The 55,506-nt window shown below is 62.4% G+C and carries 58 protein-coding genes and 1 tRNA gene; 26 read left to right on the top strand and 33 right to left on the bottom strand.

Annotated elements, in window-relative coordinates:
* Positions 1-149 precede the first annotated feature (149 nt).
* Together NKI08_RS24230 and NKI08_RS24225 are read left to right on the top strand one after the other, a co-directional pair.
* Positions 150-1,217 carry an aldo/keto reductase gene (locus tag NKI08_RS24230; protein WP_352681895.1) on the top strand — a complete coding sequence of 356 codons (1,068 nt, stop codon included), beginning with the start codon at positions 150-152 and terminating at the stop codon, positions 1,215-1,217.
* A 48-nt stretch (positions 1,218-1,265) separates the two neighbouring features.
* Positions 1,266-2,531: a cysteine desulfurase-like protein gene (locus NKI08_RS24225; protein WP_352681893.1), complete on the top strand. Its 1,266-nt coding sequence runs from the start codon at positions 1,266-1,268 to the stop codon at positions 2,529-2,531.
* 18 nt (positions 2,532-2,549) lie between these two features.
* On the opposite strand, the gene NKI08_RS24220 is transcribed toward NKI08_RS24225, so the two are convergent.
* From NKI08_RS24220 to NKI08_RS24200, 5 genes are read right to left on the bottom strand one after another with little or no spacing between them, the layout of a single operon-like run.
* Positions 2,550-3,581, bottom strand: coding sequence for a histone deacetylase family protein (locus NKI08_RS24220; protein WP_352772722.1), 1,032 nt, complete (start codon positions 3,579-3,581; stop codon positions 2,550-2,552).
* The gene (locus tag NKI08_RS24215) at positions 3,578-4,090 is read right to left on the bottom strand and encodes a GNAT family N-acetyltransferase (protein WP_352772719.1); all 513 of its coding nucleotides are present in this window, start codon (positions 4,088-4,090) and stop codon (positions 3,578-3,580) included. Before NKI08_RS24215 ends, NKI08_RS24220 begins: the two co-directional genes overlap by 4 nt.
* 9 nt (positions 4,091-4,099) lie before the next feature.
* A complete protein-coding gene (gene kce / locus NKI08_RS24210) occupies positions 4,100-5,029 on the bottom strand; it encodes a 3,5-dioxohexanoate:acetyl-CoA acetone transferase (protein WP_352772717.1) in 930 nt (309 codons plus the stop codon).
* Positions 5,030-5,039: 10 nt separating this feature from the next.
* A complete protein-coding gene (locus NKI08_RS24205) occupies positions 5,040-6,407 on the bottom strand; it encodes an aminotransferase family protein (RefSeq protein WP_352501606.1) in 1,368 nt (455 codons plus the stop codon).
* Between the two features lies 1 nt (position 6,408).
* Positions 6,409-8,049: a N,N-dimethylformamidase beta subunit family domain-containing protein gene (locus tag NKI08_RS24200; RefSeq protein WP_352772713.1), complete on the bottom strand. Its 1,641-nt coding sequence runs from the start codon at positions 8,047-8,049 to the stop codon at positions 6,409-6,411.
* 155 nt (positions 8,050-8,204) lie between these two features.
* Here NKI08_RS24200 and NKI08_RS24195 point away from each other — a divergent pair, with 155 nt between their 5' ends.
* The 5 genes from NKI08_RS24195 to NKI08_RS24175 all read left to right on the top strand — a co-directional run bounded on the left by NKI08_RS24195 (position 8,205) and on the right by NKI08_RS24175 (position 10,968).
* Positions 8,205-8,453, top strand: coding sequence for a ParB N-terminal domain-containing protein (locus tag NKI08_RS24195; protein ID WP_023674751.1), 249 nt, complete (start codon positions 8,205-8,207; stop codon positions 8,451-8,453).
* Between the two features lie 121 nt (positions 8,454-8,574).
* A complete protein-coding gene (locus NKI08_RS24190; RefSeq protein ID WP_352620675.1) occupies positions 8,575-9,060 on the top strand; it encodes an SRPBCC family protein in 486 nt (161 codons plus the stop codon).
* Positions 9,061-9,084: 24 nt separating this feature from the next.
* Positions 9,085-10,041 (top strand): alpha/beta fold hydrolase, encoded by a 957-nt coding sequence (locus NKI08_RS24185; protein ID WP_352772710.1) that lies wholly within the window; start codon positions 9,085-9,087, stop codon positions 10,039-10,041.
* Between the two features lie 196 nt (positions 10,042-10,237).
* Positions 10,238-10,636, top strand: coding sequence for a GFA family protein (locus NKI08_RS24180; protein ID WP_352457758.1), 399 nt, complete (start codon positions 10,238-10,240; stop codon positions 10,634-10,636).
* A 119-nt stretch (positions 10,637-10,755) separates the two neighbouring features.
* Complete coding sequence (locus tag NKI08_RS24175) at positions 10,756-10,968, top strand: hypothetical protein (RefSeq protein ID WP_023674755.1); 213 nt, start codon at positions 10,756-10,758, stop codon at positions 10,966-10,968.
* Positions 10,969-10,981: 13 nt separating this feature from the next.
* On the opposite strand, the gene NKI08_RS24170 is transcribed toward NKI08_RS24175, so the two are convergent.
* Positions 10,982-11,896: a hypothetical protein gene (locus NKI08_RS24170; RefSeq protein WP_352684238.1), complete on the bottom strand. Its 915-nt coding sequence runs from the start codon at positions 11,894-11,896 to the stop codon at positions 10,982-10,984.
* 251 nt (positions 11,897-12,147) lie between these two features.
* Here NKI08_RS24170 and NKI08_RS24165 point away from each other — a divergent pair, with 251 nt between their 5' ends.
* Positions 12,148-13,167 carry a GH25 family lysozyme gene (locus NKI08_RS24165; RefSeq protein ID WP_352684240.1) on the top strand — a complete coding sequence of 340 codons (1,020 nt, stop codon included), beginning with the start codon at positions 12,148-12,150 and terminating at the stop codon, positions 13,165-13,167.
* Positions 13,168-13,423: 256 nt separating this feature from the next.
* Complete coding sequence (locus NKI08_RS24160) at positions 13,424-13,795, top strand: endonuclease domain-containing protein (protein ID WP_352772705.1); 372 nt, start codon at positions 13,424-13,426, stop codon at positions 13,793-13,795.
* 231 nt (positions 13,796-14,026) lie between these two features.
* Here NKI08_RS24160 and NKI08_RS24155 read toward each other — a convergent pair whose 3' ends face one another.
* From NKI08_RS24155 to NKI08_RS24125, 7 genes are all read right to left on the bottom strand, one after another.
* Positions 14,027-14,293 carry a hypothetical protein gene (locus NKI08_RS24155; protein ID WP_352683422.1) on the bottom strand — a complete coding sequence of 89 codons (267 nt, stop codon included), beginning with the start codon at positions 14,291-14,293 and terminating at the stop codon, positions 14,027-14,029.
* A gap of 52 nt (positions 14,294-14,345) precedes the next feature.
* Entirely contained in the window at positions 14,346-15,035 is a 690-nt protein-coding gene (locus NKI08_RS24150; protein WP_352683420.1) for a DUF4238 domain-containing protein, read from the bottom strand.
* Between the two features lie 6 nt (positions 15,036-15,041).
* Positions 15,042-18,806, bottom strand: coding sequence for a vitamin B12-dependent ribonucleotide reductase (locus tag NKI08_RS24145; RefSeq protein ID WP_352772703.1), 3,765 nt, complete (start codon positions 18,804-18,806; stop codon positions 15,042-15,044).
* Positions 18,807-19,452: 646 nt separating this feature from the next.
* On the bottom strand, positions 19,453-19,941 hold the full coding sequence (locus tag NKI08_RS24140) for an NUDIX hydrolase (RefSeq protein WP_352772702.1): 489 nt from the start codon (positions 19,939-19,941) through the stop codon (positions 19,453-19,455).
* A gap of 222 nt (positions 19,942-20,163) precedes the next feature.
* Complete coding sequence (gene gpt / locus NKI08_RS24135; RefSeq protein ID WP_352474044.1) at positions 20,164-20,664, bottom strand: xanthine phosphoribosyltransferase; 501 nt, start codon at positions 20,662-20,664, stop codon at positions 20,164-20,166.
* Between the two features lie 112 nt (positions 20,665-20,776).
* Positions 20,777-21,610 carry a universal stress protein gene (locus tag NKI08_RS24130; RefSeq protein WP_352474045.1) on the bottom strand — a complete coding sequence of 278 codons (834 nt, stop codon included), beginning with the start codon at positions 21,608-21,610 and terminating at the stop codon, positions 20,777-20,779.
* A 77-nt stretch (positions 21,611-21,687) separates the two neighbouring features.
* On the bottom strand, positions 21,688-22,437 hold the full coding sequence (locus NKI08_RS24125) for a competence/damage-inducible protein A (RefSeq protein ID WP_352772698.1): 750 nt from the start codon (positions 22,435-22,437) through the stop codon (positions 21,688-21,690).
* Between the two features lie 148 nt (positions 22,438-22,585).
* Between NKI08_RS24125 and NKI08_RS24120 the strand changes: the two genes are divergently transcribed.
* Positions 22,586-23,572: an alpha/beta fold hydrolase gene (locus NKI08_RS24120; RefSeq protein ID WP_352772696.1), complete on the top strand. Its 987-nt coding sequence runs from the start codon at positions 22,586-22,588 to the stop codon at positions 23,570-23,572.
* Between the two features lie 92 nt (positions 23,573-23,664).
* Here the strand turns inward: NKI08_RS24120 and NKI08_RS24115 are convergent, their stop codons facing one another.
* From NKI08_RS24115 to NKI08_RS24080, 8 genes are all read right to left on the bottom strand, one after another.
* Entirely contained in the window at positions 23,665-24,558 is an 894-nt protein-coding gene (locus NKI08_RS24115) for a carbohydrate ABC transporter permease (RefSeq protein ID WP_023674766.1), read from the bottom strand.
* A 1-nt stretch (position 24,559) separates the two neighbouring features.
* Entirely contained in the window at positions 24,560-25,411 is an 852-nt protein-coding gene (locus NKI08_RS24110) for a carbohydrate ABC transporter permease (protein ID WP_502899663.1), read from the bottom strand.
* 191 nt (positions 25,412-25,602) lie between these two features.
* The gene (locus NKI08_RS24105) at positions 25,603-26,928 is read right to left on the bottom strand and encodes an ABC transporter substrate-binding protein (protein WP_352772691.1); all 1,326 of its coding nucleotides are present in this window, start codon (positions 26,926-26,928) and stop codon (positions 25,603-25,605) included.
* 33 nt (positions 26,929-26,961) lie between these two features.
* Positions 26,962-28,047, bottom strand: coding sequence for an ABC transporter ATP-binding protein (locus NKI08_RS24100; RefSeq protein ID WP_352772688.1), 1,086 nt, complete (start codon positions 28,045-28,047; stop codon positions 26,962-26,964).
* 164 nt (positions 28,048-28,211) lie between these two features.
* On the bottom strand, positions 28,212-28,451 hold the full coding sequence (locus tag NKI08_RS24095) for a DUF2188 domain-containing protein (RefSeq protein WP_023674770.1): 240 nt from the start codon (positions 28,449-28,451) through the stop codon (positions 28,212-28,214).
* A gap of 28 nt (positions 28,452-28,479) precedes the next feature.
* Positions 28,480-28,773, bottom strand: a complete 294-nt coding sequence (locus NKI08_RS24090; RefSeq protein WP_352453484.1) for a DUF982 domain-containing protein — start codon at positions 28,771-28,773, stop codon at positions 28,480-28,482.
* A 62-nt stretch (positions 28,774-28,835) separates the two neighbouring features.
* Positions 28,836-29,153 carry an SH3 domain-containing protein gene (locus tag NKI08_RS24085; protein ID WP_352772685.1) on the bottom strand — a complete coding sequence of 106 codons (318 nt, stop codon included), beginning with the start codon at positions 29,151-29,153 and terminating at the stop codon, positions 28,836-28,838.
* Between the two features lie 111 nt (positions 29,154-29,264).
* Positions 29,265-30,368 (bottom strand): NADH:flavin oxidoreductase/NADH oxidase, encoded by a 1,104-nt coding sequence (locus NKI08_RS24080; protein WP_352772683.1) that lies wholly within the window; start codon positions 30,366-30,368, stop codon positions 29,265-29,267.
* 153 nt (positions 30,369-30,521) lie between these two features.
* On the opposite strand from NKI08_RS24080, the gene NKI08_RS24075 reads away from it, so the two are divergent.
* The gene (locus tag NKI08_RS24075) at positions 30,522-31,100 is read left to right on the top strand and encodes an NUDIX domain-containing protein (RefSeq protein WP_352541399.1); all 579 of its coding nucleotides are present in this window, start codon (positions 30,522-30,524) and stop codon (positions 31,098-31,100) included.
* Between the two features lie 48 nt (positions 31,101-31,148).
* On the top strand, positions 31,149-31,538 hold the full coding sequence (locus NKI08_RS24070) for a hypothetical protein (RefSeq protein WP_352772681.1): 390 nt from the start codon (positions 31,149-31,151) through the stop codon (positions 31,536-31,538).
* Positions 31,539-31,639: 101 nt separating this feature from the next.
* Here the strand turns inward: NKI08_RS24070 and NKI08_RS24065 are convergent.
* Positions 31,640-31,728: transfer RNA gene (locus NKI08_RS24065), tRNA-Leu, on the bottom strand.
* A gap of 726 nt (positions 31,729-32,454) precedes the next feature.
* Between NKI08_RS24065 and NKI08_RS24060 the strand changes: the two genes are divergently transcribed.
* From NKI08_RS24060 to ade, 3 genes are all read left to right on the top strand, one after another.
* Positions 32,455-32,937 carry a class I SAM-dependent methyltransferase gene (locus NKI08_RS24060; protein WP_352684889.1) on the top strand — a complete coding sequence of 161 codons (483 nt, stop codon included), beginning with the start codon at positions 32,455-32,457 and terminating at the stop codon, positions 32,935-32,937.
* A gap of 561 nt (positions 32,938-33,498) precedes the next feature.
* Entirely contained in the window at positions 33,499-33,951 is a 453-nt protein-coding gene (locus NKI08_RS24055) for a cupin domain-containing protein (protein ID WP_352453477.1), read from the top strand.
* A gap of 561 nt (positions 33,952-34,512) precedes the next feature.
* Complete coding sequence (ade, locus tag NKI08_RS24050) at positions 34,513-36,324, top strand: adenine deaminase (protein ID WP_352772676.1); 1,812 nt, start codon at positions 34,513-34,515, stop codon at positions 36,322-36,324.
* Between the two features lie 256 nt (positions 36,325-36,580).
* Here the strand turns inward: ade and NKI08_RS24045 are convergent, their stop codons facing one another.
* The 3 genes from NKI08_RS24045 to NKI08_RS24035 all read right to left on the bottom strand — a co-directional run bounded on the left by NKI08_RS24045 (position 36,581) and on the right by NKI08_RS24035 (position 40,449).
* On the bottom strand, positions 36,581-37,744 hold the full coding sequence (locus tag NKI08_RS24045; protein WP_352501624.1) for an alpha/beta hydrolase: 1,164 nt from the start codon (positions 37,742-37,744) through the stop codon (positions 36,581-36,583).
* Positions 37,745-37,876: 132 nt separating this feature from the next.
* Complete coding sequence (locus NKI08_RS24040; RefSeq protein WP_352451120.1) at positions 37,877-38,950, bottom strand: alpha/beta hydrolase; 1,074 nt, start codon at positions 38,948-38,950, stop codon at positions 37,877-37,879.
* Positions 38,951-39,054: 104 nt separating this feature from the next.
* The gene (locus NKI08_RS24035; protein WP_352772673.1) at positions 39,055-40,449 is read right to left on the bottom strand and encodes a hypothetical protein; all 1,395 of its coding nucleotides are present in this window, start codon (positions 40,447-40,449) and stop codon (positions 39,055-39,057) included.
* A gap of 126 nt (positions 40,450-40,575) precedes the next feature.
* On the opposite strand from NKI08_RS24035, the gene ilvA reads away from it, so the two are divergent.
* Both ilvA and NKI08_RS24025 read left to right on the top strand, forming a co-directional pair.
* Positions 40,576-41,832, top strand: a complete 1,257-nt coding sequence (gene ilvA, locus NKI08_RS24030; RefSeq protein WP_352772670.1) for a threonine ammonia-lyase IlvA — start codon at positions 40,576-40,578, stop codon at positions 41,830-41,832.
* Positions 41,829-42,401 carry a DUF1697 domain-containing protein gene (locus tag NKI08_RS24025; protein WP_352772667.1) on the top strand — a complete coding sequence of 191 codons (573 nt, stop codon included), beginning with the start codon at positions 41,829-41,831 and terminating at the stop codon, positions 42,399-42,401. Before ilvA ends, NKI08_RS24025 begins: the two co-directional genes overlap by 4 nt.
* 8 nt (positions 42,402-42,409) lie before the next feature.
* Here the strand turns inward: NKI08_RS24025 and NKI08_RS24020 are convergent, their stop codons facing one another.
* Positions 42,410-42,703 (bottom strand): DUF2218 domain-containing protein, encoded by a 294-nt coding sequence (locus tag NKI08_RS24020; protein WP_352772664.1) that lies wholly within the window; start codon positions 42,701-42,703, stop codon positions 42,410-42,412.
* A 78-nt stretch (positions 42,704-42,781) separates the two neighbouring features.
* On the bottom strand, positions 42,782-43,222 hold the full coding sequence (gloA, locus tag NKI08_RS24015; RefSeq protein ID WP_023674793.1) for a lactoylglutathione lyase: 441 nt from the start codon (positions 43,220-43,222) through the stop codon (positions 42,782-42,784).
* Positions 43,223-43,437: 215 nt separating this feature from the next.
* Here gloA and NKI08_RS24010 point away from each other — a divergent pair, with 215 nt between their 5' ends.
* The 4 genes from NKI08_RS24010 (at position 43,438) to NKI08_RS23995 (ending at position 45,913) form a co-directional block, all read left to right on the top strand.
* Positions 43,438-44,034, top strand: a complete 597-nt coding sequence (locus tag NKI08_RS24010; protein ID WP_502899021.1) for a cold-shock protein — start codon at positions 43,438-43,440, stop codon at positions 44,032-44,034.
* 19 nt (positions 44,035-44,053) lie between these two features.
* Positions 44,054-44,617: a DUF192 domain-containing protein gene (locus tag NKI08_RS24005; protein ID WP_352458459.1), complete on the top strand. Its 564-nt coding sequence runs from the start codon at positions 44,054-44,056 to the stop codon at positions 44,615-44,617.
* 20 nt (positions 44,618-44,637) lie between these two features.
* Positions 44,638-45,405, top strand: a complete 768-nt coding sequence (locus NKI08_RS24000) for an alpha/beta fold hydrolase (protein ID WP_352472740.1) — start codon at positions 44,638-44,640, stop codon at positions 45,403-45,405.
* 136 nt (positions 45,406-45,541) lie between these two features.
* Positions 45,542-45,913, top strand: a complete 372-nt coding sequence (locus tag NKI08_RS23995) for a hypothetical protein (RefSeq protein ID WP_352472741.1) — start codon at positions 45,542-45,544, stop codon at positions 45,911-45,913.
* 30 nt (positions 45,914-45,943) lie between these two features.
* On the opposite strand, the gene NKI08_RS23990 is transcribed toward NKI08_RS23995, so the two are convergent.
* On the bottom strand, positions 45,944-46,570 hold the full coding sequence (locus NKI08_RS23990; RefSeq protein WP_352772659.1) for an HD domain-containing protein: 627 nt from the start codon (positions 46,568-46,570) through the stop codon (positions 45,944-45,946).
* A 159-nt stretch (positions 46,571-46,729) separates the two neighbouring features.
* Between NKI08_RS23990 and cysE the strand changes: the two genes are divergently transcribed.
* Positions 46,730-47,578, top strand: coding sequence for a serine O-acetyltransferase (cysE, locus tag NKI08_RS23985; RefSeq protein ID WP_023717455.1), 849 nt, complete (start codon positions 46,730-46,732; stop codon positions 47,576-47,578).
* 165 nt (positions 47,579-47,743) lie between these two features.
* Positions 47,744-47,947 carry a DUF3126 family protein gene (locus NKI08_RS23980; protein ID WP_023674799.1) on the top strand — a complete coding sequence of 68 codons (204 nt, stop codon included), beginning with the start codon at positions 47,744-47,746 and terminating at the stop codon, positions 47,945-47,947.
* A 263-nt stretch (positions 47,948-48,210) separates the two neighbouring features.
* Here NKI08_RS23980 and NKI08_RS23975 read toward each other — a convergent pair whose 3' ends face one another.
* Entirely contained in the window at positions 48,211-48,942 is a 732-nt protein-coding gene (locus tag NKI08_RS23975; RefSeq protein WP_352501632.1) for a hypothetical protein, read from the bottom strand.
* A gap of 119 nt (positions 48,943-49,061) precedes the next feature.
* Between NKI08_RS23975 and NKI08_RS23970 the strand changes: the two genes are divergently transcribed.
* Complete coding sequence (locus tag NKI08_RS23970) at positions 49,062-49,406, top strand: DUF6949 family protein (protein ID WP_352772656.1); 345 nt, start codon at positions 49,062-49,064, stop codon at positions 49,404-49,406.
* Between the two features lie 18 nt (positions 49,407-49,424).
* Positions 49,425-49,952 (top strand): gamma carbonic anhydrase family protein, encoded by a 528-nt coding sequence (locus NKI08_RS23965; protein ID WP_352772653.1) that lies wholly within the window; start codon positions 49,425-49,427, stop codon positions 49,950-49,952.
* 57 nt (positions 49,953-50,009) lie between these two features.
* Here the strand turns inward: NKI08_RS23965 and NKI08_RS23960 are convergent, their stop codons facing one another.
* Positions 50,010-50,756: an SDR family oxidoreductase gene (locus NKI08_RS23960; protein WP_352472745.1), complete on the bottom strand. Its 747-nt coding sequence runs from the start codon at positions 50,754-50,756 to the stop codon at positions 50,010-50,012.
* Positions 50,757-50,786: 30 nt separating this feature from the next.
* Positions 50,787-51,974 carry an MFS transporter gene (locus NKI08_RS23955; protein WP_352683360.1) on the bottom strand — a complete coding sequence of 396 codons (1,188 nt, stop codon included), beginning with the start codon at positions 51,972-51,974 and terminating at the stop codon, positions 50,787-50,789.
* 96 nt (positions 51,975-52,070) lie between these two features.
* On the opposite strand from NKI08_RS23955, the gene NKI08_RS23950 reads away from it, so the two are divergent.
* Positions 52,071-52,967 (top strand): LysR family transcriptional regulator, encoded by an 897-nt coding sequence (locus tag NKI08_RS23950; protein WP_352541384.1) that lies wholly within the window; start codon positions 52,071-52,073, stop codon positions 52,965-52,967.
* Positions 52,968-53,688: 721 nt separating this feature from the next.
* Here NKI08_RS23950 and NKI08_RS23945 read toward each other — a convergent pair.
* Together NKI08_RS23945 and NKI08_RS23940 are read right to left on the bottom strand one after the other, a co-directional pair.
* Entirely contained in the window at positions 53,689-54,288 is a 600-nt protein-coding gene (locus NKI08_RS23945) for a transglutaminase-like cysteine peptidase (RefSeq protein ID WP_198023528.1), read from the bottom strand.
* A 397-nt stretch (positions 54,289-54,685) separates the two neighbouring features.
* Positions 54,686-55,303 (bottom strand): PilZ domain-containing protein, encoded by a 618-nt coding sequence (locus NKI08_RS23940; protein WP_352458466.1) that lies wholly within the window; start codon positions 55,301-55,303, stop codon positions 54,686-54,688.
* Between the last annotated feature and the right edge of the window lie 203 nt (positions 55,304-55,506).

Raw genomic sequence — 55,506 nt, 5'->3', positions numbered from 1 at the left:
TTATTAGCCGCAGGGATAAACCCTGTCCGCCGGCGTCCCGGGAAAGTCGTCTGACCTTCCATCCGTGGGCTTGGAAGCGGGCGACGCTTTCCTGTATGCTATTGCTTCCTCCTCGCGCAGCCGCGCAAAATTCCCGCCGGAGAAACTCCATGCACAAACGCCGTCTCGGCCAGACCGATCTTTTCGTGTCGCAAATCTGCCTCGGATCGATGACCTGGGGCCAGCAGAACACCGAGGCGGACGGTCACGCCCAGATGGATCTGGCGTTTGCTCGCGGCGTCAATTTCATCGACACCGCCGAACTCTATCCGATCCCGCCCAAGGCGGAGACACAAGGCCGTACCGAGACATTCATCGGCAATTGGATGAAGGAGAAGCGCAATCGCGACCAGGTGATCATCGCCTCGAAGGTAGTTGGTCGCACCGCCAACACTTGGTTTCGGGGCGACCGCCCGTCTAAGCTGGTGCGCGCCGATATCTTCGACGCTATCGATAAGTCACTCGCTAGGCTCAACACCGATTACATCGACCTCTATCAGATCCATTGGCCGGAACGCGACGTGCCGTGGGGCGCCAATCCGAACCGCATCGGCACCGTACCGCGACGCTCCGATGCCGCCGGCGTGCCGGAAGGCGAGACGCCGATCGCCGAGACGCTTGCCGTATTTGATGAACTGGTGAAGGCCGGCAAGATCCGCCATTTCGGCCTGTCGAACGAGAATTCCTGGGGCGTCATGCGTTTCATCGCCGAAGCCGACAAGGGCCTCGGCCCGCGCGTCGCCTCGCTGCAGAACGCCTATAATTTCGTCAATCGCACCTTCGAGGTGAACCTTGCCGAAGTCTGCGAGCGCGAGCAGGTGTCGCTGCTTGCCTATTCGCCGCTGGCGCAAGGCTATTTGACCGGCAAATACGATCATGGCGCGCGGCCGCAGGGCTCGCGCTCGCAGTTGTTCAACCGCGGCCAGCGCTACGAGACTCCGAATGCTGCCGACGTGCAGCTCGAATACAACCGGTTGGCGCGCACCTTCGGCATGGAGCCGGCGCTGTTTGCCAATGCCTATGTCTCGAACCGGCCCTTGGTCACCTCGAACATCATCGGCGCCACCACCATTTCGCAACTCGAAATGGCGCTCTCTTCCGCCGACGTGGTCTGGACCGAGGACATGCAGAAAGCCGTTGATGCGATCCACCAGCGCGTCGGCAATCCGTGCCCTTGATGCGTCGGGACGCGGTTGTCCGATCGTCATAAGGAGAGGGGAACAGCCATGGACTTCCGGATCGACGCGGTGCGCGCGAAATTTCCGGCCTTGTCGCTGACCGACAAGGGCCGCCGGCGCATCTATCTCGACAATCCTGCCGGCACGCAGGTGCCGCAGTCGGTGGCGGACGCAGTATCGCGTTGCTTGCTGACCACGAATGCCAACCTCGGCGGCTTCTTCGACACCACCGTTGCAGCACAAGGCATCGGGGACGAGGCCCATCTGGCGATGGCGGATTTTCTCGGCGCTGCGAGCCCGCAGGAAATTATCATCGGTGCCAACATGACGACATTGACCTACCACATGTCGCGAACGCTTGGCCGCACGATGAAGCCCGGGGACGAGATCATCCTCACCCGCATGGACCATGAGGGCAACGTCTCGCCTTGGCTGCAACTGGCAGAAGACCTTGGCCTTGTCGTGCGCTGGCTGCCCTTCGACCAGCAGAGCTGGCAGATCGAAGAGGCGGCGCTCGCCGCGCTGCTTTCCGAGAGGACGCGGCTCGTCGCGCTCAACTACGCCAGCAATCTCACCGGGTCGATCAACCGGGTGAAGGCGTTGACCGGCATCGCCAGGCGGGCTGGTGCGTTGGTCTACGTCGATGCCGTCCAGTTCGCGCCGCATGGCCTGATCGACGTCCAAAACCTCGGCTGCGATTTCCTGATCTGCTCGGCTTACAAGTTCTTCGGCCCGCATATGGGGATTTTGTGGGGCAGGCTGGACGTTATCGATGCGCTTAAGCCGTATAAATGCCGTTGCTCGTCCAATGCCTTGCCGGAGCGCTTCGAGCTCGGCACGCCGCAGATTGAATTGATGGCCGGCCTGTCGGCAGCTGTCGATTATTTTGCCGAGTTGGGCGCGGCAGCCGGCGCGCAAGGATCGCGTCGGCTGAAAATCGCCAAGGCCTTCGAAGTTTCAATCGCTTACGAGAACCCGCTGACGCGACAACTGATCGATGGCTTGTCGGATATTGCCGGCCTGACCATCCACGGCATCACCGATCCGAAGCGGATCAATGAGCGTGTGCCGACGGTGTCGTTCACTGTCGAAGGCATCGTGCCGGAGACGATCGTGCGGCAGATGAATGCCGAAAACATCTTCCTGTGGTCCGGCCACAACTACGCCTGGGAGATCGTCCACCAGCTCGGCATTCCGGCCGAGCAGGGCGTGGTGCGCATCGGCATCGCTCATTACAACACTGCAGCCGAGATCGACGAGACGCTGGAGAGCGTGCACCGCGTTGTCGCCATGCTGCGGCAGGAACGATCCTGAGCGGCCCTCGCGGGCGGATCATCGCTTGTGGGTGCCGCCAAAACCGGTGAGGAAGGCGGTGAGATTGTCGCCGAGCTCGTCGCAGAGATAGCCGCCTTCCTGGACGATGACCGTTGGCAAGCCGAGCCCGGCGATCACCTCGCCAATGCGCGAAAAACCAGGCGTGCTCACCGACAGCCCGCCGAACGGATCGCCTTCGAAGGCATCTAGCCCCAGCGCCACCACAAGCGCATCGGGCGAGAAGGTGTTGACGCGCTGGAACGATGCCTCCAGCGCTTCGAGGAACGCTGCATCGCCGGATTTGCGCGGCAGCGGCAGGTTGAGATTGTAGCCGAGGCCGGCGCCTTCGCCGCGCTCGTCGCCATAGCCCCAGAAAAACGGGTAGAAGCGCACCGGGTCGGCATGCAGCGACACGGTGAGCACGTCCGGCCGGGCATAGAAGATGCCTTGCGTGCCGTTGCCGTGGTGGAGGTCGACATCGAGGATCGCCACCCGCGCCGCCTGCTTGCGCAGAACCTGTGCAGCGACGGCCGAATTGTTGATGAAGCAGAAGCCGCCGGCGACATCGGCAAAGGCGTGATGGCCGGGCGGCCGGCACAGCGCATAGGCGGCCGGCGCTCCCGACATCACCGCCTCGGCGGTTTCAACCGCGCTCCAGGCGCTCCAAAGCGCGCTCTGCCACGTCTCGCCGGAGATCGGGCAGGCGGTGTCGGCCATGTGATAGCCGGCTTGGCCGACCGCCGAGGCCGGATAGGAGCCGTTCCGCGCGATCGGATGGATATTGGGGATGACCTCGGCCGAGGCGCCCTCGATGCGCTGCCAGCGCGCGAAGATGTGCTGGAGAAAATCGAGATATTCCGGCGTATGCACCGCCGCAATCGGGCTGAGTCCGTGATCCCGCGGCCGTTCGATCGTGCAGCCGGCAGCCTTTGCGCCGGCCAACAATCGCTCGACCCGTTCCGGCCTTTCCGGATTGGGCTGCGGCGCGCCGCTCGAGAGGAACGCCTTCGGGTCATGGCGCTTCTGTTCTTCGGCATAGAAGGCTTTCATGTTGGCTCCTCCGGTGCATCGGCAAAGGCGAAAAAGGCGTTGCCGACGATCTTCTGCACCTGCTCGTAGCTGGACCAGGCAATGCCCAATCGTTCGTAAAAAGCCTTGGCGGTCTCGTTGTCGGTATCGACGGACAGCCTGAGATAGGCGCCGCCGCTCTTCCGGCATTGCGCCGCGACTCGGCGCAGCAGGCGTTCACCGATCCTGCGGCCACGAAAACGGTCCTCGACATAGAGGTCCTGCACATAGACGCCGGGCCGTCCCATCCATGTCGAGAAGATCGGGAAATACAGGCAAAGCCCGGCAAATTCGCCACCGATTTCGGCAATCAGGGTCGAGAAGGCAGGCTTTTCGCCAAAGCCATAGGTGCGGAGATCCTGAGCTGTCGAGGTGATCTCCTGATGTGCGCCGACATGCGCGCCGAGCCGCAGGAGCGCGGCGTGGATGGTTTCGACGTCCTCGACGGTCCCGGGCCGGATGACAATGTCTCTTGACGGTGGGTTGGTCACGGTCGCATCTCAGAACGCCACGCGGTCGCCGCCCTTGAGCGCCAGCATCTGCCGCGCCTCGGCCGGCGTCGCGACGTCCAGCGACAATCCGTCGAGCACGCCGCGGATGCGGCGCACCTGGTCGGCATTGGACTTGGCGAGCTGGCGCCCTTCGTAGAGGCTATCCTCCAGCCCGACGCGGACATTGCCGCCCATCGCCGCCGCAATCGAGATCATCGGCATCTGGTGGCGTCCGGCGGCCAGCACCGAAAACCGGTAGCTGTCGCCGAACAGTTTGTCGGCGATGCGCTTCATATGGATCAGGTTTTCTGGATCGGCGCCGATGCCGCCAAGAATGCCCAAAACAAACTGGATGAATAAAGGTCCGGACACCAGTCCACGATCGCGAAAATGCGCCAGCGAATAGAGATGGCCGACATCGTAGCACTCGAATTCGAAGCGCGTGCCGCAACCACGCCCGAGCTTCTCGAGCACCGTCTCCATGTCGGCAAAGGTGTTCTTGAAGATCGTGTCACGGGTAGCCTCGAGCAGCTTCGGCTCCCATTCGTGCTGCCATTCTCGCGGCCGCTCGAGCATCGGGAACAGCGCGAAATTCATCGAACCCATATTGAGCGAACACATTTCCGGCTGGGCCCTGAGCGGCGCGGCCAGCCGCTGGTCGAGCGTCATCAGCGACGATCCGCCGGTGGTGATGTTGATCACCGCATCGGTCGCCTGCTTGATGCGCGGCAGGAACTGCATGAACACCTCGGGGTCGGCGGTCGGCCGCCCATCCCTAGGGTCGCGGGCATGAAGATGCAGGATCGAAGCGCCGGCCTCGGCGGCGGCGATCGCGTCTGCGGCGATCTGGTCCGGCGTCACGGGCAGATGCGGCGACATCGACGGGGTGTGTACCGACCCGGTGATGGCGCAGGTGATGATGACTTTTCGCGACGCCATGGTTCGCCTCTCAGCCTTCGACCGGCAGGTCGAGCTCGCCGGCCAGCACCTCGAGCGAGTCGCCGATGATGGATATGATCTCGCCGATCTGCGCGGCGGTGACGATCATCGGCGGCGCGACCATGAAATTGTCGCCGTCGACGCCGCCCTTGACCTTGCGTCCGTAGATGATCAGGCCGCGCTCATAGGCGAGGTCGAGCAGCCGCTGGGTGGCCTTCTTTGCAGGCTCGATCGGCCTCAGAGTGTCGGGATCCGCAAGCATCTCGGCACCGGTGAGCAGGCCCTTGCCACGGACGTCGGCGATGAATGGAAACCGCTTTGCCAATCGCTTCAACTCGTCCATCAAAAGCTCGCCCATGTCAGCCGCATTGGCGATCAGGCCGAGACGGTCCATTTCGCCGAGTACGGCGAGCCCGGCGGCGCAGGCGAGCGGGTTGCCGGCGTAGGTGTGGCCGTGCTGAAAGCCGCCCGACGCGAGCAATGGCTGCACCAGCCGCATCGGTGCCGCCAGCGCGCCGAGCGGCGCGTAGCCAGAGCCCAGCCCCTTCGACAGCGCGACGATGTCGGGCTTGCAGTTCCAGTGGTCGCCGCCGAGGAATTTTCCGGTGCGGCCGGCACCGCTCATCACTTCGTCATGGATGAGCAGGATGCCGTAGCGATCGCAGATCTCGCGGATGCGCGGATAGTAGCTGTCGGGCGCCACCAGTGCTGCCGTGGCAGCGCCGCCGACTGGCTCCATGATGAAGGCGAGCACGCTCTGCGGTCCCTCGGCGAGGATCTTTTCCTCCAGCATGTCGGCGTAGCGGATGCCGCGCTGTTCCATCGAAAGATTGTCGCGGTCGCGCCAGGCGATGGGCGCCGGCACGGTCGGCATCATCTGCATCATCGGCACAAATGTTTCGGACAGCGCATCGTCGCCGGTAACGGCGAGCGCGCCGAGCGTGCCGCCATGATAGGAGGGAAAGCGCGAGATCACCTTCCAACGGCTGGGCTGGCCGGTGGCGACCGCCCATTGCCGCGCCAGCTTGATGCAGGATTCGGTCGCTTCCGAGCCGCCGGAGACAAAGAAGATGCGGTCCATGCCTTCAGGGAGTTTGGCCGCCAGCTGCCGCGCGAGCTCCTCTGCCGGTTCGTTCTCGAAATGCAGACGGTAGGCGAAGGTGGCGCGGTCCATCTGCCTTTTCATCGCGTCGAGCACGTTGCGATTGGAGTGGCCGATATTGGCAACCATCGGACCGCTCGATCCGTCGATGAAGCGGCGGCCATCCTGCGTCCACATGTAGATGCCTTCGGCGCGGTCGATCATCGGCCGGCGCAGGCTGGATAGATAAAACAGATGCGAGGCTTCGCGAGTTTCCGGGGCAGGAGACTTCAACATGTCATGGCTTTCCAAGATAGCGGTCAAGGACATTTCTGGTGACGCGCTCGACAATCGCATCCTGCCTTAGCAGGCCGGCAACCCATTCGCAGCTTCCGGCGTGAAACACCTCGCCTTTGCCGCGCGGGAAATTGACGATCATGCCGTTGCCGCGTTTGACCTTGTCGAGGTTGGCATCGCTTGCCTCGCCGAACAGCGTCTCGGCGGTGAAGCGTCCGTCCTCGTCGCCGAGAAACTGGTCCTCGAACGCAATGTCGGCGCTTTCCTCGACCTGGCTCGCCATGCCGACCGCGAGCACCTGCAGGCCGTCCGGCGCACCGCTAGTGGTCGTGGGGTAGGGCAGGCCGCCGCGGATCTCGAAATCGAGCCCGTCGACCTCGTAGCCATAGACATGGCTGTCGGCGCCGAGCAGATCGCCATAGTAGATGCCGGTGCCGGCAAACGCCCAATGCTCCGGCCGGTAGACCGGAAAGCCGCGTACGCCGCGCGGCGCGCAGCCGCCCCAGCCGGCATAGACGCCTCTTGTCGCGTTGAGACCGAAGGTCGCGGCACCCGGCCGGCCGATTTCCGGCGCTTCCCAGGAATTGGTGGCGCGCCTTATATCGCCGCCGCGATAGGCCGGGTCTTCGGCGCGAGCGCAGTATTTGTAGCAGACCTGCCGGCGGCCTTCGTCCTCCAGCCTGGTCTGCCACATGAAATTGCCGGCAAAGCGCGCCGCATGACCGCCGCGCTCGACATAGGTGTCGACCGCATCGCGCATTTCCCAGGTCCAATATTCGTCGTGGCCGACCAGGACGACGCAGTCATAGCCGTCGAGAATGTCGGGCGAAAAATGCAGATCGTGCTGGCTGGCGAGATCGACGGCGTAGCCGGCACGCTCGGCGAAGCGGAAGAAATGGCTGTCGTAGCTTGCCCAGCCGGACGAGGCGTATTTCTTCGAATGGCCGGTAGCAAAGGCCCATTCCATGTGCGGATAGCGCGGCACGGTTTTTGGCGGCACGGCGACTTCGAGCGGCACGCGCGGCGCGTCCCTGGGCAGCACGACGAAGCCGCGGCACCACGGCCGTTGGGTCGACACCATTCGTGCATATTGGTCCCGGCCTGGCCCGGTGATGCCTTCGTAATGGTTGGAACCGCCCCACGTATTGTAGGCGAGCCAGGTGCCGGTGGCCGCCACCTGCAGCACACGGCCAGGCTTCTTGCCGGGCTGTGGCGCGACGATAAAAAGATGGTGGCAGCGGATCGGCTTGCCGTCCCGGCCATCTGCTGTCAGCGTCACGCGATAGGCGCCGGACGGCCAGTCGTCGCCGATGCGAAACTCGAACGACGCTTGCCAGCCGCAGCCTTCGACCGAACATTGGTCCGGCGTATCTTGCCAGCGCGCCGCGATTCCGGTCCCTTCGAACATTGTCGTTTCCGCGCCGCCGTCGCGGATGATCGCGATGCCGAAACTGACGGCCGTCGAACTGACATGCAGTGCCACCATCTCGCCAGGACGGTAGGAAAAACGGTCGCTGTAGCACCAGATTTCGCCGCGCCCGCCATCCATCCCCGGCCATTCCCAGTAATGGCTGCGCACCGCCTGGCCTCGCTGCTCCGGCGTCAGTCCGAAATCGGGAAACTCGGTCGGCAGGTGGTTCATGGACACCGCTAAGGTCGAAGGCCGCCATTTCGGCCATCCGCCGGCCAAGCGTCAATTGGAAACGATCGGGCCAGCCATTGCCGGGCGCTCCCTTGGCGTTGCCGGACAAACAGACTATCTCACAAAACGCGGCCTTGTCCGCCACGGGAGCCGACATGCTGAGAGTGCAAAAGGTCAGGGTCAACGATATCTACGTGCCGACGGCGCGCAAAAAGACGCTGCATCCCGAGACCGTCCGCCATCTGGCCGAGGACATTCTGGAAAACGGCATGAAGATGCCGATCCAAGTGCGCCATGACGGCAAGCGCCATATCCTGGTCGAAGGGTTGCATCGGCTGGAAGCGGCCAAGTGGCTCGGCGAGACCGAGATCGACGCCTATCTGGTGCAAGCCAAGCGCCACTGAAGCCACTTATTTCCGTCGTTCGAATCTCCTGTCCCGCGGATTTTTTCGCGGGCCGTGTCGGCTTGCGTCGTGTCGATTCGTCCTAGACACGGAAGCCAAAACCGACGTGTGAGGAAACACCATGACCACCAAGCTCGACATCGCCCCCAACTCCGACCGCGAGCTGGTTCTCGCGCGCATCATCGATGCGCCGCACGAGAACGTCTATCGCTGCTGGACCGAGCCAAAGCTGTTGACGCAATGGTTCTCGCCGAAGCCGTGGATGACGCCGCGCGCCGAAATGGATGTGCGGACCGGTGGCTCCACCCTTGTCGTCATGGCCGATCCCGACGGCAAGGAGTTCCCGAATCCAGGCATCTTCCTCGAAGTCGTACCGGGCAAAAAGCTCGTCTTCACCGATGCCTATACGAAGGCGTGGGAGCCGTCCGAAAAGCCGTTCATGACGGTCGTGCTGACCTTTGAGGACGAGGGCGAGGGTAAGACCCGCTACATTGCCCGCGTCGCGCATTGGTCGGTCGCCGACCGCGAACAGCACGAGAAAATGGGTTTTCACGAGGGCTGGGGCCAGTGCGCCGAACAGCTTGAGGAGGTCGCAAAGCGACTTTGATGCAAACGGGAGAGGGAGACTGACGTGTCCAGATCGGTATTTTTCGCCATATTCGCCTCGGCCGCCGCGCTATTTGCCGCGCCGGGCACCATCGACGCAGAGGAGGCCAAGCCCGCCATGACGACCGCAACCGCAACACTGCCGAAGCCGGAAAAATCCGGCCTGCTGCCGATCAACGGCCTGAACTATTATTACGCCGTCTATGGCAAGGGCGAGCCGCTGCTTCTGCTGCATGGCGGCCTCGGCACGACCGATATGTTCGCGCCGATCCTGCCAAAACTTGCCGAAGACCGGACCGTCATCGGCGTTGACCTGCAGGGCCATGGCCGCACCGCGCTTGGCGACCGGCCGCTCAGCCTGGAGGCGATGGGCGACGACATGGCGGCGATCGTCAAGGCACTCGGCTACGACAAGGTCGACGTGATGGGTTATTCGCTGGGTGGCGGCGTCGCCTTCCGCATGGCCGTGCAGCATCCCGAAACGGTGCGCCGCCTGGTGCTGGTCTCGACCGGCTACGCCGCGGACGGCTTCTACGCCGAAATGCGTGGCCAGCAGGCACAGGTCGGCGCGGCGATGGCCGACATGATGAAGGACACGCCGATGTACAAATCCTACGTCGCGGTTGCGCCGAATCCGGAGGATTTTCCGAAACTGCTCGACCAGCTCGGCGCCTATATGCGCAAGGCCTACGACTATTCGGCCGACGTGCCAAAGCTGAAAATGCCGGTGATGCTGGTGTTCGGCGACAGCGACATGTACCGGCCCGAGCACGAGATCAAGTTCTATCAGATGCTCGGCGGCGGGTTGAAGGACGCCGGCTGGATGCGCGAGAACCTGTCGCAGAACCGCCTGGCGATCGTGCCGAACCGCACCCACTACGATGTGTTCTTCGCGCCGGAACTGACAGCTGCCGCGCTGCCGTTCCTCAATGGCCAGACCAAGGTCAAGACCTGGGACGAGGTCGTCAACGAAACGAACTGACGCCCAGTCAATTGTCTGCCGGCCGTCTTCCGCGAGATGGCCGGCATGTCGCCCATGGGGCCTTGGCCCGGCGCATCGGCCAATCGTGTATTGGCCGCATCACAGCTATAGATGGCGCCATCAAAGCTTTTCAATTGACGCTGCCACGCCTATCGATAGGTATGCCGCCTATCCTCACAGGGCAGGGACGCGGGTGATGGCAAGATATCAGGGCGGGTGTTTGTGCGGTGCGGTGCGCTACCGCGCCGAGGCGGCACCGATCAATGAGCGCGTCTGCCATTGCCGGTTGTGCCAGAAGGCGCTGGGTGCCGCCTTCAACGCGCGCGTGCTGTTCCGCATCGATGATGTGACGGTCGACGGACCGCTGGCGACGGTGAATTCCTCGCCCGATCTCAAGCGCGGCTTTTGCCCGCGCTGCGGCACGACGATGTTTTCCCGGCGCGATTCCGCCGGCATTATCGGCATCACCACCGGCTCGCTCGATGATCCCTCGTTGTTCAGGCCTGAGATGCATATCTGGACCGCCTCGAAGCAGCCCTGGGTGCAGATCGACGACGGCCTGCCGCAGTTTGAAGGCGCGCCACCTCCGGCTTGAGGTGGAATCTGGACAAAATTTAATCCGAAGCGACACGAGATAGCCGGCAAAGCGTCATTGGCGGGCCATCATTGCTGCCTATCTATTGGCGTGCGGGCAGGCAGTCGAGGAGGCGACGGATGAACGACAGCATCAACACCCTGGATGAACTCTTGAGCGATCCGATGATCAAGCTGGTGATGGAGCGCGACCGCGTGCAACCGGCACAACTTCGCACGTTGCTCGAAGAAAAGGTCCGCCGGGTAGACGATGATGCGCCGGTCAACGATCGCTTTGTACCGCCGGCCCACCTCATGGCCACGACCTGTCACAAGCTGTGGTTGTGCAGCTAGGGTCTTGAAGCGGTCAGCCGGAATTTGCCGGCAAATAGCTGTAATGGCTGCGGAAATAGGCAAGCTTGAAGCCGAGGCGTGCATAGTTGCGGTAGGCTGGCCCGTCACGTTCGGCTCGCGGCGCCTCGATATCGGCCACGAACAGTTTTGCACCGGCCGCAAGTCCGTCGCGCACCATCGCTTCGCCGAGCATTGCATCGAGGTCGAAGCTCGGCGCCATGATGCCGGGCACCGGCGCGTCGATGCCGCTCCAGGCCATGCCGTCGGCGCCGATGAACATCGAGCGCACCGCCGCCACCGCGTCTTCCCGCCGCAGCATGTAATGATGCCAGCCGCGCCGGCCGGCCAGCGCCAGCAACCACGGTGAGGTCGGCAACCGATATTGCCTGTCGATGAACCCAGCCCATTCCCTTGCCGTTGCCGGCGTCACCCGCTCGACCGAGGCATCCTCCGTCGGGAAAAGCGGCTCAGCGGGCAATGGCGTCGCGTCGCGAAAGATGCGTTCCCAGCCGCCCTGACGTTGCAGGCCGCGCGCCTCGAGCCAGCAGCTGAGCGTCGCGGGCTCGGTGTGTGGGTTGGTGTAGAACCAGGGCCGCAGAATGCCGGCGTCGCGATAATGCGCCAGAAGCGCGTCGAGCCGGCTCTCGGTGGCTGCGCTATCGACACCGAAATTCTTGACGCAGTTGAAATGGATGAACGGGATCGTCGTGCAGGTGGTCCAGACGAGATCGCCATCTTCGGCGATGGCAAGGCCTTGCCTTGCGGCAAAGTCTGCCGGGGCGGCGCGATAGAGATCGAGCCACGCATTGACCTCGGCGCGTTCGATGGCGCGACTGAGGTTGCGAGGTATCTCGTCGACCCCGATGGCGGGCGAGCATGGCTCCGGCGGGACTACGGGCTGCAATTCTGACAGGGCGGCGGGCTGCATGACGTCCTCCACGTGGTGCCTTACACCGTAAGATTAGTAGAGACTAATCTCATGCCGTGAGTTGTCAAGCCGAGGCAGCGACGTGGCCGGACATTGGAGGGACAGCACACCTCCGCCCGGCCAACGTCCCGCTGCAAAGCCCTAACAATTCGATTCAAACTTTGTTGGTAGTTTCTTGTTAGGAATCCAGCTTGGTTTGTCCGGCGGCGTTGTCCTGCCTTCGGTCTGTTGTGTTTTGCGTACAGGTCCAGATGCGGTCATCAGGCGTCGTCATCTTCTCGATCGCAGCGCTGTGCCTTGCCGGCTGCACGTCGACCTCCGGCGTCGATGCGCTGCAAGTGCCGTCCAGCGAGACCACCAGCTCGGTTGTGCGCCCCCCCGCGCCGGTGGCATCCGTGGCGAAAACTGATGCTGCGCCCGCTTTTGCCGAACAGGAGCAGGACGAACAGCCGGTCGCGATGGACGTACCCGATCAGGACGTCGAACCGCCGGCCGAGGTGATCGCGCTGATGTCGCCGCCGAAGCGGCTGACACGCGCGGCACCAGCAATGCTTGCCGAACCGGTCACGCGCTATGGTTTTCGCGATGCCAAGCCGATCAATTTCGGCAAGTCCTCCTCGCCGAGGCGTCTCGCCGTCCACGGCGTCGACGTTTCGCGCTGGCAGGGCAATGTGAACTGGGGAAAGCTGCGTGCCCAGGGCGCCAATTTCGCCTACATCAAGGCCACCGACGGCGGCGATCATCTCGACCCGATGTTCACCAGGAACTGGCGCGGTGCCGATGCCGCCGGCCTCAAGCGCGGCGCCTACCACTTCTTCTACTGGTGCCGCACCGCCGGCGAGCAGGCCGATTGGTTCATCCGCAACGTGCCGCGGGTCGAGGGTGCGCTGCCGCCGGTGATCGACGTCGAGTGGAACGGCGACTCCAGCTGCAAGCGCCGCCCATCGCGGCAAAAGGTGCTGGAAAAGATGCAGGTGTTCATGGACAAGCTCGAGCGCTACTACGGCCAGCGGCCGATCATCTACACCGCGCCCGACTTCTACCGTGACAATCTCAGGGGCGCCTTCCCCGATTATCCGTTCTGGCTGCGCGCCGTGGCGGCGCACCCGTCAAAGGTCTATCCCGACCGCAAATGGCTGTTCTGGCAATATTCCGGCTCCGGCCTGTCGCACGGGGTGAGGGGCCGCATCGACCTCAACGTGTTCCATGGCGATGAACGCGCCTGGCGCGACTGGGTGGGTGGAAGGCAGATGGTGGCGGAAGTGGAGTAGCGCGGCAGCTTCTTCCTTCTCCCCCTGTGGGAGAAGGTGGATTGGCGCGCAGCGCCAAGACGGTTGAGGGGTGTTGGACGGAGTGCAGGTGATGCCAAGCTGGAACACCCCTCATCCGACCGAGCTTCGCTCGGCCACCTTCTCCCACAAGGGGAGAAGGGGAGGCGCCGCGCCATCCCCTTTGGTTGGTCTCGAACGTCGGCCCTTATCTGAGGATTCCTTGGAGGTCGTCCCCAGGATTGGATAACGTCGCCCCATGCCGCATCAGCCCGTTGCGCCCACCAAACGTCGCTTCGCCCGCTCGATGCGACGCGAGCCGATGGAAGCGGAAGACCGCCTGTGGCATGAACTGCGCGGACGCAGACTCGACAGAATCAAATTTCGGCGTCAGGTCCCCGTCGGCAAATTCATCGCCGATTTCATTTGCGCCGAGGCCAGACTGATCGTCGAGATCGACGGCAGCCAGCATGCGGATTCGAACTATGACCGGGAGCGGGACGCCGAACTTAAGGCGAGGGGCTTTCGTGTACTGCGTTTCTGGAATGACGACGTGCTGCGGGATCTGAACGCAGTCTGCGACACCATCATCGCTTACGTCCGCGATGACAGTTTGCAGCCTTGGCGGTAGTCGCGCGCTCTTCCCTTCTCCCCCTGTCTGTGGGAGAAGGTGGCTCGGCGCGGAGCGCCGAGACGGTTGAGGGGTGTTGGACGGAGCGCCGCCGGTGCCAAGCTGGAGCACCCCTCATCCGACCGAGCTTCGCTCGGCCACCTTCTCCCACAAGGGGAGAAGGGAGAGGCGAACACGTCCCTCGCGGCTAGTCGCCGGCACGGATGATTTTGCCGCTGGTGGGGCTTAATTTTAAGCTACTTCAATTCGTGGGTGCTCACGCCAGTGAGGTTTTTCCTTCATTACTTTATGCGCAAAGGAAAAATCCTTCCTCCGTGCTGCGATAAATCTGTTAGCCCATTGTATTTGAAGAGCATTCAGAAAAATAAGGATGTCCTTGGATATCGGCGCGTATTGAGAATCGACAAGCATTGCGATTTTCATTTTTGCCTGTTCTAGTCTTTCCTTCGCATCTAAAATCACTGACACACCGCTTTGAAGCGGAAGAGCGCCATCCACGAAAACCTTCAGTTGGATTTCACTTATTTTTTGCTCTGCCTTGGCACGTTCTTTATGAAAGCCGTCGATGATCGTAGGACACAAAAAACCTAGGACGAGATCCGAAGATATCGGGTAAATAAATTTCGATCCCTGGTACACCTAGTCCAATATTTCCGTACGGTCCAAAGTCGTTGTAATTGTGCATTACGAGCGGATTGTCTGAGATGTATAATTCTCCGGCGCAACACTTTTTTAGCAAGATCAATTTCTTGGTTGTCAAGTGTCCTGCAATCTCATCCAATTTATCGAGGTTCATTTTAAGGAGACAAAATTTTTCATATTCTTCGTCCGAAAAATGCTCGGGAATGTCGTTCGTTTTCAGATCGGGGAACCGAAGTTTGACATCTTGAAATATGCCAGAGTAGCTTTGACGCGACGACTTCGAGCGAAGGTGCTGCACAACCACAAAACAACAGAGCGTTGCCAAATCCATGGGGCTTAAGGCAGATACGGTCTCGTTAGCTATTATGCTTTCAAGAACAGGTTTTGCTAGGTTCTCTACGTGGGTGAACTTGCTTTCGAAATCCAGGTAAAAATTACCTTTTAAGCGGACGACATTATAATCCGCTTCGCCCATAATATTGCGTGGGTTAGTTCGAAATTCTTTGCAGGTCGATTTGTCAAAGACATGACATTGTCCTTCTGCGCAAAAATTGCGCAGAAGGAATTGTGGAACATAGTGCTGGTTCTCACGCGGCATCGATCCTCAGCTACACCCGCTCGTGGCCCCGCAAGTATCGCACTTCTCGCAAGTCCCGTTCCGCACCATCGTGAAGTTATGGCATTCCGAGCATTCGTTGCCGGTGTAGCCCTGCATCAGCGATTGCTGGCGCCGGTTGGCGGCGAGCGCTTTGGCTTCGGCTGCTTCTTTCGCGGCCTCGTCGGTGAACAGCTCCGTCGGGTCGGAGGCTTCCGCGTAGACGATGTCCTCGACCAGTTCCCTGGCGCGCTCCTCGTAGTCGCGCTTGTAGGCGACGGCTTCGTCGCTTGCCGGTTTTAGCGTCAGCACGTTGGAGCCGGAGAAAGCGGTCGGGGCGGTACGGGCTGGAGTTCCGGAACCGGAACCCGCAAAGCCTTTCGGCTCGGCGCCCATGCCCGACACCAGCTTGACCGGCGAGGCGCCGCGGGTCAGGCCCTTGGAGAAGGGCGTCGCCTTGCCTTCATTGATGCCGCGTCCGAGTGCCGTCTTGTCGAAATCCGACTGGTCGACATGGGCGAGATCGTGGCGGCCGAGATAGGAGACAGCCAGTTCGCGGAACACGTAGTCGAGGATCGACGTGGCGTTCTTGATGGCGTCGTTGCCCTGCACCATGCCGGCCGGCTCGAACTTGGTGAAGGTGAAGGCCTCGACATATTCGTCGAGCGGCACGCCATATTGCAGGCCGAGCGAGATGGCGATAGCGAAGTTGTTCATCATCGCCCGGAAGGCCGCACCTTCCTTGTGCATGTCGATGAAGATCTCGCCGATACGGCCGTCATCAAACTCGCCAGTGCGCAGATAGACCTTGTGGCCGCCGACGACCGCCTTCTGGGTATAGCCCTTGCGGCGGTTCGGCAGTTTCTCGCGGTCGCGGTAGAGACGCTCGACGACGCGCTCGACGATCTTCTCGGTCACCTGCACGGCGCGCTGTGCGGCCGGCGCCGCGATCAGCTGCTCGATGGCTTCGTCCTCGTCGTCTTCGACGTCGGCAAGCAACGAGGCGTTGAGCGGCTGCGACAGCTTCGAGCCGTCGCGATAGAGCGCGTTGGCCTTCAGCGCCAGCTTCCACGACAGCATGTAGGCGCCCTTGGCGTCTTCCACCGTCGCGTCGTTCGGCATGTTGATGGTCTTGGAGATGGCGCCGGAGATGAAGGGCTGCGCCGCCGCCATCATCATGATGTGGCTGTTGATCGACAGCGAACGCTTGCCGATCTTGCCGCACGGGCTGGCGCAGTCGAACACCGGCAGGTGTTCGGCCTTCAGGAACGGCGCGCCTTCCAGCGTCATCGCCCCGCAGACATGGATGTTGGCGGCCTCGATGTCTTTCTTCGAGAACCCCAGCGCCGGCAGCATCTCGAACGAGAAATCGTTGAGCTGCTCATCGGTGAAGCCGAACGTCTCCTTCACCCAGTCGGCACCCAGCGTCCACTGGTTGAAGACGAACTTGATATCGAAGGCCGACTTCAGCGCCGCATTGAGCGCTGCGATCTTTTCGTCGGTAAAGCCTTTTGCCTTGAGCGAGCCGGGGTTGATGCCCGGCGCCTGGTTGAGATTGCCGTGGCCAACCGCATAGGCCTCGATCTCGGCGATCTGGGCCTCGGAATAGCCGAGCGTACGCAGCGCTTCGGGCACCGCGCGGTTGATGATCTTGAAATAGCCGCCGCCGGCCAGCTTCTTGAATTTTACCAGCGCGAAGTCGGGCTCGATGCCGGTGGTATCGCAATCCATCACCAGGCCGATCGTGCCGGTCGGCGCGATCACCGTTGCCTGCGCATTGCGGTAGCCATGCTCCTCGCCGAGCTCGATGGCGCGGTCCCAGGCGGCCTTGGCATGGTCGGCAAGCTCTTGCTGCTTGAGGTCTGAGGCGACCAGCGGCACCGGGTTGACGGCGAGCTTCTCGTAGCCGTCTCTTTCGCCATAGGCCGCGCGGCGGTGATTGCGCATGACACGCAGCATGTTCTGCGCATTGCGGTCATAATCGGGGAAGGCGCCGAGCTCGGCGGCCATTTCGGCCGAAGTGGCATAGGCCGTGCCGGTCATGATCGCGGTGAGGGCGGCGCAGATGGCGCGGCCCTCGTCGGAATCATAGGGAATGCCCGAGGTCATCAGCAGGCCGCCGATATTGGCGTAGCCGAGGCCGAGCGTGCGGTACTCGTAGGAAAGCTTGGCGATCTCCTTCGACGGGAACTGCGCCATCATGACGGAGATTTCCAGCACCATGGTCCACAGCCGAACCGTGTGCTCGTAGGCTGATATGTCGATGGTGCCGTCGGCGTTGCGGTAGGGCAGAAGGTTGATCGACGCCAGGTTGCAGGCGGTGTCGTCGAGGAACATGTATTCCGAGCACGGGTTGGACGCCCGGATCGCACCGGCCGAGGCGCAGGTGTGCCAGTCGTTCATCGTCGTGTTGAAATGCAGGCCCGGATCGGCCGATGCCCAGGCGGCATAGCCGATCTTTTCCCAGAGATCGCGCGCCTTCAGCGTCTTCAGAACCTTGCCGTCCTTGCGGGCGGTGAGATGCCAGTCGCCGTCCTGCTCGACGGCGCGCAGGAAATCGTCCTTCAGTGACACCGAATTGTTGGAATTCTGGCCGGAAACGGTGAGATAGGCGTCCGAATCCCAGTCGGTGTCGTAGGTCTTGAACGACATCGAGGTGTAGCCCTGCTTGGCGAACTGGATGACGCGGTAGATGTAGTTCTCCGGCACCGCGTCCTTCTTGGCCGCCTTGATCTCGCGCTTCAGCGCGGTGTTGACCGCCGGGTCGAAGCAATCGTCGCCATTGCCTTCGCAGTTGATGCAGGCCTTCATGATCGCTTCGAGATGCTTCTTGACGATCTTCGAGCCGGTGACCAGCGAGGCGACCTTCTGCTCCTCATTGACCTTCCAGTCGATGAATTCCTCGATATCGGGATGATCGGCGTCGACGATGACCATTTTCGCGGCGCGGCGTGTCGTGCCGCCCGACTTGATGGCGCCCGCCGCGCGGTCGCCGATCTTGAGGAAGCTCATCAGCCCCGACGAACGACCGCCGCCCGACAGCTTTTCGCCTTCACCGCGCAGGAACGAGAAGTTGGAGCCGGTGCCGGAGCCGTATTTGAACAGGCGCGCCTCACGCACCCACAGGTCCATGATGCCGCCTTCATTGACGAGGTCGTCCTGCACGCCCTGGATGAAGCAGGCATGCGGCTGCGGATGCTCGTAGGAAGACTTCGACTTGGTCAGCTTGCCGGTGAACGGGTCGACATAGAAATGGCCCTGGCTCGGGCCGTCGATGCCATAGGCCCAGTGCAGGCCGGTGTTGAACCATTGCGGCGAGTTCGGCGCGACGCGCTGGGTGGCCAGCATATAGGCGAGCTCGTCGCGGAAGGCGCGCGCGTCTTCCTCCGACTTGAAGTAGCCGCCCTTCCAGCCCCAATAGGTCCAGGTACCGGCAAGCCGGTCGAAGACCTGGCGGGCGTCGGTCTCGGAACCGTAGCGCTCGGCTTCCGGCAGCTTGGCCAGTTCAGCCTCGTCGGCGACCGAGCGCCACAGGAAGGAGGGGACTTGCGTCTCTTCGACCTTCTTCAGCCGTGCCGGGACGCCCGCCTTGCGGAAATATTTCTGCGCCAGGATATCGGCGGCAACCTGGGAGAACTGCGCCGGCACATCGATGTTGTCCAAGCGGAACACCACCGACCCATCCGGATTCTTGATCTCGGAAAGCGCCTTGCGGAATTCGATCTCCGCATAGGCAGATTGTCCTGGCTTGGTGAAACGACGCTCGATGCGCATTGGTCCGGTCCCTTTTGTCTACATATAGCGCTTTTCCCAGAGGATTTCTGCCCTCTTGACGAAACGCGCATGCCCGCCGTCTGCCGGCGTTCGAACCCGCCGGCCCTCATCTTCACAGTCTCCGCCGCCCTGCCGGTCGAACCTCTTGCGAGGCCGCTGTCCGACGCGCTCAAAGACCCTGTGGGTCCCTCAAAACTGAAAACTTTTTGTAACGCCCTCGGTCGAGGGAACTTCACATTATCTAGCGTCGAACCTACCTGCAAACACTAAATATAGTATTAACAGACAATTTATTCAAGTCCGACAATCCTCCCCTTTCGCCCCCCAAGGCTTCAAAATCCCACGCATTCGCCGGCCTCGTAAACAGGCGGGAATGCGGATCAAAACGCACATATTCCGGGAAAAAGACCGGCCTCGAAACTTTTCCGGTCGCACTCTCAACAAGAGCGCATGGCCTATAAAAGGCGACTCGTTTTGCGCCGTCAAGGATTCGTTTGCGTAGCTTTTATGACCCCAACATCTTGTGTGTCACATATGTGGATAACGGGGATAGAAGCGGAGCGCGGCGAGGAAGGTTCGGCGCCGCGCGGAGGTGCTTCGGCGATGGCGTTCGCCGGACCTGACCGCGGCTATGCGCCGCTCGGGCTCAGGAGAACCGGCGTGGATCCGCGCAGAAATGGGCGATGATCTGGCTGAGGTCGGGTTCGTTGACCATGCGCACAGCCTCGGCGGCGCTGACCCATTTGCGGGTGCGTGCCCGCTTTTCCTTCCATCGGTCGGCGACCTTGTCGACCTGCAGCGGGAAGACCAGCACCTCGCACGGCACTTCCTCGCCGGAATCCAGCACCTTGGCGTAGAAATAACGGCCGGCCTCGTGATGCGAGATCGTGCCGCGCAGCCCGGCCTCCTCGCCCGCTTCGCGTGCCGCCGCTTCACAAAGCGGCTCCTTTGCTTCCGGCCAGCCCTTGGGAAGCACCCAGCGGCCGGTATCGCGGCTGGTGATCAGCATGATTTCGACGCCGTCCCCGCTATCGCGCCAAGGCAGGGCTGCAACCTGCAGGCGGTACGGCACCGCGCCTAAGAGTCGCCGGACCCTTTCGGCCTTATGGTTGTGCGTCGTTGGCCTCGTCAACATCGGAGAAGCTTGCCCCAGCTTCCAGAATCATTTGCCGTCTCACGAATCTTACGGCTAATTATAAGCAATGAAAGTAAAAAATGTTTCACGGATCGGCCAAATTCCGTCAATCTGCGCCGATCTCAGCCTAATGGCGCGACTGCAGCAGCGTCGCGCCACGCCTTTATCGGTGTGCGGAGGTCCTCTGGGCGGACTCGGTGCATCAAGCGGCGTTGCCGCGAATCAGCCGGCGTGGTCGTCGGCGATCGGCTTCTGGTAGGTGAAGCCCATGTCCCAGGGGAAATAGATCCAGGTGTCCTGGCTGACCTCGGTAACGAAAGTGTCGACCATCGGCCTGCCTTTCGGCTTGGCATAGACGGTGGCGAAATGCGCCTTGGGCATCATCGCGCGCACGATGCCCGCCGTCTTGCCGGTGTCGGTGAGGTCGTCGATGATCAGCACGCCGGCCCCGTCATCGACGAGCAGCGCCGGCGTGACCTCCTTCAGCACCTGCAATTGCCCCTGGCTGGTATAATCGTGGTAGGAGGCGACGCAGACCGTCTCGATGATGCGGATGCCAAGCTCGCGCGAAATGATAGCCGCCGGAACCAGGCCGCCGCGCGTGATGCAGACGATCGCCTTCCATTGCCCCTTGTTGGCGCCGGCAAGCCGCCAGGCGAGCGCGCGCGCATCGCGGTGGAACTGGTCCCAGGAGACCGGGAAGGCTTTTTCGGGCAGGGACATCTTTCGCGCACTCCGCAAAGCGCGCATCGCGCGCAGACACCATGGAATGCGCGCGGAATTAACTGGAAAGGCTTGGCCTTGGCAAGGGGCGTGGAAAGCTATCCCTGTGAACCTACCGCGACAGAAAGGCCGCCACGGGTGCGGTGCGCAGCACCGTTCGCGTCACGCCGCCGAACAGCAGCTGGCGCAGCCAGGAATGGCTGTAGGCGCCGAGCACGAGCAGGTCCGCACCCGACTCGGCGACCCTGGTCTGGATGATGTCGTCGACCGAGGCGCCGCCGGACCTCAGCACCGAGACACTGACGGTCGCGCCATGCCTGGACAGCGAGGCGGCGATCTCGGCGCCGGCTGTTTCCGGCGCCTCGTCGAGCGTATCGGGCGGGTCGATGACGACGATGTCCGTCTTTTCGGCCTCGATAATGAAGGGCAGGGCATCGAAGGCGGCGCGCGCGGCTTCCTTGCTGCCGTTCCAGGCGAGCAGCACATGCTTGAAGCTGGTCACCAGCGAACCCGAATGCGGTACCACCAGCACCGGCCGGCCGGCATCGTAGACCAGGGTGTCGACGTCGGCGCTCGGGTCGCTGCCCGATTCGCGCTGCGCGGCGATGATCAGGTCCGCGGTGCGAACGGTCGAGATGCCGGTCAGCGCACTGTCGCCGGAAAAACTCTCGAGGCTGCGCCACTCGAACGACAGGCCGGAATTCTCGATGCGCTTGTGAAAGGCGGCCTGCAACTTCTCGGCGCGCTCCCGGTTCATATCGGCGGAAACCTGCAGGAACTCGGTGTCCGGAAAGCCGGTGGCAGAGGTGTAGGGCACGGGCAGCGCCTCGGCATGGATGCCGATCAGATGGCTCTGGAATCGGCTGGCCAGCGGGATCGCGCAGTCGAGGACGCGCTCGGCATCCGGTTCATTCTGCAATATGGCGACGATGGTCTTGAAGCGCATGGCAGTCCCTCACTTCATACGGCGATCCCACTCGTGACAAACGTCACTGCGCGATGCTGGTTCCGTCAGGCCGGCCATCAGCCCACTCGGCTTTCCTTGATCAAGCCCGCCACCATAGCCTCTACGTCGGCGCGTGCGGAGTCCAGCGCCTGCTGGCTGCGGGCGCGCACCACCAGTTCCGTCCAGAACTTGCCGTCGCCATATTTCGGGTAGGAGCCGATGATCGTGTCCGGGTGCGCCTTCTGGATGTCGCCCAGCGGCCCGCCGATCAGGCCTTCGCCGAACGGGCATTCCACGGTTGCCGACAGCATTTTGGTGCCGGCCCGCAATGTCGGCACGACATTGTCGAGCATCGCCTGGAAAATCGCCGGCACGCCGGCCATGACATGGACGTTGCCAATGCGAAAGCCCGGCGCAACCGACACTGGATTATCGATGTGGTCTGCCCCGCGCGGCATCCGCGCCATGCGCTTGCGCGCTTCGGTGTATTCGATGCCGCGGGCGGCGTAGCTTGCCTCCAGCAGGGCGTAGGCCTTGGCGTCGTATCCGCATGGCACGCCAAAGGCCTTGGCAACCGAATCGGCGGTGATGTCGTCATGCGTCGGGCCGATGCCGCCGGTGGTGAAGACATAAGTATAGCGGGTGCGCAGCGCATTCACCGCAGCGACGATCTCGTCTTCCTCGTCCGCAACGATGCGCACTTCCTTCAGGTCGATGCCGATCGCCGTCATGATCTCGGCGAGGTGGCCGATGTTCTTGTCCTTGGTGCGGCCGGACAGAATCTCGTCGCCGATGACGAGCATGGCGGCGGTGACGATTTCGGTCATGGCAGGCTCCGGAAAACGGGTCGCCTGAGATAGCGCGGCAAACGGCCGGCGGCAATGCCGCCAAACGACGGATCCACCTGTGCCACCTCCCTTGCAGTGGAGCCGTCGGCGGGTGATGCTGCGCGCTGGTTTGGGCGCTGAGTGAAAAATGCCGGTATCAATTCTGCTATGGCTACCCGGCGCGCTGTTTCTGCTGGCGCTCGTCGTGGCAGCCTATCCGATGCTGGCGACGCTGCGGATCGCGGCGAAGGCCGAAAGGCTGGTGCCGGCCAGTGGCAAATTCATCGAGATCGACGGCAACCGCATCCATTATGTCGAGACGGGCGAGGGGCGGCCGATCGTCTTCCTGCACGGCCTCGGCGCGCAGCTTCATCAATTCGGCCACACGCTGTTCGGACGGTTCGGCCCGAACTATCGGCTGATCGCGCTCGACCGTCCGGGCTCCGGCTATTCGGTGCGGGCCAGGGGCGCCAGCGGACGGCTGTCCGAGCAGGCCGAGGTCGTGCGGCATTTTATCGACGCGCTTGGGCTGGAAAAGCCTCTGGTCGTCGGTCATTCGCTGGGTGGCGCCATCGCGCTGACGCTGGCTATCGAGCATCCCACGGCGATTTCCGGTATCGCCTTGCTGGCACCGCTGACCCATCTGGAGCCGGACGCGCGCGAGAAGTTCGGCCCGCTATATGTCAAGTCGCCGCTGCGGCGCCGGATCATGGCTTATACGGTGGCGATCCCGGCGGCTCTCAAATATGCCGAAGCGACGCTTGCCTTCATTTTCGCGCCGCAGACGGCGCCGGCCGACTATATGGTCGAGGGCGGCGGCTGGTGCGGGCTGAGGCCAAGCCATTTCTATGCAACGTCGACCGATGTCGTGGCCATCGAGCATGACCTTGGCCGCATCGAGCAACGCTATCGCGAGATCACCATGCCGGCCGGCATTCTGTTTGGTGCTTCCGACCGCGTGCTGGGCATCGATATCCACGGCTGGCCGGTGATGGAAAAGATCAGCGGGCTGCATTTCGAGCCTGTCGAGGGGCTTGGCCACATGCCGCAATTCGTCGAGCCGGAACGGGTCGTCGCTTTCATAGAACGCATTGCCGACCGCGCATTTGCGCCGAAGTCCGACACCGGCAGCTGACACCCTTCCGGAACGCGGTCTCGGCCGGCAGGGTGCCTACCCCAGGCATTCCCGGCCGCCGGGAATACCTCCGAACCCAATCACGATGCTGGCTATTCCTTCACGGCTCCGGTCATCGAGGAAACATAGTGCTCGACAAAGAACGAATAGAGCACCACCACCGGCAGCGAGCCGATCAGCGCTCCCGCCATCAGCGCCCCCCATTCATAGACGTCCGAGCGCACCAGCTCGGTGAGCACGCCGACCGGCACAGTCTTGTTTTCGGACGACTGGATGAAGGTCAAGGCGTAGATGAACTCGTTCCATGACAGCGTGAATGCGAAGATGCCGGCGGAAATCAGGCCCGGCACCGATAGCGGCAGCACGATCTTGGTGAGGATCTGCCAACGGCTCGCCCCGTCGATCAGCGCGCATTCTTCCAGCTCGAACGGGATCGAGCGGAAATAACCCATCAGCAGCCATGTGCAGAACGGGATCAGGAAGGTCGGATAGGTGAGGATGAGCGCGAACGGCGTGTCGTAAAGTCCAAGGTTGAACACCATCACAGACAGCGGAATGAACAGGATCGACGGCGGCACGAGATAGGCGAGGAACACCGCGAGGCCGACCTGCCGCGCCCCGGAGAACCTCAAGCGTTCGATCGCATAGGCAGCGAACACGGCAGCCAGCAGCGACAGGAACGTGGCGGCGGTCGAGATGATGATCGTGTTGAGCAGCCAGCCCGGATAAGACGTCTCGAAGAGCAGGTAGCGGATATGCTCGAGCGTCGGATGCACCACCCAGAACGGATTGAAATTGGCGTAGTCGGTCATCTCGAGGTTGGGCTTAACCGCCGTGATCGTCATCCAGTAGAACGGAAACAACAGCACGATGACGAAGATCAGCAACGGCAGGTAGACCGTCACCACGCGCCGCGGCAAACTCTGCAGGTAGCCCATGCCGCCTTCGTCGAGTTCCGGGCGTTTGCTCGTTTCGATCGCGGTCATGTCAATCTCCGCCGCCCTGCTGCCATTTGCGACGCTGCAGGCCAAAATAGCTGAACAGGATCGCCGCCAGCAGGAACGGGATCATGGCAACTGCGATCGCGGCGCCTTCGCCAAGCTGGCCTCCGGAAATGCCGCGCTGGAACGACAGCGTCGCCATCAGATGCGTGGCGTTCACCGGCCCGCCGCGCGTCAGCACATAAATCAGCTGGAAGTCGGTGAAGGTGAACAGCACCGAAAACGTCATGGTGATGGCGATGATCGGCGTCAGCAGCGGCAGCGTCACATAGCGGAACAATTGCCAGCGGCTGGCGCCGTCGAGCGTGGCGGCCTCGTAGAGCGACTGCGGAATCGTCTGCAGGCCGGCAAGCAGCGTGATCGCCACGAAAGGAATGCCGCGCCAGACATTGGCGGCGATGACCGAAGCCCGCGCATTCTCGGGATCGCCGAGGAAGTTGATGCGATGGTCGATCAGGCCCATTTCCATAAGCGCCCAGGACAGGATCGAGAATTGCGAATCGTAGATCCACCAGAAGGCGATCGCCGACAGCACCGTCGGCACCACCCAGGGCAGCAGGACGATCGCGCGGAAGAACGATTTGAACGGCAGGTTCTGGTTGAGGACAAGCGCCAGCCACAGGCCGAGCGCAAACTTCAGGATCGAGGCGCTGATCGTGTAGAGCAAGGTGTTGAAGACGGAGAGCCAGAAGACCGCGTCATCCCACAGATATTCATAGTTCTCGAAGCCGATGAAGATGCCGGGGCGGCCGATGCGGGCATCGGTGAAGCCGAGCCAGACGCCGAGCCCGAGCGGATAGGTCAGGAAGACCAGCAGCAGCGCCGCCGCCGGCAGCATGAAGCCGAAGCCCAGCGCGTTATGACTTTCGGACACGAACGTCAGAACGCGCGACAGCGTCGACCGGCGTGGCTGGGCGGCAGCGGAGGTCACGGCCATGGGTCGGCTCCTCTAAGGTCTCATTGATCGGCGGGCGGCCGCGACGCAGTCCAAAGCCAGCCGGGCAGCATGGCTGCCCGGCTGAATCCGGCTCAAACGCGATAGTAGCGGTTTGCGCGCTTTTCGGCTTCTTCCATCGCTTCTTGCGGCGTCGCCTGGCCGGTCACCGCCTTGGCGAACATGTCGACCAGCACATAGTCGGCCATGGTCGCCGCCGAGGCATAGCCAAGCGGGCCGGCATAGCCGTTGGGCCGCAGCGTCGCCGAGGCCTTGGCGTAGGCGGCATTGTTCGGATCGGCCGTCCACACCGGGTTGTTGTCGAAGGCTTTGAGCGTCTGGCAGCAATAGCCTGCCGACGACGTGATCCACTGCGACATTTGCGGATCCTCGAACATGAACTGCAGGTAGGCCTTGGCGGCGTTGGGGTAGGGCGTGTAGTCGAAGATCACGGCCGTGGTCACCTGGAACAGCTCGACGGATTTTCCGACCGGGCCGATCGGCAGGTTGGTGGTGCGGATGTCCTTGGCTATCTCGGCCAGTTTCGGATCCTTGTCCTTGTTGATCTTGGCGGTGTTGTAGGCCGAAATGCCGTTGGCGATGACGCTCAATTGCCCGGCCAGGAAGGCGCGGTTGTTGTTGACGTCGAGCCAGCTTTCGGTACCGGGAATGAAGGTCTTGTAGAGCTCCTGCGCGTATTCGATCGCCTTCAGCGTCTCGGGGCTGTTGATCGTCACCTTGCTGCTCTCGTCGACCATCTGGCCGCCATGGCTCCACAGCAGCCAGTGGGCGTAGTTGTTGCCGTCGCCGACGCCGTGGCCATGCGTGAAGCCGGCCGGGTGCCCCTTCGCCTGCAATGCCTTGCAAAGCTCGAGCAGGCCTGCCGTGTCCTTCGGAAATTCGGAGAAGCCGGCCTCCTTCACCCAGCTTTCGCGATAGACGATGGCATTGCCGATGGTCGCCAGAGGCAGGCCGAGGAACTTGCCTTGCCGTGTCGCATATTGGTGCGGTCCATCGTGCCAGCCGCCATATTTCGAGCCGAGATATTCCCCCAGCTCCGTCACGTCGTGCAGCTTGTCGGGATATTGGTGCGGGTCGTCGAACCAGACGAACATCAGGTCCGGGCCGGAGCCGACATTGGCGGCGACCGCCGCCTTGGGGCGGATGTCCTCCCAGCTTTCCTTGTCGACGCGGACCTCGACGCCGGTCGCTTCGGTGAAGCGTTTGGTGTTGGCCAGCCATTGATCCTCGTCGCCCTGCACGAAAGGCGACCAGCGCAGCAGCCTGAGCTTGGCGCCGTCCTCGGGCTTGTATTTCAACCCCTCCTGGGCAAAGGCGGGAGAGCCGATGAGCCGGCTTCCCAAGGCTCCCGCCGCAACGCCGGCGGTGGTGCGGATCACGTCACGTCTGGTGAATTTCATGCTCGCTTCCTCCTGCTTATTGTCCTTGCCGTCCTACTGCCCGATGGGCGTTTCGAACCGCTGTCCGGTTTCGCCGTGAAAGAGGTGAATGAGGCCAGGCTCGGCCGTAAGCCGGATGGTTTCGCCCGGCGTGAAGGAATGGCGTTCGCGGAAATTTGCGACGATCTCATCGCCGCCGGCGGTGCGGCCGATGAGCTGCACTTCGGACCCTGTCGGCTCGACCACCACGACGGTGACCGGAATGCCCTGATTGTCGGACAGCCGTAAATGCTCGGGCCGTATCCCCAGCACGACCGGCTCACCATTGCCGATGGAAAGTGCCGAGGCCAACGGGACCGAAATCCCGCCGGCGCCGCGAAATGACGGCGAGCCGTCGCTTACGATCTCGCCTCTGAGCATGTTCATGGCGGGCGAGCCGATGAAACTGGCGACAAACAGATTGTTCGGCCGGTCGTACAACTCGAGCGGCGGCCCGATCTGCTCGACGATGCCGTCATGCATGACGACGATCTTGTCGGCCATGGTCATCGCCTCGATCTGGTCGTGGGTGACGTAGACCGTCGTCGTCTTCAGGCGCTGGTGCAGTTCCTTGATCTCGGCGCGCATCTGCACCCGGAGCTTGGCATCGAGATTCGACAGCGGCTCGTCGAACAGGAAAACCTGCGGATCGCGCACGATCGCCCGGCCCATGGCAACGCGCTGGCGCTGGCCGCCGGAAAGCTGGCGCGGATAACGGTCGAGCAGCGGCACCAGTCCCAGGATTTCGGCCGCGCGCCGCACGCCGGCATCGCTCTCCGTCTTGGGAACGCCCTTGAGCATCAGCGAGAACGCCATGTTCTCGGCGACCGTCATATGCGGATAGAGCGCATAGTTCTGGAAGACCATGGCGACGTCGCGCTCCTTTGGCGCAACGTTGTTGACGACACGTTTGCCGATCGCGATCTGGCCGCGCGAGATCTTTTCCAGGCCGGCGATCATCCTGAGAAGGGTCGACTTTCCGCAACCCGAAGGACCGACCAGCGTGACGAACTCGCCGTCGTTTATATCGACGCTGACCCCGTGCAGGACCTCGACGGTCCCAAATGATTTGTAGACATCGCCGATTGCGACAGACGCCATCGATCTCCTCCCGATTGATTCCTGCAACGACTTCGAAGGAAACCGCTTTCCTGCCTGGCCCGCGACAGCGCCCAGGCTCCTCCCCGGTCACGCGCGATGTGAGACGGTAGCGCTACCAAACCGACCTGTAAAGCACGCCGGCATCACTGGGATATCGGCACACCCTAATCCGAAACCTCGGTCTGCGGCCGGTCGCGGCCGTCCGCGAGCTCGTCGTGCCATTTGCCGTCGGCGTCCTCGTACTGGATGCCATCGGTGTTGCCGGCGACCTGCTGTTCGGCGGAAGCGATCTCGGCGGCGCGCAAGGCGTCCTGATGGGTGGGGAACGTTTCGGAGAATGTCGAGCCGACCTTGTAGGCCCAGCCTCCGTCATGCTCGACGATCTTGTAGGTCAGTTTCGCCATGAAACCCTCCGGTTGAAAGCCCGTTGCCTCAATGCAGCCTGTCGTCGGCCAGTCTGTCGTCTGGCAGCCTGTCGTCTGCGACCAGCACGTCCGATTCCCTGGCGGCTTCGATCAGTGCCCGGCGCGCATCCGCCGTCGAACGATAACCTTCCAGCACTTTTAGGCAAGTGTCGAGGGCATCACGATGACGCGGCCCGCGGTTGAGTGGCCAGACCGTCATCAAGCACTCCGCCGCCTCCTGGGCGCTGCGGATCTGCCGATATTTGCCGACATGGCCGAGTTCGACCACGACCGGCTTTTCAAATGGCTTGCTGTCCATCATCGCCGCCAACGCGGAGCGGCCGATTTGGTTGCAACTGCTATTTTAGCTCAGGCGAAAATAGCTCAATAGCCGCAGTCGTTGCGCAGCCAGCGTGCATTCGCCCAGCCGGTGCGGCCGCCGAAATCGACCTTGTACCAGCTTCCGCGGCGGTCGAAGATCTCGGTTTGGTCGCCGTTGAATAATTGCCCGATCATGCGCGACGACGAGTTCGGTCGGGCTCGAACGGCGAGAAAGCCGCTTCCCGTCGCCAGATTGTAGTGCCTGGAAAGTCCGTGCACCGTGCCTTCGCAATATTGCGCCCCGGCCGGTGTCGATGAGGCGAACGACAGCCCGGCCGCAACCGCGACGGCAGCCGCAATGGAAATCCCCCTGAACGACATGTCACTGCTCCCCCCAACCCGCCGCGCCCAGCCGCGGCCCCGGCCACCCTACACCGGCAGAGGATCAAAGCGAAGCTGTAATGCCCCGCCCAGCGAGGTGAGAACCCGCCGTCAGGTCGCCGCCTTCATCCAATGCTGCATCGTTGTCACCGAGCGGGCAAGCTGCGGCGCCGGGTGGATTTCTTCGCCAAAGGTGGCCGCGGCGCGCCAGCCCCAGCGCGGATCGGCGAGGAAGGCGCGCGCCAGCGCCACCATGTCGGCGCGCCCGTCGGCGACGATCGCCTCGGCCTGTTTCGGATCGTCGATCAGGCCGACGGCCCGCGTCGGGATGCCGACGGCCTTGCGCACCGCTTCGGCCAGATGAACCTGGTAGCCGGGCCCGGAGGGCAGCTTCTGCAACGGTGAATTGCCGCCGCTCGAGCAGCAGAGATAGGCGACGCCGGCTTCCTTCAGCGCTTTTGCCACTTCGATCGCATCCTCGACCTCGAAGCCGCCGTCGACCCATTCCTTAATCGACAGGCGCGCGCCCAGCATCAGCCTGGGCACCGCCTTCTTCACCGCCTTGGCGATCTCGACGGCGAAACGCATGCGGTTTTCCAGCGAGCCGCCCCAGCGGTCGGTGCGCCGGTTGGAGAGCGGCGACAGGAACTGGAAGATCAGATAGCCATGCGCGGCATGCAGCTCGATGAAGTCGAAGCCGGCGCGCTCGGCCCGCCGTGCCGCTTCTGCGAAGCGTTCGATGATTTGCAGGATCTCGTCGTCCTCCAGCGCCCGCGGCACCTGCCAGCCGGTGTCGTAGGCGATGGCCGAGGCCGACACGATCGGCCACGGATCTTGATCGGCATGCAGCGGGCCGCCGCCCTCCCAGGGTTTGCGGTTCGAGGCCTTGCGGCCGGCATGGGCAAGCTGCGTGCCGAATTTCGTGCCCGGTGCGGCGACACGCTTGGCTGCATCCAGCGTGCGTCGCGCGGCCGCCTCGTTGTCCTCGGAATAGAGGCCGAGACAGCCATGCGAGATGCGGCCGCGCCGTTCGACATCGGTCATCTCGACGGTGACCATGCCGGCGCCCGACATCGCCAGGTTCATCCAGTGATAGAGGTGCCAATCGCTGGCCGAGCCGTCCTCGGCCGAATACTGGCACATCGGCGCGACCGCGATGCGGTTGGGGAAGGTCAGGCCGTCGAGGGTGATCGGCTGGAAAAGCGATGAGGTCATAAAAAACTCCGGAAAGGGTTGCCGCTATTTATGCAGCCGATTGTGCCAGCGCCAGACACGAGACGGTGAACCGGTGCTCTGGACCAATTGGTGGCCCGATTGCACGAACCGCCGTTCGCGGCTACGCCTTGCCGCGGCAGCAGGGAGTCCACCATGGAAGATCGCATTCGCATCCGCTCTGAGGAAGTCCTTTCCGACGAGTGGGCGGTTTTGAAAAAGACCGTCTTCGACTATCGCCGGCGCGACGGCAAATGGGAAACGCACACCCGCCAGACCTACGATCGCGGCGACGGCGCGGTGATCCTGCCTTTCGATCCGGAGCGTTCGACGGTGCTTCTGGTGCGGCAGTTCCGCTACCCGGCCTACGTCACCGGCCACAAGGAGCCGCTGATCGAGGCCTGCGCCGGCCTGCTCGACGAAGACGATCCCGAAACCTGCATCCGCAAGGAGGCCGAGGAGGAACTCGGCTATCGGCTGAAGGACGTGCAGCGGCTGTTTTCGCCCTATATGAGCCCCGGCAGCGTGACCGAGCGGCTCTGGTTCTTCGTCGCCCGCTATTCGCCCGCCGACCGCATTTCCGACGGCGGCGGCGCGCATGACGAAGGCGAAGACATCGAAGTTTTGGAAATGCCGCTCGACGAGGCGCTGGCCGGCATCCACGACGGTCGGATTATCGACGCCAAGACGATTATCCTGATCCAGCATTTGAAGCTGAACCCGATCGGGGGGTGAACGGCTTTGCCGCAACGGGCTGAGATGCAGCTGAAAGGGAACAGATCTATGATTATCAAAAACTTGCCGAAGTGGTTGGGTGCGACTTCGATGGCTGTCTTTCTCCTGGCATCGATTACCCCGTCACACGCTGAATCCTATTCCAACCTGCAAAGCAAAGGATACAAGACCGGCAAGCTGTCGCGAGGTGCATCAGGCTCGCTGGGCTGGTTCGTGTCCAACGGCGAGAAAAAATACTTCTGCAGAATGCGAGCGGCGCGAGCCTATATCGGCACTACAGGGATGGTCGCTTTTACTGCCGCCGGTCGGCAAATCTCGTTGGACAGGGAAGTCTACGAAAAATACGCCGGATTTGATGCATCCATTCCGCAGCTTTCAGACCTGAAGGCTGGTAAGCTCAACACGCGAGCTGTCGGTAATTGCGGTCCCGCAAAGTGAACCGCCCTTAAGCTGTCTTGGCAAATCCAAATCTGGTGCGGACGACGGGAATCGAACCCGTACGATCAGAGATCGAGGGATTTTAAGTCCCTTGCGAGGCTTGGTGTGGGCGACGGGATTTGAACCCGTAAGTGCTTGAAACACCGGCAGATTTTAAGTCTGCTGCGTATACCAGTTCCGCCACGCCCACTTCCCACATTGTGGGGAAATCCCACCGGTCTCCCACATGGTTTCCCACACGGTCGGCTTAGGATTTGCCGTTCACTACCACGAGCCTCGGAGCCGCGCCACCTTCGAGGGCGGTCAGGTTGTCGAGCAAGTGATTGGGTGCGAGGTGGGCGTAGTTCAGGGGTGGTCTGGATCGACTTGTGGCCCATCCAGATTTGGACGCGCCGGATGTCGATGCCACGGATGATCTGCCACGAGCAGCACGTATGCCGCGTTGTGTAGACCACGGTGATGTGTTCGCGGATGCTGCGCCACACCTCTATGACCTCCCACTTGCCGATGTCGCAGACGTCGCTGTGCTGCATCAGACGGTCGATGCCCTTGCGGTTCTGAGCCATCAGGCGACTGCCAGGAGATCGTGGTCGTGATGCGTTAATGGGGTTGGCTGGACTAGCTTTGAAGGCGATGTCCTAAACACCGTCCTCTCCTACTCTAATGCGGGCGCCTAGTTTCCCGCAAGTTGAGATCAGCAAGGCGCCTCGCAGCGCGCTTGAACGTGGTGTCCATGATGTTTTTCTGTGTTTTTGTGGGGGGCAGGCTTTTCTTGGTCACGACTTATGAATAGTAGAAGGTAACGAGCGCTATATTTCGGCGATCTCTAATATTAGGAGCATATGATTTGTGGTGGTCAAGGTTCAAAAGAGGTTTTGCAGGAACATGGGAGGATAGACTGGACGGGATATTCTCATTGGAGATCGACTATGCTGGGAAATCCATTCTCGATGTTGGCTGCAATATGGGTGTTGTCGCCTATGAGATATCCAAGCTGAAACCCAGTTCGATCCATGGGATCGACGTTGCCAAGCCGCATATCGAGACTGCAAAGATGTTGTTGAGTGGCTCCCCGGTGCATGCCCGGTTCGATCGCCTGAATCTTGGCAGCCGGCGCCTCGGTAATATCCTTCTACCGAAATACGATATCGTCCTGCTGCTGGCCGTCTATCAGCACATGCAGCGCAACATCGGCCCGGACAAGGCACGAAGGGTGCTTTCCAATATTGTGAGGCGCACCTCGAACGTCGTTGCCCGCGTTCCGCCTGGAACGGATGGCGAATTTATCGAAACGCTTTCTGACGAGGGGTTCAAGGTTAAGAGCACTCACACATCACCTCTTGGCAGTCATGTGCTGGTGCTTGAGAAACCGCCTCACGCACCTCTAAGATTGTGCTGATTTAATTCGATTTCCTCTTCTGGAGCCACCCTTGGCGTAATTGTCTAACTCGTCGTCGGTGCCGGCCTGCAGATTCATGTGGATTGGTTTGGCCATGAACGTCGGTTCTCCTTTTCCCACACGATTCCCACAACGGCGTGTTTCCCACAAAATCCGTTGCACGAGTGGTGAAATGAAAAACCCCGGCGCAAACCGGGGAATTACAAGCCTTGAGGGGTTAGTTGCGAGGGTGCAAAGGACTAGGACGGGATTTTAAGTCCCTTGCGTCTACCAATTCCGCCACGTCCGCAGGCCAGCCCTTTTCAGCCGCCAGCCAAAGGCCGTCAAGCCGTCTTCTGCCGTAGAGAAATCTGGAAGCTAGCGAGGCCGATCACCTACAGTGATACAAACAAAATCGTTTCACCTGGAAATGTTTTTAGCGGCAGCTTCCGCGGCTACCGCGAATGCGCGTCCCCCGTTCGCAGGATGCGTTCGGGCGCTCTGCCCTGATAGACTCCAATTGGCAAGTGGATCGGCGCGCCGATACTCGACGCCGTCCTCTACAGAGACTGGGAGATTGTCATGCTCAAGCTTGCCTCTGCCCTGGCACTGCTGGTTGTTGGGACGGCGTCTCTGTTTGCCGATGAGATGCCGATGAACGCCAAAGACATCAAATGGGGTCCTGCTCCAGCTGTCATTCCCGCTGGCGCGGAAATGGCTGTTGTCGCTGGAGACCCCTCAAAGGAGGGCGCCTATGTGCTGCGGTTGAAGACACCCGCCGGCTACAAAATTGCCGCACATAATCATCCCACCACGGAATACGTAACGGTGCTTTCCGGCAACTTCCATATTGGAATGGGCGATAAGCTCGACGAGGCGAAAGGTGTCGAACTGACTGCTGGCGGCTTCGGCGTCGCGCCGGCCGGAATGAATCACTTTGCCTGGACGACAAGCGATACGATCATCCAGGTTCATGGCGAGGGGCCATTCAAGATCACCTACGTCAACCCGGCAGACGATCCAAGCAAGAAGTGACAGTTCGGGATCGAATTGAGTGAACCGGCCGAAGGCTCGAACGATGGAGTGCGTCAAACTCCGCGACCGTCGATTCAGAAGGATCCTCTAACGAGACGAAAGCTGATTGGCCGCAACGGAATCGTATTCCGCCTGGGCCATTTGCCATGAATGGCGCAATAACAAAAACCCGCCTCGGGAGGCGGGTCGTTGGAGCCAATTGGCACCATACCCAAATTAGTAGCATAGCTGCTGGCACAAAGCAAGAACAAAGTTGCTGCGGCCGGCACAAAATCCCCTTGGCGATTGGCGAAGGCCATGGCGCATCGATCTCCCTCCTTGAGGGGAGATGGCCGGTAGGGGGTCGTCGCGCGTCGAGCGCCAGCCTGTTTTGGTCGCGGTAAAGGCCAGCCTGTTTTGTTCGCGGTAAAGGTTTGCGTCAGGACGTCCCGACCCCCTCTGTCGCCATCGGCGACATCTCCCCCTCGAGGGGGGAGATCTGCAACTTCGCCGTCCGCGCTTACTTCCCCGCTGGTCAAAATCCTCGCGGCTTGGCACAGTCGGGCAAAGAGGAGCCTGTTGATGCCGAAGACCGCCAATGCGACGAAACCAAAACCCTGGGCCGAGATGGCGACGCATCTGGTCGATGTCGCCATGGGCCGCAAGCCCGCCGATCTCGTCATCCGCAACGGGCGCTGGGTCAACGTCCATTCGGGCGAGATCATCGCCGGCACCGACATCGCCATTGCCGGCGGCCGCTTTGCCTATTGCGGGCCGAACGCCGGCCATGCCATCGGCCAGGGCACCAAGGTGGTCGATGCCGGCGGCCGCTATCTGGTGCCGGGGCTTTGCGACGCGCATATGCATGTCGAGAGCGGCATGGTGACGGTGACGGAATTCTGCCGCGCGGTGATCCCGCACGGCACCACCTCGATGTTCATCGATCCGCATGAGATCGCCAACGTGCTCGGCCTGCCGGGCGTGCGGCTGATGCATGACGAGGCCGTCGCCATGCCGGTCAACGTACTCGTGCAGATGCCGTCCTGCGTGCCTTCGGCACCGGGGCTGGAGCATGCCGGCGCCGAACTGACCGTCGCCGACGTTGCCGAAGCGATGAGCTGGGAAAACATCATCGGGCTCGGCGAGGTGATGAATTTTCCCGGCGTCGCCGCCAACGATCCGGTGATGTCGGGTGAGATCGCCGCGACGGTGAGGGCCGGCAAGACCGTCGGCGGGCATTATGCCTCGCGCGATCTCGGCCTGCCGTTCCATGGCTATGTCGCCGGCGGCCCTGAGGATGACCACGAAGGCACGCGCGCCGAGGACGCCATCGCCCGCGTCCGCCAGGGCATGAAGGCAATGCTGCGGCTGGGCTCGGCCTGGTACGACGTGGCCTCGCAGATCAAGGCGGTGACGGAGAGCGGGCTCGACCCGCGCAACTTCATCCTGTGCACCGACGACAGCCACTCCGGCACGCTGGTGCACGAAGGCCATATGGACCGGGTCGTGCGCCACGCCATCAGCCAGGGCTTGAAGCCGGTGACGGCGATCCAGATGGCGACGCTCAACACCGCGCAGCATTTCCGGCTGGAGCGCGAGATCGGCTCGATCGCGCCGGGACGGCTCGCCGATCTGCTGATCGTCTCCGACCTCGCCGAAATGACCATCGACGAGGTCTATGGCCGCGGCGTCAGGCTGGCCAAGGGCGGCAAGCTCGAAATCGACATTCCGGCCTACGACTATCCGAAGACGGCGAAGAACACCGTCAAGCTCGGCAGGAAGCTCAAGGCAGGCGATTTCGACATCGCCGCACCCCTGGGCGCCAACGAGGTGCGGGTGCGGGTCATCGGCGTCATCGAAAACCAGGCGCCGACGCGGGCGCTGGAGGCCGATCTTGCCGTCGAGGACGGGCTGGTCGCCATGGACCGTCGCAACGATGTCTGCCAGATCGCGCTGGTCGAGCGCCACAAGGGCACCGGCGGCGTCACCAACGCCTTCGTCTCCGGCTTCGGCTACATCGGCGACTGCGCCATGGCGTCGAGCGTGGCCCACGATGCCCACCACATCATCGTCGTCGGCACCAACAAGCAGGACATGGCTCTGGCCGTGAACCGGCTAGGCGAGGTCGGCGGCGGCGTCGTGCTGTTTTCCAACGGCAAGGAGCTGGCGCTGGTCGAAATGCGGATCGCCGGGCTGATGTCGGACGAGCGCGCCGAAATCGTCGCCGCCAAGGCCGACAAACTCAGCGACGCAATGCGCCAGATGGGCTGCTCGCTGAACAACGCCTACATGCAGCACTCGCTGCTGGCGCTGGTCGTCATCCCTGAGCTCAGGATTTCCGATGTTGGCCTGATCGACGTGACGACTTTTCAGAAGGTTGATTTGTTCGTTTGAAGAATCACTGAACCCTGGAGGGACAGCGCCCCCCTCTGTCCTGCCGGACATCTCCCCCTCAAGGGGGGAGATTGGCAGTTTCGTCGACAGCGCGTTGTTCGTCAGAGTTGGAGATTGGCGAAAGCCGAAAGTGGCGGCCAATCTCCCCACTAGAGGGGGAGATGTCCGGCAGGACAGAGGGGGGCGCGAAGGATCGCTGCAGAGCGTTTTTGTTGACAGCTGCCAATCACCGGCGCGTTTGGCAGCAGAGGTCGGCTCACCCGCCGGTGGCGATGGTCAGCACTTTGAACGGCGTGGTGATGACGATTTCGGCGACCGAGCCGACGGCCTTGCCGAGGCCCTGGCCGAGATTGTCGAGCTGGGCCGGCGCGGTCTCTTCGGAGGCGAGGCCCGCGGGGGCACGCAAGCGGTCGCCGAGCAGCTGCACCAGGAACGGATTGTCGGCGAATTTGGCGTGGTTCAGCCGGTCGCCGCCCTTGGTCTTGGTCAGGTCGACCACCGAGACGCCATAGCTGGCGAGGTCGGCCGCGTCGCCATAATCGCCGACGCGTGGCTTGTCGCCAGAGATCAGGGTCGACAGCCTGAGCGCCCGGTCGTCGCCCGAAAGCAGCACGGCGAACGGCTTGTCGGGCTTGCCGTAGCGGATCATCTGCTTCTTGAACACGTCGACGTCGATGTCGGGTGAGGCCAGGATGACGTAGCCGAGCTTGCCGCCGAGGTCGCGGTCGCCGGTGATGGCAAGCTGGCGCAATGCTTCCATGGTCACCCAGGTCCCCATCGAATGGGCAATGATGTCGATGCTCTTGGCGCGGCTCTTGGCGAGCATGCGCAGCGTCGCTTCGAGATCGTCGCGCGCCGCATTGGCGCTTTCCTTGTCGTAGATGTAGCCGGTCGTCTTGCCGCTCGACGCCCACGAAAACAGCACCGGCGTGCCCGGGTATTTCGTGTCGTGCGCGATCTGCGTCAGCCGGTAGATACCGTCGTCGAAGCCGTTGTTGAAGCCGTGCACGAAAACCAGCGCGCGGTCGCCGCGCATGGCGATGTCGGCGCCGACCGCCTTGGCGAATTGCGGGGCGCCTTCGTAGAAGGTGACGCCGGTCGCCGTGAAATCCTTCGCCGGATTGCTGTTGGCCGAGCCCTTGACCCGCTCGATGGCGCCGAGCTGGTGGATTTTGGGCACCGTCACCTCGACGCTGGCAAAGCTGGTGGTCGGCGAACGGTCGCCGTCGAACACCTGCCGGGGCTCTTTCATTGCCTTTTGCCGGGTTGTGGCGACGAAGATCTTGTGCGTCGCCGCAATGTCCGAAGCAGGCACGATGATCGTCGTCTTGTTGAGCAGATCGTGCGTGTTCTGGCCGGCGCAGCCGGTAACCGCGAGCGTGAACGCAACGACGAGAAAGATCTTCGAAGGCACGATCACGCGGGCTCCCGCAAAGGCGACGTCGAGCCGGAGACGTCTTGGCCTATTCGATAGAGGCAGAGGCCGGCACGGTCCAGTTCAAACTGTTCCGATGGTGCGGCAATGGTCAACGGTCGCTGCCGCGCAATGCAGCTATTGTCCTACCGAGGCGATGCGGTCTGTCACTTCGCGGTCGCTGGCAAACCCGTCATCCTCGCGCAGCTTCTGGCCGATCAACTGCACCAATTCCGGATTATCGGCGAATTTGGTGTGGTTGAAGCGGTCGGTTCCCTTGACGCTGGAGAGATCGACGACCGACACGCCATAGCTGGCGAGGTCGGCGGCGTTCTTGTAGTCGCCAACGCGCGGCCGCGCACCGGCGATCAGGCCGGAGAGCCGCAGCGCCCGGTCGTCGTCGGAGAGCAGCAGGATGAACGGCTTGTCCGGCTTGCCGTAGCGGCGCATCTGGCTCTTGAACACGTCGACGTCGATGTCGGGCGAGGCCAGCACGACGTCGCCGAGCTTGCCGCCCAGATCACGGTCGCCGGTGATGGCGAGCTGGCGCAACGCCTCCATGGTAACCCAGGTCCCCAGCGAATGGGCGACGATGTCGATGCGCCGCGCGCCGGTCTGCGCCAGCATTCTCAGCGTCACTTCCAGCTGGTCGCGGGCAACGCTGGCGCTTTCTTTGTCGTAGACGTAGTCGGTGGTCTTGGCGCCCGACGCCCAGGAAAACAGCACCGGCGTGCCCGGATAGCCGGAATCATGGGTGATCTGGGTGACGCGGTAGACGGCGTCGTCGAAGCCGGTGTTGTAGCCGTGGACGAAGACCATGACACGGCCGCCGCGCGCCGCGATGTCGGCGCTGAGGGCGCTGGAGAATTTCGGCTGGGTGTCGTAGCCGACGACCTCGGAAGCCATGAAGTATTTGGCCGGATCGTCCGACTTGCCGCGTGAGCGCCGCTCGATCTGGCCTGTCTTGTGGATGCCGGGGACGGTGACGTTGACGCGGGCATAGTTCAGCGTCGCCGAACGCTCGCCGTCGAAGACCTTGTTGGGATCGTCGGAGCGCTTGCGCGTCGTGGCGATGAAGATCGAGTGATTGCCGGCGATTTCCGTCACCGGCACCGCCATCATGGCGCTGCCGAGCAGTTCCTCGGTTTGGCGGCCGCCGCAGCCGGCGAGCAGCGCGGCAAGGACAATGATGCAAATCGTCTTCAAGGGCACTTAAGCAATTCCACTCCGGCCTGACCAAAGGCCCATCCACCTCCGCCGCACCTCCCGGACAGGCGAAGTGCGGCAGAAGTAAGTCGCAGGCGCCCGAAATGCGCTCAGCGCCCCGCGACTGCCATCGCACTGTTGCGCGAAAGCCAGAACGGCGGCAGGAACGCCGGAATATTGGAAAAGGGCAGCACTTCCGGCTTCAGCCTTATGCCGAGCACGTCGGTCATGAAGGCGCGGCGCGCCTCGATGCGGCGCCAGGCCTCGGGAAAGCGCGCCGCGATCTCTTCGCGCAGCGCCTCGTCGGCCAGCGCGATGCCGTCCTCGATGTTTGTGGTGAAATAATCGGTGCCGGTCGCCGGGATGATGTCGACCTGCAAGGCCATGCCCGACTTCAATCTGATGTCGGAGCCGGAAAATACCGGCGAATGCATCCATTCGTCGATATGGATGAGATGGCCGGGGTTGAGCGCTACGCCGAAGAACCGATCGCCGATGCGCTCGTGCACAGCTTGCCACAACGCGCCGCCGGGAACGCCGATGCCGACCGTCTCGTACCAGTCGACGACGGCGCAGAAATAGGGCGCGACCAGCTTCTCGACATAGTCCTGGATGCCCCTCGGAAGCTCGGCCGCGTCCTCGACCAGAAAACCGGCGCGGGCATTGAGCGAGCCCTGGATGCCATAGGCCATGGTGATCGGGTCGCCGCGCTTGATGACGTCAAGACGCGGGCTCGGCAGGCCATAGGCCGCCCGCCCGCCGGCCGACAGCATCGGGTGGCAGCATTGCGGCAGGCCGTTGATGCCCATCAGCCGCGCCGCCTGCAATTCGGTCATGCCGGGTTCGATGCCTTGCAGGACATTGCGCAGGCCTTGCGAGGAATAGGTCGCGGCGAATTCGAACGCGGCCAGTTGGTCGGCCTCGTTGATGGCGCGCAGGCCGTCGGCAGGGTTCATCAAAAGGTTCGCCGCGTTGACGATCACGCCCCTATCGCCGGCAAGGCTGCGCAACGTGTCGGCGATGAAGGACGGCAGGTCGAGCGTCGTTTCGCCAAAACCCGCATCGCCGGGGCCGAACGGCTTCCAGCCGATGGCGCCGATGCGCTGGCCGGCTTTCAGGCCGCAACCGACGAGGATGTCGGCCAGCGCTTGCGAACGGTCGCGCGGCTGCGCCGGCAGCGAGAACGTCTGGTAGAGCACGCGCTCGTAAGGCCCGTCGCAGATCTCGGCATAGCCCCAGCCCTCATTGCCGACCAGCAGTTTCGGCGGCTTACCGGGAACGATGACCAGCAGCGTCTCCTCGAAGCGAGGATCGTAGCCGCAGAGGTAGGCGACATTGGCCGCATGTTCGCGGTCGCCATAGACGACGAAGGCATCGAACCCGCCGCGCGCGACCAGTGCCGCTATACGGGCCTCGTAGGTGGCGCGCGTAACCAGCGGCATCGCCGTCGGCTCGCCGAACTCCGGCAGCGACACGGTTTTCCGGGCCACCGATGCGACAGGCATGAACACACGCTCCTAACGGCCAACGAGGTTTTGGGAACACCCTTTCGGGTGGCCGGACAATGGCTTCGCGAGGCCGGATATGCAATAGCGGGACCGAATTCGCCTAGCCTGTGGGGTGCTCCAGCCATGACCAGTTTCTCTTCTCGCGTCGCTGCCGCCGCTGCCGCGATCCGCGAGATCTTTCCGGAGACGCCGCTGCAGGAAAACGACTATCTGTCGAAGAAGACCGGCGCGCGGGTGCTGCTGAAGCGCGAGGACCTGACGCCGGTGCGCTCCTACAAGATCCGGGGCGCCTTCAACTTCTTCCGCAAGACGCTCGCCGCCGGCAACGCTGCCGAGCTGTTTGTCTGCGCCTCGGCCGGCAATCATGCGCAGGGCTTTGCCTTCGTCTGCCGCCATTTCGGCAAGAAGGGCGTCGTCTTCATGCCGGTGACGACGCCGCAGCAGAAGATCGACAAGACGCGGCTGTTCGGCGGCGCGTTCGTCGAGATCAGGCTGGTCGGCGATTTCTTCGACGACTGCTACCGCGCGGCACTTGAATTCACCGAAACTGCCGGCGCCCACATGGTGCCGCCGTTCGACCACAAGGACATCATCGAAGGGCAGGCGACCGTCGCCTATGAGATATCAGGCCAGATGCCCGGCGCGCGCATGCCTGATATCGTCATGCTGCCGGTCGGCGGCGGCGGCCTGGCCGCCGGCGTCACCCATTATTTCGCCGACCAGCACCGCGAAACGCGCTTCGTCTTTTGCGAGCCGGCCGGCGCCCCGAGTTTGAGCGAGAGCCTCGCCGCCGGAAAGCGGATCAAGCTCGCCAAGGTCGACAATTTCGTCGACGGCGCAGCAGTGGCCGAGATCGGCCGCGAGCCGTTGCGCCACCTGAAGGAGTTTGCCGCCGACACCGTGCGGCTGATCCCGGAAAACCGGCTCTGCGCAACCATGATCGAAATGCTCAATGTCGAAGGCGTCGTGCTCGAGCCGGCCGGCGCGCTGGCGATCGATGCGCTCAAGGATTTTTCCAGGAAGGAAATCAGGGGCAAGACCATCGTCGCCGTGGTGTCGGGCGGCAATTTCGATTTCGAGCGGCTGCCGGATGTGAAGGAACGGGCGCTGCGCTTCGAGGGCTTGAAGAAATACTTCATCATCCGCTTTCCGCAACGGCCCGGCGCGCTGCGCGATTTCCTCGAATTGCTGGGTCCCGACGACGACATCGCCCGCTTCGAATATCTGAAGAAATCGGCGCGCAATTTCGGTTCGGTGCTGATCGGCATCGAAACCAAGGACCGCCGCAATTTCGACCTGCTCAAGGCAAATTTCGACGCCGAGAGCGTCCATTACCAGGACATCACAGACAACGAGACGCTCGCCGGGTTCATCATATGAGCAGCAACGATCTTCCGAGCGCTCCGGCGAACGTTTTTATCGCGCTGTTTTCCGGCATCAATGTCGGCGGCAACCGCATCGTCAAGATGGCGGAACTCAGGTCATTTTTGGAGCAGCTCGGCTTCTCCGATGTCGCCACCTATGTGCAGAGCGGCAACGCCGTGTTCCGGTCGCCAGATGGCGATGCGGCGACGCTGACCAAGCGGTTGGAAGCGGAATTCGAGAAGAAATGGGGGTTCCATTCACGCATCATGGTGCGCGATCTCGGCTGGCTCGAGCGGCTGGCGGCGGACAATCCCTATCCGGAAGTGGCCGGCGAACCGACCAAGCTGCATGCCTATGCGCTGGAGCGCCGGCCGACCGCCGAGGAGGTCGTCCGGCTGGCGGAAAAATGCACCGGGCCAGAACGCTTCGAGATCAAGGGCGACGTGCTCTACCTGCATGCGCCTGACGGGCTCGGCAAATCGGTGTTTGCCAATCTCATTCCGCGCGTTCTGAAGGTACCGGGCACGGCGCGCAATTGGCGCACCGTGCTGATGCTGCTGGACATGGCCAAGGCCGGCGGTTGACAGGTCGTCTACGCGGTCGGAGCGCGTTTCCAGTCGAATGCCAGCTCTTCACGGAAGGCGAAGCGCTTGATGTGCTCGGCGACGAGCGTTTCCAGGCGCTCGAGCGACCCGGCTTCATCGGTCGTCACTGCAATGTGCAGCGCAGCCGGGTCGGCATCGAGAACCGTGCGGCCGAGCGTCAGATCGATGGTGCCGTGGTTCGGGTCGAATTCGACGGGAAACTTGTGCGCCCAATGTTTGCACAGCTGCTGCAGATAGCGGCTGGCATGTTCGGTGGCGACGTCGACATGGCTGGCCGGCATGAATGAATTCTCCTTGGGAATGCGGACGCGAAAACCGAACCAGGGCCCGCCTGCGTCCGTTCAAGATGGCGTGATCGGTTACCAGCTGCCGGTGTTCGGCATCGACGCCCACGGCTCGGCCTTCGGCTTGGCCGGACCTTTCTGCAACAGCTCGATCGAGATGCCGTCCGGCGATTTGACGAACGCCATGTTGCCGTCGCGCGGCGGCCGGTTGATGGTAACGCCATTGTCCATCAGCCGCTGACAGGTGGCGTAGATGTCGTCGACCTCATAGGCGAGATGGCCGAAATTGCGGCCGCCCTTGTAGTCTTCCGGGTCCCAATTGTAGGTCAGCTCGACCAGCGGCGCTTTCTCGCTGATGCCGCTTTGCTCGTCTTCGGGGGCGGCGAGGAAGATCAGCGTGTAGCGGCCTTGCTCGTTTTCATGGCGGCGCACCTCCTTGAGGCCAAGCTTGTTGCAGTAGAAATCGAGCGAAGCATCGATGTCGGCGACGCGGACCATGGTGTGCAGATAGCGCATGATTTCCTCCTTATGTTGCGTTGCGGCGCAACATAGGGGCGGCCCGGCCAAAGGGCAATTGGCCACGCTTGCCGGCGCCGGCAAACGGCAAATCCGCTATTCCTGTACGGAACCGTGAAAAAAGGCACGTCAGGTCTTGCACACACCGGAAGCCGCGGTGTTAATCTGATACCAAGAATCAGTTGCGGTGTTTGTTGAAAAAAGGGGGCGTTCTTATGGGGGAAAAGGCCTCTTTCATGGGGCGGGACGGGGCCGGTAACGATGCGTTGAAGCGGGATGAGAGCGCCGATACGGCCGATCTCGTCGAAATCGCCGGCGCCATCAAATGGTTCGACGTGGCCAAGGGCTACGGTTTCATCCTTCCCGATGATGGTACTTCGGGCGACATCCTCCTCCATGTGACATGCCTTCGAAAGGACGGTTTTCAGACCGCCCTGGAAGGCGCCCGTGTCGTCTGCCTGGTCAAGCAGGGCGAGCGCGGGTTGCAGGCCTTCCGCGTGCTCTCGATGGATGTCACCACGGCGGTGCATCCGGCGGAGCTGCAGGAGCAGCGTACCCATGTCGCGGTGACGCCGGAAAGCGGCCTCGAACGGGCGCTGGTCAAATGGTTCAACCGCACCAAGGGGTTCGGCTTTCTGACCCGGGGCGAGGGCACCGAGGACATTTTCGTCCACATGGAGACGCTGCGCCGCTACGGCATCACCGAACTCCGGCCGGGCCAGGTGGTGCTGGTCCGCTTCGGACGCGGCGACAAAGGCCTTATGGCTGCCGAAATTCACCCCGATATGGGTACCTTGCCGGTCTCGCATTAGTTCCGGCCGAGGATTTCATATGGCTCACAGCAACCGGCTGACGGCGGGCGCGCTCTGCGCCGGGATTTTCCTCATCGTCGCCGCAAGTGCGTTCTTCTATTTTCAGCAACCGAGTTCCGCCGACGGCAAGGCGATGATCCTTCCCGTCGACCCGGCGCCGCTGGTCGCGGTGACGAAGGCCGGCGAGCGTTCTTTTTCCGTGGAAATCGCCGACACGCCCGCCGAGCGCGAAGCCGGGCTGATGTTCCGCCGGCACATGGCCGACAATCACGGCATGCTGTTCGTGTTCGGCGCGCCGCAGGATGTGAGTTTCTGGATGAAGAACACGCCGATGCCGCTCGACCTGATCTTCGTCGGACAGGACGGCCGGATCCGGGCGATCGAGCAAGGCGAGCCGCAGTCGGAGGCGATCATCTCGCCGGACGAACCGGTGCGCTTCGTGCTCGAGCTCAAGGCGGGCACGGCCGCCAAAAAGGGCATTAAGGACGGCGACCTGCTGCGCCATCCGGCCATCGGCACGGCGCCGGGGCCGGCCATGCCGCCGCCCGACAAGGGCGATGCGCCGAGTGTCGATTCCGACTGAGCGGGCAGGATCTTCAGCCGATGCAGTTCTTCTCACATGACGGTTTCGACCTTGCTTTCCTTGACCGCCAGCCGGCATCGGGGCAGGGCGATCCGGTGCTGATGATCCACGGCTTTGCCTCGAGCCATTACGTCAACTGGGTGTCACCCGGCTGGTTCAAGACGCTGAACGACGCCGGCTATCGTGCGATCGCCTTCGATAATCGCGGCCATGGCTCGTCGTCGAAGAGCTATGACGAAGCTGACTACACGCCGGCAAAAATGGCGTCGGACGCGGCAGCGCTTTTGAACCATCTCGGCATCGAACGCGCTCATGTCATGGGTTATTCGATGGGCGCGCGCATATCGGCCTTCCTGGCGCTCTCCGACCCGGATAAGGTGGCGACGCTGGTCTTCGGCGGTCTCGGCATCGGCATGGTCGACGGCGTCGGCGATTGGGATCCGATAGCCAACGCCCTTCTGGCCGACGATCCGTCAGGCACCAGCGATCCGCGCGGCCGCTCGTTCCGCGCCTTCGCCGATCAGACCCGCAGCGATCGCCGCGCGCTCGCCGCCTGCATCGCCACCTCGCGCGAATTGCTGAGCGAGGCCGACATTGCCCGCATTGCCCAGCCGACCTTGATTGCGGTGGGAACCAAGGACGACATCGGCGGCTCGCCGGATGAACTCGCCGCCCTGATGCCGAACGCCAGGGCTTTTCACATCGAAGGCCGCGACCATATGCTGGCGGTCGGCGACAAGACCTTCAAGCAGCGCGTGCTGGAGTTTTATGCCGAGCATCGGTTTTGATGGATGGCTGCCCAAAAGCGGCCATTGGGCCTGAAGCTGGGGTTCTTAGCGGTTTTGCAACGATACGGGAGTAACTAAGCGTGACGCGTGGATCGGTTCAAACCCGCCACGCGCTGAACGAGGGGCAGGGGGTACGATGGCACAATGGGGAAGAAGCGACGCCGCTTTGCTGGGCGTCGTTGCGAAAAGCAGGTTCGGCGAATGGTCCGTTGTTCTAGCGCTGGCTGCATTGGTGGCAGGCGCGATGGCGATCACCGCGTTGATGGCAATGCCGAGCGACGCGTCCGTGCTTATCCAGCACAGTGTGACAGGCTTCTTCATGGCGGTATTTTTCCTGGTCGGGCCATTGGCGCATCTTACCGGCGCGGTCTTCGGGCTGATGGCGCTGGGTCGTCCAAACGACAATCGTTTGCTCGGCCTGGCTGGCATCGTGGTCAACGGCGCGTCGCTTGCCGCCGGGGTGTTTATGCTGTGGGCCATGGCATCGACCATAGGCGCGTTTACGTGATTTCGGGCAAATCTTCCGGACGCAAGTGGCCTACGCGTCGGGCTGCGATCGGCGCGGGCTGTGCCCCAGCGCCCTGAGCGAGCGCGCCATGTTATGCCGGGCCTGGGTTTCGAAGCGCCGGCGGAATTCCTCGCTGTGGAAGATATGCGGCCGCGCGAGGAAGCCCTCTAGCACTGCGGCACGGCCGGCCCGCCACATCGGCTCATCGACCCACTTATATTCGCGGCGAACCGCCTGCTCGTAGGCGTCGAACACGTCGGGCGCAGCACCCAGGATCGCCAGGTCTATGTCGAGGAACAGCGCCGCGTCGCGAACCGAATGCTGGTCGCCAAGGGGCGGCAATTCGTGGCCGGCGGTGGCAGTGATCATCGCCGCGATGTGGCCGAGGCGTTGTGCATCGGCGCGACCGGCGAGCTTTTCCTCGGCAAGTGCGGCACTCCTCGCCTCATTGTCCTTGGCGCGGCTGTCGTAGATCGCGTCGTGAAACCAGATCGCTGCCTCGACTGCTTCAGGATCATGCAACAACGCCGTGTAATCATTGGCCAGCGCCAGCATCGCCTCGATGTGGCCAAGGTCGTGGTAGTGGCGATCTTCGGCCTCATAGAGCGCGGAAAGCTCGCGCTTCAGGGTCTCGTCCATCAAGGTTGCGTTTTCCATGGCTGCTTGAAATTCCGCCAACCAAATCCATTTCACCAAGCACTAAGGAAAATTGAGTTCACCCGTGCTATGATCTGGCTTATAGGTGCGGCCGGAGAATAGGCAAGCCGCCAACCGAGACATTGGATGGCCGAGACATTGGATGGCCGGAGACATCAGATGAACAGCGTTACGATTTCCCGTCCCACCAGGGTGCAGCCGGTAGATCCGATCTGGCGTTCGATCCGCGACGAAGCGATGGAAGCGGTCAACCGCGATCCGCTGCTGGCGGCGTTCCTCTATTCGACCATCCTCAATCAGGAAAACCTGGAAGAAGCGGTCATTCACCGGCTGGCCGAGCGCCTCGCCCACCAGGACATCGGCTCCGACCTCATCCGCCAGACGTTCAAGGCGATGGCGGCCGACGACAAGGACTGGTCGACGACGGTGCGCGTCGATATCCAGGCCTATTACGACCGTGATCCGGCATGCGACCGCTTCATCATGCCGGTGCTCTACTTCAAGGGTTTTCACGCCATCCAGACGCACCGGCTGGCGCATTGGCTGTGGAACCAGGGCCGTCAGGACTTCGCGCTGTATTTGCAGAGCCGGTCGTCCTCGGTGTTCCAGACCGACATCAATCCGGCTGCCCGCATCGGCAAGGGCATCTTCCTCGACCACGCCACCGGCCTCGTCGTCGGCCAGACGGCGGTGATCGAGGACGACGTGTCAATCCTGCACGGCGTGACGCTGGGCGGCACCGGCAAAGCCGGCGGCGACCGCCATCCCAAGATCCGCTACGGCGTGCTGATCGGCGCCGGCGCCAAGATCCTCGGCAACATCGAGATCGGCCATTGCTCGAAGATCGCGGCCGGCTCGGTGGTGCTGTCGCCGGTACCGCACAACAAGACGGTTGCCGGCGTGCCGGCCCGCGTCGTCGGCGAGACCGGCTGCGACCAGCCTTCGCGGCAGATGGACCAGCTGTTGCCATCGCAGACGATGGACCACGTCGTCAGCTTCGACATCTGAGTGCTCGGGCAGGGGCTTGTCACGTCGAACCAACTATCGATGTCGGCGCCGCAGCGCAAACCTGAGGCGATTGCCCGTGTTCTCTCGCCGGCTTGCCTTTACATGGCCATTGTCGACGTGCCAGAAGCGCGCTCAAACGAAGAAGCCGACGATCGGAGAAGACTGTTGAAGCCGGACGAAATCAGAAAGCTGGACGCCTATTTCAAGCGCACCTTCCAGAACCCTAAACTCGAAGTGAAGGCGCGGCCGCGCAAGGAAGATTCGGCCGAGGTCTATGTCGGCGACGAGTTCCTCGGCATCGTCTTCAAGGACGAGGACGATGGGGACTATAATTTCTCGATGGCGATCCTCGACATCGATCTGGCCTGAGCTGGGAGTTTAGCTGGCCGCTACGCCTCAAGTGCTGCGGCGATACGGAACCTTGCAGGACGCCGGTGGGACAGCGCCCCCCTCTGGCCTGCCGGCCATCTCCCCCACGAAGGGGGATTGGCTGCCTCGGCGCTGCACTCTTCCTGCAACATTGGAGATTGGCGAAAGCCAAGATGACGGCCGATCTCCCCCCTCGTGGGGGAGATGTCCGGTAGGACAGAGAGGGGCGCGAAGGATCGCTACGGAACGGCTCGTTTCGTTGCTTATCGCCCGGTCTTCTGCACACGTGCCGCCTCGCCCGAAATCGCCGCGTCGAGCCCCTGCCAGTCGCCCAGGAATTCCCGGGGGAAGCGGTAGGTGAGGCTGAGATTGTCGCCGACCAGGATGTCGCGTTCGCAGGGCGCCAGCGATTCGTCCGCGCTCGGGCCGCTCAGGCAGCGTGCGACGAACGGATCCTCGCCGGGGCGATCGGCGACCGCCAGCACTTCGTTGAGATAGCCTGATTTTTCGCTGAAGGCGTAAAGCGTGGTGCCGCCAGGGCCGGGCGTACCCGGCTTGGCGATCAGCGCGCTGTAGATCGGCGCGAAGCGGCCGCTCATGTCGCGCGACATCATCTGCGGCTCGAACGACAGGAAGACGATGTCCTTGCTGGGTCCGGTGTGGTTGAAGTCGTTGCGGGCAGCCTCGCTGTAGCCGTCCATCTCGGGATAGCGCAGATAGAGGTCGAGTCGCGAGGCGATGCCGTCGCGCCGGGCCTGGGCAAAGCGGATGACATTGGCCGGCACGGCGATGACGTTGTTGCCGATGACGACCCTGTGGACCGTGGTGTCGTCGGTGTACCCGGCCATGGCGATCGAGCGGCCGAACCATTTGCCCCCGAGGCTGATCGCCACCGAAAGCAGCGCCAGCGTCGCGAATGCATAAAACACCCGCCTCATCAGCGTCGAATCGACGACGCTGAGTTGCGGGCCCTCAGTGGCGGCTGCCTGCTTCATCGCGACCCTCGTTTGCCGTCCCATCGGGTGTACCTGAACGGCACATCTCGGCGCGGCACGGCTCTTGCTTCGCAGCTTTGCGGGCGACTGTGCGATTTCATGGTAAACGGAGGGTAAAGATGGGCCCGGTCGAACAAATCATATTCAGTTTTATGGCTGGGCTGACGGCTTGCGGCCTGACCGGATCGGCGATGGAGCTGATCGCCGGCCGCAGGCTTGCCTTCGTCCAGCCCTATGTATCGTCGAAGCACATGCTGCGCTCACTCGCCGCGACGGCTTGCGCCGGGCCGCTGATGTTCGCCAACGAGGCGCTGGACGCCTGGCGCGAGCGTCGCATCTCGGTGCTGGGGCTGATCTCCTGCGGCTGTACGGCGACCATCTGGGCGCTGGCGCTGGGGATGGTGGTGATCGCCATTGCGTCCTGGGCGGCTTCGCTTCTAGGGTCTGGCAGCTTGTCGGTGTGAGACGATCTGGAGACAGCAATGCCGATCTACGCGATTGACGGAAAAGCGCCCGCCTTCGAGGACGCCGACAGCAACTGGATCGCGCCCGATGCCACCCTGATCGGCAATATCAGGATCGGCCGCAATGCCGGCTTCTGGTTCGGCGTCGTCGTCCGCGGCGACGACGAGCCGATCGTCGTCGGCGCCGACACAAACGTGCAGGAGCACACAATCATGCACACCGACGCCGGCTTTCCGCTGACCGTCGGCCAAGGCTGCACGATCGGCCACCGTGCCTTGCTGCACGGATGCACGATCGGCGACAACAGCCTGATCGGCATGGGCGCCATCGTGCTGAATGGGGCGAAGATCGGCAACAACTCGCTGGTCGGTGCCGGCGCGCTGGTCACCGAAGGCAAGCAATTTCCCGACAATTCGCTGATCGTCGGCTCGCCCGCGCGCGTCGTCAGGATGCTCGACGAGGCCGCAGTCGCCAGGCTGCGCGCCTCGGCCGCGCATTATGTGGCAAACGGCAGGCGGTTTAGGGCGGGGCTGAGGAAGGTCTAGCCGACCCGGAAATGGCGGAGCCGGGCCTCAAGATATCGAAGCATAACCCCTTCCAAGTCAAACCGGCTGGGCGGTCGGCCGGAACAAGATCTCGTTGATATCGACGTCGTCGGGCTCGTTGATCGCGAAGGCGACCGTTCGGGCAAACGTATCTGGCCCCACGGCGATCTTGCTCACGAAGTCCCTGGTCCCCTGCTGGATATCCTTCTCGCTGATATGCTCGAGCAACTCTGTGCTGACAGCGCCCGGCGAGATCACCGTGGTACGGATATTGTAGGGTTTCACTTCTTTCCGCAGACCCTCGGATAGCGCACGCACCGCGAACTTGGTGGCGCAATAGACCGCCGCACCCGGGTCGACCACATGGCCGTATACGGACGAGACATTGATAATGTGCCCCGATCGCTGCTCCTTCATGTACGGAAGCGCGGCCGCGATGCCGTAAAGGACGCCCTTGATGTTGACGTCGATCATCCGGTCCCATTCGTCGACCTTGAGCCGTTCGAGCGGGGCCAACGGCATGAGGCCCGCATTGTTGAGCATCACGTCGATGCGGCCGAATTCCCGGACCGCCGTGTTCACCAGGTTCTGGACCTGGCCGGCATCGGTGACGTCCGTAGTAACGGCCTTGGCTTTGTGCCCAGCGCCGGTCAGTTCTTGGACAAGGGCGTCGATGCGGTGTGACCGGCGTGCACCCAGGACCACGGAAGCGCCTCGTGCGGCAAGATGGCGTGCCGTCGCTTCACCGAGGCCGCTGCTGGCACCGGTGATGACGACGACCTTGTTCTCGATTCCTTCGGACATGAGATTCTCCTTGACAAGAATTGAAAGAGTTCAGGTGCGGGGGCCGGCCGAGGCGGCGAGCAAGGCCGATCCCGTGAGCAGGACGGCGGCGAGAAGGAAGGCGCTCCACCAGCCGGCCACGTCGAACAGCAGGCCTCCTGCAATAGCGCCGCCTGCGATCGCGAACTGGATCAGGGCGACCTGGAGTCCGCCCCCGGCCTCCAGGTCTTCAGGGATGAGCGTGCTCATCCAGGTGTTCCACGCCACCGGGATCGGGGTAGCGAACAGTCCCCAAAGAACCAGCAGGCCGGCCGTGGCGCGTGCAAACGGTCCAAAGGCAATCAGCAGTAGAGCGAAGACCGCGAGTGCACTCGGCAGCCCGATCAGCACGGCTGTGAGGTGCCGCCGGAGTATGAAGCCGACAATCGACAGTCCCGCCACGCCACCGAGGCCGACGCCCAATAGAGCCAGTGAGAGGGTGTTGACCTCAAGGCCCGTCACGTTTTCCAGAAACGGCCGCAGATAGATCGAGAGCGCGTTCTGCCCGATGAAAGCGAGCCCCGTCGCGCCCATGCCGATGGCGAATCTGCGATTCCGCAGCAGGCCGAACATGCTCGACACCGAGGCGATCTCTATCGGCGGCATCTTCGGGAGAACGGCCAACTGCCACACGAGCGCCGCAAGGCCGATGGGGACAGTGACGAAAAACGTTCCCCGCCATCCGATCAGCGATCCGAGGAAGCTGCCGACGGGCGCGGCGATCACCAATGCGAAGGCAGTGCCACCCTGGAGCAAGGCAATGGCCTTGGGCAGATCGGGTCCCGCGGCCAGGCGGGCCAGAATGGCCGTCGACAGTGACCAGAAACCGCCGATCGCGATGCCCACCAGCGCCCGCCCGGCCAGGAAGACCAGGAAGTTGGGAGCAAGCGCCACCGCCAGGCTCGATGCGGCCAGCACTGCCGTATAGACCAGAACCACCGTCCGTCGATCGACGTTTCGCAACAGCGAGTTGCCGAAGAGGCTGGTAACCACGGCGAAGAATCCGGATACCGCGATTGCCTGGCCTGCCTGACCCTCGGAGACGGCCAGATCCTGAGCGATCGGGGTGAGCAGGCTCACCGGGAGGAACTCCAGTCCGACCAGAAGGAAGGTCAGCAGCGACAGGCAGACCACCGCAGACCATGGGGTCGTCCCGCTGTCAGCAGCAGTGGCCTCGTCCAGCACGAAATCGATGGTCATAAGGCAGTCTCCTGTCCGTTCCCGAACTAAGTAGTCGGGCTGGCCAAATGCGACTAGCGGGTATAATTTTGATCTGGTTGTGAATGAGGCTCATCAATGCCACGCGACGAGTTCGCCGAAATGCGCGCGTTCCTTGAGATCACCCGGACGCGGAGCTTCACCCGAGCAGCCGCCAAGCTCGGGGTCACTCCTTCGGCCCTTAGCCACACCATCAAGTCGCTGGAGTCGCGGCTTGGCGTCCGTCTTCTGTCTCGCACCACGCGCGACGTGGCCCCGACGGCGGCCGGTCAACGCCTCAAGGAAGGCATCGAACCGCATTTCGAAGGCATCGCGGCTGAGGTCAGCGCTCTCGGCGTCCTTCGCGACAGGCCGTCCGGCAACATTCGCCTGGTGTGCACCGACGATTCGGTCGACATTGTCTTCCGCGCCCGGCTGCCAAAGTTCCTGAGCGACTTCCCCGATATCAATGTCGAGTTGGTGGTCGACAACGCCTTCACCAACATCGTCGAGCGCCAGTTCGATGCCGGCGTGCGTCTGGGCGAGTCCATTGCCCGGGATATGGTAGCCGTGCGCATCGGAGCCGACGTGACCTACACTGTGGTCGGCTCACCCCATTACTTCGCCCACCGGACACCGCCGGAGACGCCGCAGGAGCTGACCGACCATAACTGCATCAACTACCGGCTGCCGACGTCAGGATCGGTCTATGCCTGGGAATTGCGGGAAGGAGCGCGCGAGTTCAATGCTAGGGTCGAGGGACAACTGACGCTTAACAACATGGGGCCGGCGATCCAGGCCGCGCTTGACGGAGTGGGCTTGGCCTATCTGCCGCGCGAACTCGTCCTTCCACACATTGAGAGTGGCCTTCTCCAGGAAGTCCTGACCAAATGGTGCCCAACGTTCCAGGGTTACCACCTGTACTATCCAAGCCGGCGCCATCCCTCTCCGGCGTTTTCCGCCTTTGTCGACGCGTTCCGTATCAGGGGCAAGTAACAGCGTTTCGACGGCAAACGGCAGCTCGTATCCCACAAACGATCGTGAGACAGCTTGGATGACGAAGCGCAGTTGGAGGCAAAGCCGAGATAACTGTAACCGGCGCTTCTCATCGACTAAACTTGGCAGCCAAAGCCACCAGAAAAAAGAGAGTTAAGACAGCGATTGCCGCTCCCACCCGTAGCTCGCTGATACCGAACATATGCCGCATAAGTTCGGCGGTGACAGCAAAAAGGCAAAGTGTAAGTAAAGCAACTGCGAAGGCGATCGCGCGAACCAGCCGCCGGAAAATCAGAAGATCTGAGCTTCGCAGAACGAGTCCAGTTTTTGACCGAATGGAGCCTGTTCTCCACGCAGACACGAGTTCACGAACGCAGTAGAATGTGGCCGAGGAGAGAACCACAAAAAGGATACTGCTTCCCACTGTGTCGCTTAGGATCGCGGTCTCTGATGTCACTGGCATCATGGGAACTGCTTGGCTCTAGAGTTTCGTGGAAGATAGCCGCTGTCTGTCCGGATGTCCGAAACGCTCCCCAAAAATGGTGGAGCCGGCCCGGGGACGGGGCCGGCTCCTTAAACCCGGTCGTTGGGGACGGGGAGGGTGGGGACTCGACCGGGTTTCTCCTAAAGCGCGAAGTCATGCGACGCACTTAACCTCTGTTTTATGCATGTCGTTATCCCAAAACCGCTACGCGCTTTTGCGCGACATGCCTTGGCGTCCTCAGCGGACGCTGGCGACCGCGTCGGAGCGGCCGTCGTTGATCGTCACCCAGGCGCCGGAATTCCGCTCGGACTGGCGCTTCAGGTAGGTGTAGCCGGTATTGGTCCAGGACAGCACCTTGGGCTGGAGATTGTCGAGGATGAACTCGCCAAGGCTGGTGCGCACGGTCAGCACCGCATGGCCGTCGCCATTGCGCTGGCGCACCACCGTCATCAGCAGATCGCCGGCCGGCACGCCGATGCTCATCAGCTCGCGGCGCTTTTCCAGCGCATAGTCCTCGCAGTCGCCGAAGCCGCTATTGGGAAAGGACCAGACTTCCTCCTTGCCCCACATTTCCATGTCGGTGCGCGGCGCGACCCTGCTGTTGACCGAATTGTTGACCTTGACGATCGTTGCCCACAGCTTGCGGGTCAGCTCGACGGGTGCCCGGCCAGGCGTCCTCTGATTGCATTCCTGCGGAAGCTGCTGGCACAATTCGTAGTGTCCGACCGGCTGCGTGGTGCGGCCGCCGGTATGCATGAAGGCCGGCTCCGCCGCGTTTACAGTCCCCCAACCGAAAAGCTGCATCGCTATTGCCGCCAGCAACAGCTTGCCCCTCATCCTGTTCATTATTCAGTCTCCCCGTTTGAGGAGACAATGACACGGCTGGATTTATTTGACGCAAAAGCGCGAAGTAGACATTAAGTAAAACGCCAATAGAATATGTGTAAAATTTGATGCAATTGAGTATAGAATTGTTAGGGTGCCCTTTGGGTGCATCCGCGACAGCGGGACAGCGCCCCTCTCTGTCCTGCCGGACATCTCCCCCACAAGCGGGGAGATTGGCAGTTCCGGCGTCCCGCTCATTCCTGCGACGCTTGAGATTGGTGAAAGCCGTTTTGAAAGCCGATCTCCCCCCTCGTGGGGGAGATGCCAAGTGGTGGCAAAGAGGGCAAGACAGAGGGGGGCGCGAAGGATCGCCAGCCTCTCTCTTCCCTATAGTGCTGACGCTTCCGCGTCAGCCGCGCGACGAGCTGAATTCGGTATCGAGCGTTTCCGGCCGCTGGATGACGGCGAACTCGATGGCGACGCCATCTTCGAAATGCCGCACTATCTGGCCGCGCATGGTGCCCAGCGTCACCTGGACGCCGATGGCCGGCTTGACGTCGATCTCGATCGCCGCGCCCGACAGCGACAGGTCGATGATGCGGCACTGGTACTGGCGTCCGTCGGCAAGCTGCAGCACGCTCGTCGGGTTGCGCGGTGCGACGCGTTCATGGCGGCGGTCTTCCGGCAGGTCGAGCTCGTGCTTGTTGGCAAGCCAGGTCAGTTGCGCGGCAAGCTTGTCCCTCTTGCGCTCCGACGCGATGACGGTCATCGCAAAGCCATCCTGCAAAGTGCGGGTGATGACGCCTTCGATGCGGCCGATGTGATCGATATAGGCAATGACCTTTTCGCCAGCCAGGCCGGCGCGCTCGGTGCGCAGCGCGACGTTGCCGGGCGACATGTCGACCACCTGGCAGGGATGTTCGGTGCGGTCTTCCAGCATGAAACGTCCGTAAATTTTCACGCGGACGCGCTGAAAGTTACGCCTTTCAGCTTGGGACGGCGCATGGTCGACCGCCGCTGACCTCATCACTGCCATACCCCGTTCGGCATTCCGCGCATGGATGCGGGGAATTTCAGCGGAAAACTACAACAAAGCAGGTTAACAAAGGGGAAAGCCCGGCGCCATTGCTTTAGATCCCATGAGGAGTGAACGGCGGCCGGCGCTCTGTCAGGGTGAGGCTGCATCGAACCACTCACTCAACAGGAGATCGCCGTGGAGAATGTGTCTGC

The sequence above is a fragment of the Mesorhizobium sp. M0768 genome, assembly GCF_040320195.1.
Taxonomy (GTDB): domain Bacteria; phylum Pseudomonadota; class Alphaproteobacteria; order Rhizobiales; family Rhizobiaceae; genus Mesorhizobium.
Note: the sequence above shows the minus strand (reverse complement) of the source record. Positions and strands in the feature narration are given on the sequence as shown.

Bases quoted from the DNA above. Each gene is read 5' to 3' on its own strand.
- NKI08_RS24230 (WP_352681895.1), top strand. From the start codon at position 150: ATGCACAAACGCCGTCTCGGCCAGACCGATCTTTTCGTGTCGCAAATC.
- NKI08_RS24225 (WP_352681893.1), top strand. From the start codon at position 1,266: ATGGACTTCCGGATCGACGCGGTGCGCGCGAAATTTCCGGCCTTGTCG.
- NKI08_RS24220 (WP_352772722.1), bottom strand. From the start codon at position 3,581: ATGAAAGCCTTCTATGCCGAAGAACAGAAGCGCCATGACCCGAAGGCG.
- kce (WP_352772717.1), bottom strand. From the start codon at position 5,029: ATGGCGTCGCGAAAAGTCATCATCACCTGCGCCATCACCGGGTCGGTA.
- NKI08_RS24205 (WP_352501606.1), bottom strand. From the start codon at position 6,407: ATGTTGAAGTCTCCTGCCCCGGAAACTCGCGAAGCCTCGCATCTGTTT.
- NKI08_RS24200 (WP_352772713.1), bottom strand. From the start codon at position 8,049: ATGAACCACCTGCCGACCGAGTTTCCCGATTTCGGACTGACGCCGGAG.
- NKI08_RS24195 (WP_023674751.1), top strand. From the start codon at position 8,205: ATGCTGAGAGTGCAAAAGGTCAGGGTCAACGATATCTACGTGCCGACG.
- NKI08_RS24190 (WP_352620675.1), top strand. From the start codon at position 8,575: ATGACCACCAAGCTCGACATCGCCCCCAACTCCGACCGCGAGCTGGTT.
- NKI08_RS24180 (WP_352457758.1), top strand. From the start codon at position 10,238: ATGGCAAGATATCAGGGCGGGTGTTTGTGCGGTGCGGTGCGCTACCGC.
- NKI08_RS24175 (WP_023674755.1), top strand. From the start codon at position 10,756: ATGAACGACAGCATCAACACCCTGGATGAACTCTTGAGCGATCCGATG.
- NKI08_RS24170 (WP_352684238.1), bottom strand. From the start codon at position 11,896: ATGCAGCCCGCCGCCCTGTCAGAATTGCAGCCCGTAGTCCCGCCGGAG.
- NKI08_RS24165 (WP_352684240.1), top strand. From the start codon at position 12,148: ATGCGGTCATCAGGCGTCGTCATCTTCTCGATCGCAGCGCTGTGCCTT.
- NKI08_RS24160 (WP_352772705.1), top strand. From the start codon at position 13,424: ATGCCGCATCAGCCCGTTGCGCCCACCAAACGTCGCTTCGCCCGCTCG.
- NKI08_RS24150 (WP_352683420.1), bottom strand. From the start codon at position 15,035: ATGCCGCGTGAGAACCAGCACTATGTTCCACAATTCCTTCTGCGCAAT.
- NKI08_RS24145 (WP_352772703.1), bottom strand. From the start codon at position 18,806: ATGCGCATCGAGCGTCGTTTCACCAAGCCAGGACAATCTGCCTATGCG.
- NKI08_RS24140 (WP_352772702.1), bottom strand. From the start codon at position 19,941: ATGTTGACGAGGCCAACGACGCACAACCATAAGGCCGAAAGGGTCCGG.
- gpt (WP_352474044.1), bottom strand. From the start codon at position 20,664: ATGTCCCTGCCCGAAAAAGCCTTCCCGGTCTCCTGGGACCAGTTCCAC.
- NKI08_RS24130 (WP_352474045.1), bottom strand. From the start codon at position 21,610: ATGCGCTTCAAGACCATCGTCGCCATATTGCAGAATGAACCGGATGCC.
- NKI08_RS24125 (WP_352772698.1), bottom strand. From the start codon at position 22,437: ATGACCGAAATCGTCACCGCCGCCATGCTCGTCATCGGCGACGAGATT.
- NKI08_RS24120 (WP_352772696.1), top strand. From the start codon at position 22,586: ATGCCGGTATCAATTCTGCTATGGCTACCCGGCGCGCTGTTTCTGCTG.
- NKI08_RS24115 (WP_023674766.1), bottom strand. From the start codon at position 24,558: ATGACCGCGATCGAAACGAGCAAACGCCCGGAACTCGACGAAGGCGGC.
- NKI08_RS24110 (WP_502899663.1), bottom strand. From the start codon at position 25,411: ATGCTGCCGGCGGCGGCGCTGCTGCTGGTCTTCCTGACCTATCCGCTC.
- NKI08_RS24105 (WP_352772691.1), bottom strand. From the start codon at position 26,928: ATGAAATTCACCAGACGTGACGTGATCCGCACCACCGCCGGCGTTGCG.
- NKI08_RS24100 (WP_352772688.1), bottom strand. From the start codon at position 28,047: ATGGCGTCTGTCGCAATCGGCGATGTCTACAAATCATTTGGGACCGTC.
- NKI08_RS24095 (WP_023674770.1), bottom strand. From the start codon at position 28,451: ATGGCGAAACTGACCTACAAGATCGTCGAGCATGACGGAGGCTGGGCC.
- NKI08_RS24090 (WP_352453484.1), bottom strand. From the start codon at position 28,773: ATGATGGACAGCAAGCCATTTGAAAAGCCGGTCGTGGTCGAACTCGGC.
- NKI08_RS24085 (WP_352772685.1), bottom strand. From the start codon at position 29,153: ATGTCGTTCAGGGGGATTTCCATTGCGGCTGCCGTCGCGGTTGCGGCC.
- NKI08_RS24080 (WP_352772683.1), bottom strand. From the start codon at position 30,368: ATGACCTCATCGCTTTTCCAGCCGATCACCCTCGACGGCCTGACCTTC.
- NKI08_RS24075 (WP_352541399.1), top strand. From the start codon at position 30,522: ATGGAAGATCGCATTCGCATCCGCTCTGAGGAAGTCCTTTCCGACGAG.
- NKI08_RS24070 (WP_352772681.1), top strand. From the start codon at position 31,149: ATGATTATCAAAAACTTGCCGAAGTGGTTGGGTGCGACTTCGATGGCT.
- NKI08_RS24055 (WP_352453477.1), top strand. From the start codon at position 33,499: ATGCTCAAGCTTGCCTCTGCCCTGGCACTGCTGGTTGTTGGGACGGCG.
- ade (WP_352772676.1), top strand. From the start codon at position 34,513: ATGCCGAAGACCGCCAATGCGACGAAACCAAAACCCTGGGCCGAGATG.
- NKI08_RS24035 (WP_352772673.1), bottom strand. From the start codon at position 40,449: ATGCCTGTCGCATCGGTGGCCCGGAAAACCGTGTCGCTGCCGGAGTTC.
- ilvA (WP_352772670.1), top strand. From the start codon at position 40,576: ATGACCAGTTTCTCTTCTCGCGTCGCTGCCGCCGCTGCCGCGATCCGC.
- NKI08_RS24025 (WP_352772667.1), top strand. From the start codon at position 41,829: ATGAGCAGCAACGATCTTCCGAGCGCTCCGGCGAACGTTTTTATCGCG.
- NKI08_RS24020 (WP_352772664.1), bottom strand. From the start codon at position 42,703: ATGCCGGCCAGCCATGTCGACGTCGCCACCGAACATGCCAGCCGCTAT.
- gloA (WP_023674793.1), bottom strand. From the start codon at position 43,222: ATGCGCTATCTGCACACCATGGTCCGCGTCGCCGACATCGATGCTTCG.
- NKI08_RS24010 (WP_502899021.1), top strand. From the start codon at position 43,438: ATGGGGGAAAAGGCCTCTTTCATGGGGCGGGACGGGGCCGGTAACGAT.
- NKI08_RS24005 (WP_352458459.1), top strand. From the start codon at position 44,054: ATGGCTCACAGCAACCGGCTGACGGCGGGCGCGCTCTGCGCCGGGATT.
- NKI08_RS24000 (WP_352472740.1), top strand. From the start codon at position 44,638: ATGCAGTTCTTCTCACATGACGGTTTCGACCTTGCTTTCCTTGACCGC.
- NKI08_RS23995 (WP_352472741.1), top strand. From the start codon at position 45,542: ATGGCACAATGGGGAAGAAGCGACGCCGCTTTGCTGGGCGTCGTTGCG.
- NKI08_RS23990 (WP_352772659.1), bottom strand. From the start codon at position 46,570: ATGGAAAACGCAACCTTGATGGACGAGACCCTGAAGCGCGAGCTTTCC.
- cysE (WP_023717455.1), top strand. From the start codon at position 46,730: ATGAACAGCGTTACGATTTCCCGTCCCACCAGGGTGCAGCCGGTAGAT.
- NKI08_RS23975 (WP_352501632.1), bottom strand. From the start codon at position 48,942: ATGAAGCAGGCAGCCGCCACTGAGGGCCCGCAACTCAGCGTCGTCGAT.
- NKI08_RS23970 (WP_352772656.1), top strand. From the start codon at position 49,062: ATGGGCCCGGTCGAACAAATCATATTCAGTTTTATGGCTGGGCTGACG.
- NKI08_RS23965 (WP_352772653.1), top strand. From the start codon at position 49,425: ATGCCGATCTACGCGATTGACGGAAAAGCGCCCGCCTTCGAGGACGCC.
- NKI08_RS23960 (WP_352472745.1), bottom strand. From the start codon at position 50,756: ATGTCCGAAGGAATCGAGAACAAGGTCGTCGTCATCACCGGTGCCAGC.
- NKI08_RS23955 (WP_352683360.1), bottom strand. From the start codon at position 51,974: ATGACCATCGATTTCGTGCTGGACGAGGCCACTGCTGCTGACAGCGGG.
- NKI08_RS23950 (WP_352541384.1), top strand. From the start codon at position 52,071: ATGCCACGCGACGAGTTCGCCGAAATGCGCGCGTTCCTTGAGATCACC.
- NKI08_RS23945 (WP_198023528.1), bottom strand. From the start codon at position 54,288: ATGAGGGGCAAGCTGTTGCTGGCGGCAATAGCGATGCAGCTTTTCGGT.
- NKI08_RS23940 (WP_352458466.1), bottom strand. From the start codon at position 55,303: ATGAGGTCAGCGGCGGTCGACCATGCGCCGTCCCAAGCTGAAAGGCGT.